This is a genomic window from Streptomyces sp. NPDC005017 (genome assembly GCF_042873115.1).
In the GTDB taxonomy this organism is placed as follows: domain Bacteria; phylum Actinomycetota; class Actinomycetes; order Streptomycetales; family Streptomycetaceae; genus Streptomyces.
On the sequence record NZ_JBIALD010000003.1, the window covers coordinates 432,872 to 473,689 of the forward strand.

The 40,818-nt window shown below is 73.6% G+C and carries 34 protein-coding genes and 1 pseudogene (1 of these 35 running past the window's edge); 9 read left to right on the forward strand and 26 right to left on the reverse strand.

Annotation, left to right across the window (positions count from 1 at the left end):
• Positions 1-531, reverse strand: partial view of a tyrosinase family protein gene (locus ACFYR0_RS07050; RefSeq protein ID WP_389322710.1) — the 5' portion only. The gene continues 294 nt to the left of window position 1, outside the view; 531 of the gene's 825 nt are visible here — the first part of the coding sequence; it begins with the start codon at positions 529-531; its stop codon lies beyond the left edge, outside the window.
• A 49-nt stretch (positions 532-580) separates the two neighbouring features.
• Positions 581-991, reverse strand: coding sequence for a tyrosinase cofactor (locus ACFYR0_RS07055; protein WP_389322712.1), 411 nt, complete (start codon positions 989-991; stop codon positions 581-583).
• 326 nt (positions 992-1,317) lie between these two features.
• Between ACFYR0_RS07055 and ACFYR0_RS07060 the strand changes: the two genes are divergently transcribed.
• The 3 genes from ACFYR0_RS07060 (at position 1,318) to ACFYR0_RS07070 (ending at position 4,755) form a co-directional block, all read left to right on the forward strand.
• Positions 1,318-2,541 (forward strand): FAD-dependent monooxygenase, encoded by a 1,224-nt coding sequence (locus ACFYR0_RS07060; protein WP_389322714.1) that lies wholly within the window; start codon positions 1,318-1,320, stop codon positions 2,539-2,541.
• 64 nt (positions 2,542-2,605) lie between these two features.
• Positions 2,606-3,088, forward strand: coding sequence for a DUF6328 family protein (locus ACFYR0_RS07065; protein ID WP_389322716.1), 483 nt, complete (start codon positions 2,606-2,608; stop codon positions 3,086-3,088).
• 221 nt (positions 3,089-3,309) lie between these two features.
• Entirely contained in the window at positions 3,310-4,755 is a 1,446-nt protein-coding gene (locus tag ACFYR0_RS07070) for a serine hydrolase domain-containing protein (RefSeq protein WP_389322718.1), read from the forward strand.
• A gap of 170 nt (positions 4,756-4,925) precedes the next feature.
• Here the strand turns inward: ACFYR0_RS07070 and ACFYR0_RS07075 are convergent, their stop codons facing one another.
• From ACFYR0_RS07075 to ACFYR0_RS07090, 4 genes are all read right to left on the reverse strand, one after another.
• Positions 4,926-6,515, reverse strand: coding sequence for a serine/threonine-protein kinase (locus ACFYR0_RS07075; protein WP_389322720.1), 1,590 nt, complete (start codon positions 6,513-6,515; stop codon positions 4,926-4,928).
• A gap of 92 nt (positions 6,516-6,607) precedes the next feature.
• Positions 6,608-7,588 carry a threonine/serine dehydratase gene (locus ACFYR0_RS07080; protein ID WP_389322722.1) on the reverse strand — a complete coding sequence of 327 codons (981 nt, stop codon included), beginning with the start codon at positions 7,586-7,588 and terminating at the stop codon, positions 6,608-6,610.
• Positions 7,589-7,638: 50 nt separating this feature from the next.
• Positions 7,639-9,021, reverse strand: coding sequence for a CAP domain-containing protein (locus tag ACFYR0_RS07085; protein ID WP_389322724.1), 1,383 nt, complete (start codon positions 9,019-9,021; stop codon positions 7,639-7,641).
• A gap of 258 nt (positions 9,022-9,279) precedes the next feature.
• Entirely contained in the window at positions 9,280-10,497 is a 1,218-nt protein-coding gene (locus ACFYR0_RS07090; RefSeq protein WP_389322726.1) for a serine hydrolase domain-containing protein, read from the reverse strand.
• 202 nt (positions 10,498-10,699) lie between these two features.
• Here ACFYR0_RS07090 and ACFYR0_RS07095 point away from each other — a divergent pair, with 202 nt between their 5' ends.
• Positions 10,700-12,457 (forward strand): M4 family metallopeptidase, encoded by a 1,758-nt coding sequence (locus ACFYR0_RS07095; RefSeq protein WP_389322728.1) that lies wholly within the window; start codon positions 10,700-10,702, stop codon positions 12,455-12,457.
• 153 nt (positions 12,458-12,610) lie between these two features.
• Here ACFYR0_RS07095 and ACFYR0_RS07100 read toward each other — a convergent pair whose 3' ends face one another.
• The 5 genes from ACFYR0_RS07100 to ACFYR0_RS07120 all read right to left on the reverse strand — a co-directional run bounded on the left by ACFYR0_RS07100 (position 12,611) and on the right by ACFYR0_RS07120 (position 19,701).
• A complete protein-coding gene (locus ACFYR0_RS07100) occupies positions 12,611-15,574 on the reverse strand; it encodes an AAA family ATPase (RefSeq protein ID WP_389322730.1) in 2,964 nt (987 codons plus the stop codon).
• An 84-nt stretch (positions 15,575-15,658) separates the two neighbouring features.
• Positions 15,659-16,018, reverse strand: coding sequence for a UBP-type zinc finger domain-containing protein (locus tag ACFYR0_RS07105; RefSeq protein WP_389322732.1), 360 nt, complete (start codon positions 16,016-16,018; stop codon positions 15,659-15,661).
• A complete protein-coding gene (locus tag ACFYR0_RS07110; RefSeq protein WP_389322734.1) occupies positions 16,008-17,564 on the reverse strand; it encodes an ATP-binding protein in 1,557 nt (518 codons plus the stop codon). The genes ACFYR0_RS07105 and ACFYR0_RS07110 overlap by 11 nt, the downstream gene beginning before the upstream one ends.
• Entirely contained in the window at positions 17,561-19,237 is a 1,677-nt protein-coding gene (locus tag ACFYR0_RS07115) for an FAD-dependent oxidoreductase (protein WP_389322736.1), read from the reverse strand. The genes ACFYR0_RS07110 and ACFYR0_RS07115 overlap by 4 nt, the downstream gene beginning before the upstream one ends.
• 110 nt (positions 19,238-19,347) lie before the next feature.
• Complete coding sequence (locus ACFYR0_RS07120) at positions 19,348-19,701, reverse strand: VOC family protein (protein WP_389322738.1); 354 nt, start codon at positions 19,699-19,701, stop codon at positions 19,348-19,350.
• A 60-nt stretch (positions 19,702-19,761) separates the two neighbouring features.
• Here ACFYR0_RS07120 and ACFYR0_RS07125 point away from each other — a divergent pair, with 60 nt between their 5' ends.
• On the forward strand, positions 19,762-20,631 hold the full coding sequence (locus tag ACFYR0_RS07125; RefSeq protein WP_389322740.1) for a universal stress protein: 870 nt from the start codon (positions 19,762-19,764) through the stop codon (positions 20,629-20,631).
• A gap of 16 nt (positions 20,632-20,647) precedes the next feature.
• On the opposite strand, the gene ACFYR0_RS07130 is transcribed toward ACFYR0_RS07125, so the two are convergent.
• The 3 genes and pseudogenes from ACFYR0_RS07130 to ACFYR0_RS07140 all read right to left on the reverse strand — a co-directional run.
• Positions 20,648-21,883, reverse strand: a complete 1,236-nt coding sequence (locus ACFYR0_RS07130; RefSeq protein ID WP_389322742.1) for a DUF4032 domain-containing protein — start codon at positions 21,881-21,883, stop codon at positions 20,648-20,650.
• A 194-nt stretch (positions 21,884-22,077) separates the two neighbouring features.
• Positions 22,078-22,833: an MBL fold metallo-hydrolase gene (locus ACFYR0_RS07135; RefSeq protein WP_389322744.1), complete on the reverse strand. Its 756-nt coding sequence runs from the start codon at positions 22,831-22,833 to the stop codon at positions 22,078-22,080.
• A gap of 196 nt (positions 22,834-23,029) precedes the next feature.
• Positions 23,030-23,173, reverse strand: a pseudogene (locus tag ACFYR0_RS07140) (alpha-ketoglutarate-dependent dioxygenase AlkB); the annotation flags it as partial.
• Positions 23,174-23,288: 115 nt separating this feature from the next.
• Between ACFYR0_RS07140 and ACFYR0_RS07145 the strand changes: the two are divergent.
• Both ACFYR0_RS07145 and ACFYR0_RS07150 read left to right on the forward strand, forming a co-directional pair.
• The gene (locus tag ACFYR0_RS07145; protein WP_389322746.1) at positions 23,289-23,954 is read left to right on the forward strand and encodes a TetR/AcrR family transcriptional regulator; all 666 of its coding nucleotides are present in this window, start codon (positions 23,289-23,291) and stop codon (positions 23,952-23,954) included.
• A 21-nt stretch (positions 23,955-23,975) separates the two neighbouring features.
• The gene (locus ACFYR0_RS07150) at positions 23,976-25,649 is read left to right on the forward strand and encodes an FAD-binding dehydrogenase (protein WP_389322748.1); all 1,674 of its coding nucleotides are present in this window, start codon (positions 23,976-23,978) and stop codon (positions 25,647-25,649) included.
• Positions 25,650-25,761: 112 nt separating this feature from the next.
• Here the strand turns inward: ACFYR0_RS07150 and ACFYR0_RS07155 are convergent, their stop codons facing one another.
• The 3 genes from ACFYR0_RS07155 to ACFYR0_RS07165 all read right to left on the reverse strand — a co-directional run bounded on the left by ACFYR0_RS07155 (position 25,762) and on the right by ACFYR0_RS07165 (position 27,889).
• A complete protein-coding gene (locus tag ACFYR0_RS07155; protein ID WP_389322750.1) occupies positions 25,762-26,115 on the reverse strand; it encodes a DUF488 domain-containing protein in 354 nt (117 codons plus the stop codon).
• A gap of 166 nt (positions 26,116-26,281) precedes the next feature.
• Positions 26,282-26,521 carry a WhiB family transcriptional regulator gene (locus ACFYR0_RS07160; protein WP_389322752.1) on the reverse strand — a complete coding sequence of 80 codons (240 nt, stop codon included), beginning with the start codon at positions 26,519-26,521 and terminating at the stop codon, positions 26,282-26,284.
• 147 nt (positions 26,522-26,668) lie between these two features.
• Positions 26,669-27,889 (reverse strand): saccharopine dehydrogenase family protein, encoded by a 1,221-nt coding sequence (locus tag ACFYR0_RS07165; RefSeq protein WP_389322754.1) that lies wholly within the window; start codon positions 27,887-27,889, stop codon positions 26,669-26,671.
• Positions 27,890-28,019: 130 nt separating this feature from the next.
• On the opposite strand from ACFYR0_RS07165, the gene ACFYR0_RS07170 reads away from it, so the two are divergent.
• The gene (locus ACFYR0_RS07170) at positions 28,020-28,724 is read left to right on the forward strand and encodes a TetR/AcrR family transcriptional regulator (RefSeq protein WP_389322756.1); all 705 of its coding nucleotides are present in this window, start codon (positions 28,020-28,022) and stop codon (positions 28,722-28,724) included.
• Positions 28,725-28,868: 144 nt separating this feature from the next.
• On the opposite strand, the gene ACFYR0_RS07175 is transcribed toward ACFYR0_RS07170, so the two are convergent.
• Entirely contained in the window at positions 28,869-29,771 is a 903-nt protein-coding gene (locus ACFYR0_RS07175; protein ID WP_389322805.1) for a LysR family transcriptional regulator ArgP, read from the reverse strand.
• Between the two features lie 90 nt (positions 29,772-29,861).
• On the opposite strand from ACFYR0_RS07175, the gene ACFYR0_RS07180 reads away from it, so the two are divergent.
• Complete coding sequence (locus tag ACFYR0_RS07180; protein ID WP_389322759.1) at positions 29,862-30,476, forward strand: LysE/ArgO family amino acid transporter; 615 nt, start codon at positions 29,862-29,864, stop codon at positions 30,474-30,476.
• Between the two features lie 16 nt (positions 30,477-30,492).
• Here the strand turns inward: ACFYR0_RS07180 and ACFYR0_RS07185 are convergent, their stop codons facing one another.
• The 8 genes from ACFYR0_RS07185 to ACFYR0_RS07220 form a co-directional block, all read right to left on the reverse strand.
• Positions 30,493-30,948, reverse strand: coding sequence for a cyclic nucleotide-binding domain-containing protein (locus tag ACFYR0_RS07185; RefSeq protein ID WP_389322761.1), 456 nt, complete (start codon positions 30,946-30,948; stop codon positions 30,493-30,495).
• A gap of 467 nt (positions 30,949-31,415) precedes the next feature.
• Complete coding sequence (locus tag ACFYR0_RS07190) at positions 31,416-31,646, reverse strand: hypothetical protein (RefSeq protein WP_389322763.1); 231 nt, start codon at positions 31,644-31,646, stop codon at positions 31,416-31,418.
• 28 nt (positions 31,647-31,674) lie between these two features.
• Positions 31,675-33,048, reverse strand: coding sequence for an NAD(P)/FAD-dependent oxidoreductase (locus ACFYR0_RS07195; RefSeq protein WP_389322765.1), 1,374 nt, complete (start codon positions 33,046-33,048; stop codon positions 31,675-31,677).
• Between the two features lie 365 nt (positions 33,049-33,413).
• The gene (locus tag ACFYR0_RS07200; RefSeq protein ID WP_389322767.1) at positions 33,414-35,312 is read right to left on the reverse strand and encodes an AMP-dependent synthetase/ligase; all 1,899 of its coding nucleotides are present in this window, start codon (positions 35,310-35,312) and stop codon (positions 33,414-33,416) included.
• Positions 35,313-35,487: 175 nt separating this feature from the next.
• On the reverse strand, positions 35,488-36,573 hold the full coding sequence (locus tag ACFYR0_RS07205) for a glutamate--cysteine ligase (protein ID WP_389322769.1): 1,086 nt from the start codon (positions 36,571-36,573) through the stop codon (positions 35,488-35,490).
• Positions 36,574-36,630: 57 nt separating this feature from the next.
• Entirely contained in the window at positions 36,631-38,844 is a 2,214-nt protein-coding gene (gene glgB / locus ACFYR0_RS07210; protein WP_389322771.1) for a 1,4-alpha-glucan branching enzyme, read from the reverse strand.
• Between the two features lie 5 nt (positions 38,845-38,849).
• Positions 38,850-40,232, reverse strand: a complete 1,383-nt coding sequence (locus tag ACFYR0_RS07215; RefSeq protein WP_389322773.1) for a maltokinase — start codon at positions 40,230-40,232, stop codon at positions 38,850-38,852.
• 28 nt (positions 40,233-40,260) lie between these two features.
• On the reverse strand, positions 40,261-40,818 hold a 558-nt coding region (locus ACFYR0_RS07220; RefSeq protein ID WP_389322776.1), incomplete at its 5' end, for an alpha-glucosidase C-terminal domain-containing protein.

The following is a 40,818-nucleotide window of genomic DNA, read 5'->3' on the forward strand; positions in this document are numbered from 1 at the left end:
GAACCCGTCCGAACCGCTGTTCCAGGGCGCCATGTCGTACACCGGCATCGCGAGGACCGAGTCCACCTCGGCCCGGGTGGGCAGTTCGCGCACGGACGTGCCCAGCGAGCGGCGCAGGAACGTACGGCCGTCGACGCGGACGGTGACCGGCCAGTCGCCGGTGGACGCGGCGAACGGCCCGTCCATGACCCGGCCGTCGAGGCTGCGCCCGGTGCCGCCGAGGAAGTCCGGCGCCCACAGCGAGGACCGCGTCGAGCGGTCGGCCGTCCAGTCCCAGTACGGGAGCGCGACGGTGGCGTCGACGTCCTGGAGGGCACGCTCGAACTCCAGCAGGAATCTGCGGTGCCAGGGCAGGAACGAGGGCGAACGGTGGCCGGTGCGGGGGCCGTTGTCGGTGTCGGCGACGATGTACTGGTTGTGTGTGCCGACGAAGGTGTCGTAGCGGCCGCTGCGCTTGAGTTCGATGACGGCGGCGACGAAACGGCGCTTCTCGTCGGCGGTCAGGTTCGCCTGGTTCTTGCGGACGGTCATGTGCGGTGCTCCAAGTGCGTGTGGTGCGTCGAGTGCGGCCGGGGCGCGGTCAGTTGGCGGGGAACGGCAGCAGCGCCGCGCCCTGGAGCTCGTCGACGGCGGCCCGGGCGGCGGCGCGCGGGGTGGTTACCGGCTCGTAGTGGCTGACCACGCTGATCCAGCTGCCGTCGGCGTTGCGCATCGTGTGCAGCTCGACGCCGTCCACGAACACCGCGTAGCCGGCGCCGTGATGGTGGCCGCCGCCGGCCATGCCCTGTATCCGGCGGCCCTTGTAGACCTCGTCGAAGGGCTGGGGGCCGCCGTGGTGGTGACCGGCGGGTGCGGCGGCTCGGTCGCGGGCGGCCGGGCCCGCGGTGGTGTCGGGCGCGGCGGCCACGGCGGTGGTCGTGGCGCCGACCGCGGCCACGGCGGCCCCGGCGGCTCCGAAGACGATGGCGCGACGACGGGTGAGTTCCGGCATGCGGACCTCCTGGGTTCGGGAACGGATGTCGTCGCATGCCTATCGGGCCGTGGCGCACGGCCGGAAATCCCTTCGGACCGGTTGGCTCCGATCCGGACAATTACTCACATGTCATGCAAGGTTGAACCAAGATGATCTTGCTGTGAACGGGCCTCGGTCTGCCCGGAAGAGGGAATTCCTTCCCCTTCGCGGCGGGTTCGTGGCGATCTTTCGCCCTGCCCGCGGTCGGCGCGCGGTGCGACCCGCTCCGGGAAAGTGGCGCGTTCCGCGACCTCGACGCCTGCTACCCTGCGTCGCGAACCGACCGCTATGAGTAATGATCAGGGGTGCGTGTGAAGGTCGCCATCGCCGGAGGCGGGCCCGCCGGCCTGTATCTGTCGATCCTGCTGAAGCTCCAGGATCCCGCCCACGACATCACCGTCCACGAGCGCGATCCCGAGGGCTCGACCTACGGCTGGGGCGTCACCTACTGGCAGGGCCTGCTCGACCGGCTGCACGCCCACGACCCGGAGTCCGCGCGGGCCGTCGACCGGGCCTCGGTCCGCTGGAACGAGGGCGTCGCCCGTGTCCGCGGCCTCAGCACCCGCCAGCCCGGCGACCAGGGCTTCGGCATCGGCCGCCACCGCCTGCTGGAGATCCTCGCCGACCGGGCCCGCTCCCTCGGCGTGCGCCTGCGCTTCGAGCACGAGGTCACGGACCCGGGCGCGCTGGCGGCCGAGGCGGACCTGGTGGTCGCCGCCGACGGTGTCCGCAGCGCCCTGCGCACCCGGCACGCCGGCCACTTCGGCACCGAGGTCCGGGCAGGCCGCAACACCTACGTCTGGCTCGGCACCACCAAGGTCTTCGACGCCTTCACCTTCTCCTTCGTCGAGACCGCGCACGGCTGGATCTGGTGCTACGGCTACGGCTACAGCGACACCCACAGCACCTGCGTCGTCGAGTGCGCCCCCGACACCTGGACCGGACTCGGCCTCGACAGCGCCGCCGGGCCGGACGGACTGCGTCTGCTGGAGAAGCTGTTCGCGGACGTCCTCGACGGCCACCCGCTCATCGGCCGGGCCCAGTCCGACGGCAACGCCCAGTGGCTGAACTTCCGCACGCTGACCAACCGCAGCTGGCACCACGGCAACCTCGTCCTGCTCGGCGACGCCGCCCACACCACCCACTACTCCGTCGGCGCGGGCACCACCCTCGCCCTGGAGGACGCCATCGCCCTGGCCGCCGCCCTGCGCGAGGAGCCCGCGCTCCCCGAGGCCCTGGCCCGCTACGAGCGCGAGCGCCGACAGGCCCTGCTGTCCGCGCAGAGCGCGGCCCGGCACAGCGCCCAGTGGTACGAGAACCTGCCGCGCTACATCCACCTGCCGCCCCGGCAGATGTTCGCCCTGCTCGGCCAGCGCCACTCGCCGCTGCTGCCGTACGTCCCGCCCCAGCTGTACTACCGACTGGACCGCGCCGCGGGCCAACTGGAGCCACTGCGCAGGCTCAAGCGCTGGCTCGGGCCGAGGCTGGCCCGCGGCTCCCAGACCCGCGCGCTGGAGTCCCGCAGATAGCGGACCCGGCCGGCTCGGCGGATCGCGTCGTTTGAGGTGCCGACGTCACGGAAACCCGGTGCACATGGCTGAGCCGACGCAGGACACGGGCCGTGACGAGACCCGCGAGGAGCGCGCCGACCGTATGTGGGCCGAACTCCTCCAGGAGGTCCGCGTGGCCCAGATGGGCGTGCAGATCCTCTTCGGCTTCCTGCTGACCGTCGTGTTCACGCCGACCTACCGCCGGCTCGGAGACCTCGACCAGGCGATCTACATGGTGACCGTCGTGCTGGGCGCCACCGCCACCGGCACCCTGATCGGCCCCGTCTCGCTGCACCGGCTGGTCTCGGGCCGCCGGGTGAAGCCGGAGGCGGTGCGCTGGGCCGCGCGGCTCACCCTGGTCGGCCTCGTGCTGCTGCTCGCCACCATGACCGGCTCCCTGCTGCTCATCCTGCGGGTGGCGACCGACGGGGACTTCGTGCCCTTCGTGGTCGCGGGGGTCGTCGTCTGGTACGTGCTGTGCTGGTTCGCCGTCCCGATGTGGACGAGGCACCGTCACACGGACTGAGCCGCCTGCCGCGCTTCGGCGTCCGGGCGGGCCTGCCGCGTTCCGGCGTCTGGCCGCCCGCCGCGCTTCGGCGCCCGGGCGACCGCTTCCCGCCCGGTGCGGGGCGCCCCAGTACCGGCCGGCCGCTTTCCGCCCGCCGCCCGGCGGGACCGCCCCTCGTCGCGCACCCCTGGCTCGAAAGGAAGCTCGATATTCGGGCGGGGCCCGGACAGGATGGCCCCATGACCGCGCGCCCTCTGCCCTCCAGCACCCCGGCCGCCCAAGGCGTCGACGCCACCGGCGTCCTCGCCCTCCTCGACGCGCTCGACGCCGCGCCCGACATCGAACCGCACAGCCTCATGATCCTGCGCCACGGGCATGTCGTGGCCGCCGGCTGGTGGGCGCCGTACACCCCCGAGCGCCCGCACCTGCTGTACTCGCTGAGCAAGAGCTTCACCTCGACCGCCGCGGGCTTCGCCTTGGCCGAGGGGCTGATCGGCCTCGACGACACGGTGGTCTCCCACTTCCCGGAGTTCGAGGCGGAGATCACCGACCCGCGCAGCCGCGCCATGCTCGTCCGGCACGCGGCCACCATGTCCAGCGGGCATCTCGCCGAGATGGTCGACACGGCCTACGGCACCGATCCCGCCGAGCCGGTCCGCGGCTTCCTGCTGCACCCGCCGGAGCGCGACCCCGGCACCGTCTTCACCTACAACCAGCCCGCCACCTACTCCCTCGCCGCGATCCTCCAGAAGGTCACCGGGCAGTCGCTGAGCGACTATCTGCGTCCCCGGCTCCTGGACCCGCTCGGCATCGGCGAGGCGGCCTGGCTGCGCGACGGCACCGGCCGCGAGCTCGGCTTCAGCGGACTGCACCTGACCACCGACGCCGTCGCCCGGTTCGGCGAGCTGTATCTGCGCGACGGCGTCTGGGAGGGGCGGCGGCTCCTGCCGGAGGGCTGGGTCGGCGAGGCCACCCGCGCGCATGTGCCGACCGCGGGCCGCATGGGCCGCACCGACATCCCGGACTGGGACCAGGGCTACGGCATCCAGTTCTGGCGCTCCCGGCACGGCTTCCGGGGCGACGGGGCGTACGGCCAGTTCTGTCTGGTGCTGCCCGAGCAGGACGCCGTGGTCGTGACGACCGCGGCCACCGAGCGGATGCAGGCCGTGCTGGACCTCGTCTGGCGGCATCTGCTGCCCGCCTGCCGTCCCGCCCCGCTGACCGGCGCCGACGCGGCCGACGCCGCGCTGCGGGAGCGGCTCGCCGGGCTCGCGCTGCCGCCCGCGACCGGCAAGCCCGCCCCGCCCGAGCGTGCCGAGGACTGGGCCGGGGCGTCCTTCACCCCCTACGGCGGCGTCCGCCCGGACCCGCGTGGCCTCACCGGTGTCGCGCTGGACGAGGGCCCCGACGGCTGGACTGCCACCCTGACCGACGGCGGCCGCCGGACCGGCCTGCGCCTCGGCACCGGCGGCTGGACCGTGAGCGAGGAGCCGCTGCCCGTCGCCGTCAGCGGCGGCTGGACCGACCCGGGCACGCTGGAGTTCGCGGCCCAGTTCCTCGAGACACCGCACCGGCTGGTGATCACCTGCACGCTCGCCGACCGCGCCTTCCGGGCCCGCTGGCGGACGGAACCGCTGAACGCGACCCGGCTGGACCGGCTGCGGGCGCCGGTGTCCGGGGCCTGACCTTTCACATCGGTTGCGTGCGCCTGCGTCCGGAGCTTGACCCTCCGCACCGGCTGCGGGCGCCGGTGTCCGGGGCCTGACCTTTCGCACCGGCTGCGGGCGCCGGTCTCCACGGCCTGCCCCTCCGCACCGGCGCCCGAGCCCTCTCACCCGGCGGCCCGAAGCTTCCCTCACCCGGCCCTGAAGCTCCGCAGGGCGACGTCCAGCGCCTCCCGGCTGGCGGCGCCGTCCCACTGGGCGGCGGGAGCCGACCAGCGCAGCGAGAAGCCACGGCCGCCGCCGAGGAGGAAACCACGGCCGAGGGTGCGCACCCGCTCGCCGTCCGCCGTGGCGATCCACTGCAGGTCCGCGGCCTTGCGGCCCTGGTACGTCAGCGCCCGGATCTCCCCGATCCGGCGGTAGTCGCCCGCCGCGCGCAGCCCCGGCTCCACCTCCCGCCAGACGGTGACCGGGTCGGGGCCGACCCGCTCGCTGTAGGTGACGGTGAGCGTGCGCGGGTCGCCGGACCGGCCGAGGACCACGCGATAGGCCAGGTCCGCCATCCGCGTCGTGTTCAGCGGCTTCCAGCCCTCCGGCAGGTCGACGGAGAACCCCTCGGGGGAGTCGTAGGTGCGGAAACCGCCGGCCGGGGCGGGGGCGGCCGTCGTGGGACCCGGGGGCACGGAGGGCGGGACGGCCGGTGCGCCCGGCGTCGTCGGAGCCGGGTCGGCCGGAGCTGTCGGGGCGGCCGGGGCTGAGGTCCGGGGCGCCGCACCGCCCGACGCGGTCGTGTCGGAGCCGGACAGTGCGCCCGTCGCGACCAGCACCGCCACGGTGACCGTGACGACCGCGAGGGTCGTACCGACGGCCAGCATGCGCGCGCCCCGGCCCGCACCCGCGTGCCGCACGGACGCGTACGCCCGCCGCAGCCGGGGCCGCTGCAGCACGCAGGACGCGTCGGTCTCCTCGCGCAGCGCCCGGTCCAGGGCCTCGCGGACCACCGGCCGGGGCAGCCGCTCCAGCGAGTTCTTGCGGAGCAGCCCCTGCACGGCCCGGCCGAGCGGACCCGCGCGCACCGGCGCGCGCACCGGCAGCTTGTCGACGCTCCTCAGCGTGGCCTCGGGCCGCTCGCGCTCCCGGAACGGCGGGCGGCCCTCCACCATCGTGTAGAGGATCGCGCCCAGCGCCCACAGGTCCGCCGCCGGGCCGATCCGCTCGTCCCTCGCCTGTTCCGGTGAGGCGTACGACGGTGCCGCCAGCCGGGGCGCGAGCGTCGAGCCCGCCAGCCCGAACCCGCCCACGACGGCCGGGCCGCGGTCCGGGACGATCACCTGGCCCGGGCTCAGCTCGCCGTGCGTGATGCCCGCGGCGTGCGCGGCGTCCAGCACGTCCAGCAGCTCCACGCCGATCCGCGCCGCCCGGACATAGTTCAAGGTGCCCTGCTGGGCGAGGAGCTCACCGAGCGGGGTGCCGCCCACCCAGTCCGTGACGGTCCACAGCGCGCCGCCCGAGGTCACCGCGTCCAGGACCGCCGGGACCCGGTCCGGGCACAGCGACCGCATGGTCTCCGAGGCCCGCATCACGCGGCCCACCGTTCGCCGGGCCGCCCGCGCGTCCATTCCCTCGGGCAGCCCCACCTGTGTCAGCAGGCACGGGCGGCCCGTCTCCACGTCCTCGCCGTACCAGCCGACCCGGTTCGTCTCCTGGTGCACCACCTGAAGGGGCCGGTATCTGCCGGCGATCAACTCTTCCGCGGAGACATGCGCCTCGACCATCGTCATTCCTTCGCTGCACCCCTGGCTGCCACCCTTTCCCAGAGGTACGGCGAGCGAGCGGCCGCGTGTTCAACGGCCGCGACAACGTTGACCCGCCGTCAGGACAGGTCCTCCGTGCCGGGGATCAGCCCGAAGCGCCGCGTCCATACGGCCATGTCGGCGGGCGAGGCGTTGCCCCCGCACACCACGAGGCCCAGCCGGGCGCCCTCGCCCACCCGCTCCAGGACCTGCCGAGCGGCGGGCAGCAGACAGCCCGCGGCCGGTTCGGTCCAGAGCCTGGCGTGCTCGGCGAACTCCAGCGAGCCCCGCACCGCCTCCCGGTCGGGGACCACCAGCACCTCGGTGACCAGGGCCGCCACATGCTCGTACGTCAGCCGGGACACGGACGGGGCGCTCAGGGTGCTCACGATCGACGACAGCAGCACCGGCACCGGTCCGCCCGCCGCGAGCGCCGCGGACATCGCCTCGGCGCCCTCCGTCTCCACGCCCCACACCCGCACCCCCGGCCGGCGTGCCGTCAGCGCCGCCGCCACCCCGGCGATCAGCCCGCCGCCACCGATGCTGACCAGGACGTCCGTCAGCTCCCCGGCGTCCTCGGTGAACTCCAGCCCCACCGTGCCCTGGCCCGCGATCACCAGCGGGTCGTCGAAGGGGTGCACCAGGGTCAGGCCCTCGTCGCGCAGCCGCTCGGTCAGTGCGAACGCCTCCTCCATGGCGTCGGTCAGCCGCACCGTGGCCCCCGCCGCCTCGGCGAGGCGCACCGCGCGGGCCGGGGCCGAGCGCGGCATGACCAGCGTTGCCTTGACCTCCAGCGCGGCGGCCATGGTCGCGAACGCGATGCCGTGGTTGCCGCCGCTCACCGCCACCACCCCGGCCGCGCGCTCCGCCGCGCCGAGCGACAGCAGCTTGGCCGTCGCCCCGCGCACCTTGAACGAGCCGGTGTGCTGGAGGAGTTCCAGTTTGGCCGTGACGGGTGCGCCGAGCAGCTCGCCGAGTCCCGGGCTCCGCACGGTGGGTGTGCGGACGATGTGCCCGGCGATCCGCTCCGCCGCGCCTTCGATGTCCGTGATGCCGATCAAGGCCGTGCCTTTCGTTTCGTTCCGTGCCGTCGGCCCGCTCCGCCGCGCTGTCAGGCGCCGAAGAGCTGGGTCCAGTACGTCCCCGCCCGGCCGCCGCCCGCGAAGCCGATGCCGATGTGGGTGAACTCGGGTCTGAGGATGTTCGCCCGGTGGCCCGGGCTGTTCATCCAGCCGGTGACCACCTCGGCGGCGGAGCGCTGCCCGCAGGCGATGTTCTCGCCGGTCGAGCGCCGGACGGCGCCCACGGCGACGGCCCGGTCCCGGGGCCCGCTGCCCTCCGGCGAGGTGTGGGAGTAGAAGTCCCGGGCCACCATGTCCGCGCTGTGCGCCTGCGCGGCGCGGGTCAGCAGCGGGTCCGCGGCGAGCGGCGGCAGCCCGGCCGAGGCGCGCTCGCGGTTGGTGAGCGCCACGACCTCCGCCTCCGTGCGCGCCAGGTCGCCCGGTCCGAGGGGCCGCGCCCACAGCGCGGTCCAGAACACGTCACCGCCCCCGCCGCCGGTCGCCCGGCCGAGAGCGGCGTGCGTGAACACGGCGTCGTGCAGGATGCGCCGGGCGTGATCGGTCCGCAGACAGGAGCCCAGCAGCTCCTGCGGGGTGCGCGGCCCGGACACCAGATGCTCGCCGACGCTGACGTACGCGTATCCGGTGCGGGTCACGCGCTGGTAGACCGCCAGGCCGTCCCGCCCCTCCACGCCGAGACGTCCGGCGGCGGCCATCGTGGCGGCGTGCTCGCGCGCCGCGGCCGCGAGGCGGGCGTCCCACGTCACGCGCGGGGCACCGGCCCGCGCACGGGCGGAGTTGACCGGTCCGATCCAGGCGTCGGCCGTGACGGTGTCATCCGGGCCTGCCCGGTGTCCGGACACAGCCGGGCCGACGCGCAGATCGACGACAGTGGGGGCGGCGCCGACGGGGGCGGGGCCGTCGCCCACCGAGACCGGCGCGGTCTCCGCCTCGCTCTCCACCACGTCCACCCCGAAGTCCCGGGCGACACCGGCCAGCCCTTCGGCGTAGCCCTGGCCGAGGGCCCGTACCTTCCAGGTGTCGCCGCGCCGGTAGATCTCCGCCAGCAGCAGCACCGTCTCCGTGCGCGGGCGCGGCGGTGCGAACCGGGCCAGGGAGCGGCCGTCCGTACCGGAGACCTGGAGGGCGGGGGAGGGCAGCCGGCTGAGCGGGGTGTCCGGATCGGCGGGGCTCACGACGACGGTGACCCGGGTGGCGCCGGACCGCAGGGCGCCCGGGTCGAGGGTGAGCGTGTCACCGCCGAGGCGGGCGCCCGGCGCGGCCGGCTGGTTGTAGAACACGAAGTCGGCGTCGCCGCCCACCCGGCCGCCGTCGTCGGTGATCAGCGCGGAGACGTCGAACGGCCCCGGCACCCGCACGGTCAGTGTCCCGCGAGGGAGCGCCAGATTGCCCCCGGGAACCAACTCGGTCATCACGCGCCCCCCTGTCGTGACCAGGGACGCGGCGGTCCGGCCGCGGCCCCGGGAACTGTCGTCCGGATCATGCCGACGCCGACCGCCGGGGCGCCGCGCCCCACGCGGCCGGCCCGGTCCGGATGACTAGCCCCTGGACCAGTCAACGCGCGGGCCGTACGGCTGGTTCCCGCCCCCGGCGCCTGGCGGGAGCCCGCCGCTGTCCGTCGGGAACCGGCCGGATCTCCGCGGCGTCCACGGAGATCCGCCGGAGGGGCCCTACCCCTCGTCGATCACGCCCGCCCCGATCGCCGCCCGCGGCTCCACGGGCACCGCCGCCCGGGGTGCCGCGCTCTTCCCGCAGAACGCGGACTCCAGCGTGCCGAGCATGGTGTCGAGGACGCGGCTGTTGTTGGACGTGTTGGCCATGGCCGTCAGGCTGCGCCTGCCGTCCTTCGAAGTGAACGCGTAGGTGTAGTAGCCCTGGACGGCGCCCGTGTGGCCGTAGACCGACACCCCGCAGGACAGGGTGCGCCGCCGCAGGCCGAGCCCGTACGCCGTGGTGCTGTTGACCTTGGTCCACTTCGTCATCCGGGTGAGGGACGCCGGCGAGACGAGCCTGCCGCGCAGCAGGGCCGAGGTGAAGACGTTCAGGTCGCGGGCGTTGGAGATCAGCGCCCCGGCGCTCTGCGCCCAGGACACCGTCTGCCGGGTGGCGTCGACCGGCGCCGCGCCCGCCGTGTCGGAGGTGAGATAGCCACGCGTGTGCGTGCCGGGCAGGGCCGTGCCCGGGTGGACGTAGAAGGTGTTCGTGAGTCCCAGCGGCTCGATGATCCGGGTGCGGTACGCGGTGGCCACGCTCTGTCCGGTGAGCTTCTCGATCAGCATGCCGGCGACCACGAAGTTGGTGTTCGAGTACGCGTAGGCCCCGCCCGGCGTGCCCGTGCGCGGGTGGCTCAGGGAGCGGCCGACCAACTGCCGGTAGGTGAAGACCTTGTTGCGGACCGCCTCGAAGCCGGACACGGACCTGGCGAACATCGCGTTCGTGTAGTCGTAGAGCCCGCTGCGGTGGCTCAGCACGTGCCGGACGGTGATCCGGTCGTCGGGCAGCAGCCCCGGCAGCACCCGGTTCACGGGGGAGTCCAGGTTCAGCCTGCCCTCGTCGACCAGCTGGAGCAGGACCACGGCCGAGAAGACCTTGGTGACGCTGCCGATGCGGAAGCGGTCGGTGGTCGCGATGGTCCGTCCGGTCCTGCGGTCGGAGATCCCGCGGCGCACCCGGTGCACGGTGCCGTTGTCGTCGACGCGCGCGAAGGCACCGGGCGCGCCCTGCCGTCGCGCGGTGTTCAGCACCGTGCCCAGTCCCACGAGGTCGGGCGCGGCCGGCGCCGCGGCCCGGGGGGTGTCCTCGGCCGCCGAGGCGGGGGCCGGTACCGCGAGGAACGACAGCATCACGGCGCCGAGCACCGCGGTCCGGCTCGCCTTTGTGTTCACCATCCGGCTCTGCTCCCTTTCCGCCCGGGTGGTTGGTCATATCCGCGCACGAGATGGGGGGTTTATGTGCGAGATCGGTCACATCCGGGCTGGGCAACTTTCTCGCATCCCGTCACATCTCCACAGACGACACACAGTTGGCGCCGGCCGAACACCTGCCCACACCGGCGGAACCGGCCGATCTGACACGAAGGAATCTTCGACAGTGCGCACAAGACCTCATATACGCGGCCTGGCGGTCGCCGTCGCCGTGGCGTCGGCCGCCACGGGCCTCGCGGGCACGGCATTCGCCGGGACCGACGCCCCGGCCCCCTCCGTCGTCGACGCGGCGCGGTCCGCGGCCTTCGCCCACGCGAGCGCGACCGGAGTCGCCCGCGGCGACGAACTCCAGCCGCAGGACGTCATGGTCGACCCGGAGGGCGCCCGCCACGTCCGGTTCGTCCGCACCCACCGGGGCATGCCGGTCCTGGGCGGCGACCTCGTCGTCCACCTCACCTCGAAGCTGGCGTACGCGGGAGTGACCCGCGCCGCCGACCACGCGGTCCGCCCGGACGGGACCCGCGCCGAGCTGACCGCCGGCGAGGCCCGGGCCAAGGCGGCGGCCGCGACGGACGGCACCGCCGGCACCGCCCAGCTCGTCGTGGACGCCCGCGACGGCGAGGCGGCCCTCGCCTACCGGATCCACGTCACCGGCGGCGACGCCGAGGCCACCGGCTCCAGCACGGTCGTCGTCGACGCCGTCACCGGCGAGATCCGCAGCAACACCCCCGACGCCGAGGAGTTCCTCTCGCCCAGGGTCGTGCGGACCCTGCGCGCGCGGGGCGAGCAGATCGACCCGGCCACCGGGATCGCGCCGGCCACCCCCCGCCTCACCGGGGCGGGCCCGGCCGCCGCCTACCCGGCACCCGCGACCGGCGTCGGCAAGTCGCTGTTCGCCGGCCAGGTCTCGCTGTCCACCACACGGACCGCCCGCACCACGTACGTCCTCAAGGACCCCCGGCGCTACGGCACCGAGACCCGGGACGCCAGGGGCCTGGAGCCGGTCCAGTTCGGCCAGGCCAAGCGGCTGACCAGCTCCACCAACACCTGGGGCAACGGCACCGTCGGCAACCGCATGAGCGCCGCCGTCGACGCCCAGTACGGCGTCGCCGAGACGCTGGACTTCTACAAGGAGCAGTTCGGCCGCAAGGGCATCAAGAACGACTCCAAGGGCGCCCGCGCGATCGTCCACTTCGGCAACAAGGTCGGCAACGCCTTCTGGTACTCCTACTGCGGCTGCATGCTGTACGGGGACGGCGACGGCGAGCTGTTCAAGAAGCCCCTGGTCGTCCTCGACGTGACCGGGCACGAGCTGTCCCACGGCGTCGTCGACGCCACCGCCCGCCTGGAGCCCACCCGGGTGGACTCGCGCGGCGTCCAGTACGGCGAGCCCGGCTCCCTCAACGAGTCCCTCGCCGACATCTTCGGCTCCGGCGTCGAGTTCCAGGCGAAGAACGCCAAGAACCCGCCGAACTACCTCGTCGGCGAGAAGCTCGGCCTGGAACAGAAGTTCCTGCGCCGCCTCGACAAGCCGTCCCTGGACGTGCTGGAGGGCGCGATCGACTACTGGTCGCCCGCCGTCTACGACGCCGAGGTGCACGCCGGCTCCGGCGTCTCCTCGCACGCCTTCTACCTGCTCGCCGAGGGCAGCGGCCGCAAGAGGATCGGCGCGGTCACCTACGACTCGCCGACCTACGACGGCCTGCCCGTCAAGGGCATCGGGCGTACCAAGGCGCTGAAGATCTACTACCGCGCCCTGACCCGCTACATGGTCTCCACCACCGACTTCCACGACGCGCGCATCGCGACGATGAGGGCGGCCAAGGACCTGTACGGGCTCAACAGCGTCGAGTACAAGGCCGTCAGCCGTTCCTGGGCGGCCGTGAACGTCCGGCTGGCCAACACCCCGGCCGTCAGGCGCTGACCGCCGGACCCGTTCGACACTTCGGCCGTCAGGCGCTGACCGCCGCACCGGCCGACACCCCGGCCGTCAGGTCCTGACGCCGGGCCGGCCGACACCAGGGGCGCCCCGGAGCACTACCGTCCGGGGCGCCCTCGCCGTACCGGCCCCGGCCGCTCAGCCGGGGGCCGACGGCTCCCGGGAGATCAGCCCCTCCCGGTAGGCGATCGCCACCGCCTCCGTACGGCTCGTGGCGCCCAGCTTCGCCAGGATGTTGGAGACGTGCACGCTGGCCGTCTTGCCGGTGATGAACAGCTCCTCGCCGATCTGCCGGTTGCTGCGCCCCAGCGAGAGCAGCCGCAGGACGTCCTGCTCACGTGCCGTCAGCCGGGCGCTCCGCCCGCCGTCGGAGGCCGGAGGGGCCAGCCGGCCCCGCCGCAGCAGGGCGTCGACCCGCTCCAGCAGCGGCGTCGCGCCGAGCCGGACGGCGGTCTCCCGGGCCGCCCTCGCCTCGGCGGCGGCCTCCTCGCGGCGGTCGGCCGCGAGCAGCGCCTCGGCGAACCGCAGCCGGCAGCGGGCCCGTTCGTAGACGTCGCCGTAGTCGAAGGCGGCGACGGCCGCCTCCCAGACGGCCGGTTCGGGACCGCGCGCCGCCCTGACCGCCTCCGCCTCGGCGCGGGCCAGCCACGCCAGCCCCTCCGGCCCCTGCGGCAGGCCCTTCGAGCTCAGCCCGGCACTGGTCCTGGCCAGCTCGGCCAGTTCCTTCGCCGTGTCGGCCCAGCGCCCGGCCTCCGCCTCGGCACCGGCCGCCCTGCGCTCCACGGCGGCGTCGGCGACCGCGCCGAGGGCGAGCGCGGCCAGCCGGACGGTGACGTCGGGCACGGCGCCCGTATCGTCCGTGAGGGCCTCGACCGCCGACCGCATCCGCGCGACGGCGCGCCCGGCGTCACCGCTCCCGGCCGCCGCGTCCGTCGCCACGATCCCCGCGACCAGCGCGCCCATCCAGTCGAACCGCCCGCGCAGCAGCTCCTCGGCCCGCTCCCCGGCGCCGGCGTCGCCCCGGGCCAGCCGCACGTACAGCACGGGCCCCGTGGCGAACGCCCCCGCCGCGGGCAGCGCGTCGGCGTCCTGCTCCGCCGCCCGCTCGCACTCGTCCCAGCGGCCCAGCATGTACAGCGTCAGCAGCCGCAGATACCGCATCTCCAGCGGGTACAGCGAGGACAGCAGCCCCGCCCCGCGCGCCCGGTCCAGCCCCTCCACCAGCCAGGGCAGAGCGCCCTCCAGCTCGCCCGCCTCGAACGCGCCGATGGCGAGGTGGTACAGGGCGCGCATCTCCACCGGGGCGTTGCCCGTGCCGCGGACCAGCTCCCTGGCCTGGCGCAGCCGGGCCCGGCCGGCCGAGGTGCTGCGGCCCTCCAGGGCGGCCAGCGAGATCAGCAGATCGGCCCGCGCGTCGGTGAGACCGAGCTCCTCGGCGACGGCCAGCGCCTGGCGCGCCACCTTCAGCGCGGTCTCCGGCTCCCCGACCTGCCGGGCCGCCAGCACATGCGTGGCCGCCGCCCACACCCAGGTCGGCGACGGCGGCTCGGCCGGGATCAGCGCCAGCGCCTCGCTGCTGTAGGCGTAGGCGGCGGTGAGGCTGTCGACGTCGAGCAGATTGCCCGCGAGGGTGTAGCGGACCCGGGCCGCCAGCTCCGAGTCGGCGTCCTCGCCGACCCCGGCCAGCGCGGCCCGGGTGAGCGAGACCGCGCGGTGCGACTCCCCGGCGTGCGCGGCCGCCGCCGAGGCCCTCAGGGTCAGCGCGATCCGGTCGCCGGGCCCACTCGCGGGCCGTGCCCCGGCCGGCACCGACGCCCACAGGTCCAGGGCGGCCTCCAGATGGCGCAGCTCCTCCGTCGGCGCGCCCAGCCGCTGGGCGTGGTCGGCGGCCTCCAGGGACGCGGCGAGCGCCTCCGGCAGGTCGTGGCTCTCGCGGTAGTGGTGGGCCCGCTCGGCCGCCGTCCCGGCGCCACCGCGGCCGGCCAGCAGCCGGGCGAACGCCCCGTGCAGCCGCGCCCGTTCGCCCGGCAGCAGATCCGCGTACACCGCCTCGCGCGCCAAGGCGTGCCGGAAGGAGTACGTGTCGCCGTCGCCCGAGACCAGCAGCCGCCGCTCGACGGCCTCCCGCAGCGCCGTCTCCAGCGCCTCCTCCGGCAGTCCGACCGCGTCCTTCAGCAGGTCGTGCCCGACCCGGCGCCCGGCCACGGAGGCCGTGCGCAGCACCTGCTGCGCGGTGTCCGACACCTGCTCGAAGCGGATCAGCAGGACGTCGGCGAGAGCGTCCGGCACCCCGCCCGCGCCCGGGTCGGTCGCCGCGAGGAGTTCCTGGGCGTAGAAGGCGTTGCCCTCGGCGCGCTCGACGATCCGGCGGACCGTCGCCTCGGGCAGGGCCCGGGGCCCGTCGTCGTGGAGGCCCCGCACCAGCCGGGCCACCTCGGCGTCGTCCATCGGCCGCAGCTCCAGCCGCTCCACGGACGGCAGCCGCACCAGCTCCGCCAGCAGCGGGCGCAGCGGATGCCTGCGGTGCAGATCGTCCGCGCGGTACGAGGCCAGCACCGCGAGCCGTCCGCCCGGCGTGCCGCCCGCGGGCCGCTGGAGCACCCCACGGCTGAGGAGGAATCTCAGCAGGTCCCGGGAGGACTGGTCGGCCCAGTGCAGGTCCTCGAGGACGAGCAGCAGCGGGCCGAGGTCCGCGAGGTCGGTGAGCAGCCCCGCCATGTCCTCGAACAGCCGCAGCCGCCCGCTCATGTCCAGGGCGCTGTCCGCACCGCCGCCGAGCAGCCGGCCCACCTCGGGACGCGCGGCGAGCACGGGCGCGAGCCGCTCCTCGGCCGCGACGGCGCCCAGCACCTCGGTGAACGGCAGATACGGCAGGCCCACGTCGCCGAGGTCGACGCAGTGCCCGGTCAGCACGGTCACGCCGTCGCGCACGGCCCGCGCGGCGGCCTCGTCCAGCAGCCGGGTCTTGCCCACCCCCGCGTCCCCGGCCAGCAGCACGGCCCGTGCCTCACCGCCCCGGGCACGCTCCAGCACCCCGGCGAGCCGGGCGAGTTCCTCTTCGCGCCCGACCAGGGGAGACACGGTGAAAGAGCTGTTCGACACGTCCCCATCCTGGCACGTGCCAGGGACAGTCCCGCCCGTGCCCGCGGGTCCGCCGCCGTGGGCGGCGGACCCGCGGGCGGCCGGTCAGCGCAGGGTGTCCGCCCAGTTCGCCGGGACGCGTCCCGCCGGACCGGGCGCGGGCTGGTCGGCGGGGTGGCTGACCGGCGGGGCGAGATCGGGCCCGGACGCGTACAGCTCGCCCGCGGTGAAGTCCCAGAACCACTCCTCGCCGGGTTCGTAGGAGCGGATCAGCGGATGGCCGGTCTCCCGGTAGTGCGCGGTGGCGTGCTTCGCCGGGGAGTCGTCGCAGCAGCCGATGTGCCCGCATCGGGCGCAGCGCCGCAGATGGAACCACCAGCCGCCCACCGCCTCGCACTCCACGCACCCGGTGCCGCTGGGCGGGACAGCGGGGTCGATGCCCTCGGTCGCGTCGTCAGTGCTCATGCGCCGGCTCCTCGGTAGTGGCGTGGTCCGCGGCGGCCTCGACGGCCTGGACGACCGCGGCGGCCTCGTCCGCCTGGGCGGCCTCGGCGGCCCGGGCGGCCTGGGCGGTCTCCTCGTCCGCGGCGGTGAGGGGAAGCAGGACCTGGAAGCGGGTGTCGCCCGGAACGGACTCGACCCGCAGACTGCCGTGGTGCTTGTTGACCACGATCCGCCAGGAGATGTCCAGACCGAGCCCGGTGCCCTCGCCGACCGGTTTGGTGGTGAAGAACGGGTCGAAGATCCGGTCGCGGATCTCCGCCGGCACCCCGGGGCCGGTGTCCCGGAACTCCACCATCAGCTGGTCGTGGTCGAGCGCGGTCCGCACGGTCAACGTGCCTTCGCCGCCGCCCGAGTTCATCGCGCCGACCGCGTTGTCGATCAGGTTGGTCCACACCTGGTTCAGCTCCGCCGGGTACGCGGGGATCCTCGGCAGCGTCCGGTCGTACTCCTTGACGACCTCGATCTGCGGGCCGAACTTCCCGGACAGCATCAGCAGGGTGCTGTCGAGGAGTTCGTGGACATCGGCGTTCTGGTACGGGGCGCGGTCGAGCTGCGAGTACTGCTTGGCGGCGCCGACCAGCTGGGAGATGCGGTTGGTGGAGTCCTCGATCTCGTCCATCAACAGCTCGGTCTCGACCGTGTAGTTCAGCCAGCCGACGGCCGCCGGGAGGATCTCCGGGTCCACCGAGGCCGCCACCTGGTCCAGCCAGTCCACGTCGAGACCCGCCTGCACGAAGGTCGGCGCGAGCCGCCAGCCCTCCGTGATGCCGTTCTCGTCCAGCCAGTCGGACATCTCGTCCTCGCGGTCGGCGGCCTCCAGCGGGCTCAGCGAGGGTGCCTTGGCGACGCGTTCGGCGGTGCGCTCCTGGATGTCGATCAGACCCGCGAGCTGCTCGGGCGGATAGGGCCCGGCGGAGATGTGGGCGAGCTTGTGGCGCATCTTGGCGACCCGCTCGCGCAGCGTCGAGGTCGCCCGCACGGCCGCCGCCGCCGGGTTGTTCAGCTCATGGGTGAGCCCGGCCGACAACGAGCCGAGCGCCAGCAGCCGTTCGCGCTGGCCGATCATCCGCTGGGTGTTCTTGGCCCCGAAGAACAGCCCCTCCAGCAGATGCACCGCCATCGGGAACCACTCCCGCATCACGGTGGCGAACGTGTCGGCCGGCAGCACGAAGAACCGCGTCGGCTCCGTCACCCGCATCGTGTTGTTGTACACCTGGCGCACCCGGTCGCCGATGTACGCCTGCATGGCGCCCGAGTACACCCCCGGCTGCGAGGTCCGCACGACCTCCACGTCGTCGTCGCCGACCCGGCGGTACAGCACGCACGTGCCCTCGATCATCACGAAGAAGCAGGTCGCCTGATCACCCTCGGCGTACACCGGACCGGGCTCGAACAGCTCCACCCGGCCCTCGCCGCACAGCCTCCCGAGCTGCTCCGGCGTCAGCTTCTCGAACAGGAACAGCGAGCCGATCTCCTGGGCGTTGCAGGGCATCACCTGTCCGCTCATGACTGCTCCAGATAGCGGTGGACGAGCATCACGGCCATGGCTCCCTCTCCCACGGCGGACGCGACCCGCTTGGCGGACTCCGCCCGCGCGTCGCCCGCCACGAACACACCGGGCACATTGGTCTCCAGGTGGTACGGCGGCCGGTCCAGCTCCCAGCCCGCGGGCGGCCGTCCGTCGGGCGTCAGATCGGGCCCGGCGAGGATGAACCCGCGCTCGTCGCGCAGCACCGTGTCGCCCAGCCAGTCGGTCAGCGGGGCGGCGCCGATGAAGACGAACACCCAGCTCGCGTCGACCGTCTCGGTCTCCCCGCTCGCGGTGTCCCGCAGCGTCAGCCGCTCCAGGTGCTCACCGCCGTGCGCCTCCTCGACGACCGTGCCCGTCCGTACCTCGATGTTGGGCGCCTCGCCGATCTGCTGGATCAGGTAGTGCGACATCGACGCCGACAGCGAGGACCCGCGCACCAGCAGCGTCACCGACTTGGCGCCCTTGGACAGGTACATCGCCGCCTGCCCGGCCGAGTTGGCGCCGCCGACGATGTACACGTCGTGCCCGTGACAGGCGGGCGCCTCGGTCAGCGCCGAGCCGTAGAACACCCCGGCGCCGGTCAGGTCCTGTGCGCCGGGCGCCGCGAGCTGCCGGTACGACACCCCGGTCGCCAGGATCACGCTGTGCGCGGCGACGGCCGAGCCGTCCGAGAACCGCACCACCCGCGCCGCGCCGTTGATCTCCAGACCGGTCACCTCGCGGGCGGTGAGGATCTCCGCGCCGAACTTCGCCGCCTGCCGCCGCGCCCGGTCGGTGAGCTGCGCGCCGGAGACCCCGTCGGGGAAGCCGAGGTAGTTCTCGATCCGGGAGCTCTGCCCGGCCTGCCCGCCGGTCGCCGACCGCTCCACCAGCACGGTGCGCAGCCCCTCCGACGCCCCGTACACCGCGGCGCCGAGCCCGGCCGGGCCGCCGCCGATCACCACCAGGTCGTAGAACTCCGCCGTCGGCGTGGTCGCCAGGCCCACCTGCGCCGCCAGCTCGGGCGCCTCGGGCTCCACCAGCGGGGTGCCGTCCGGGGTGACCACCAGCGGCAGCCTCGTCGCGTCCGCGCCCGCCGCGGCCAGCAGCCGCCGCCCCTCCGGCTCGTCCGCGGAGTACCAGCGGTAGGGCACCTGGTTGCGGGCCAGGAACTCGCGCACCTCCGAGGAGCGCGCGGAGAACCGGTGCCCGACGACCTTGGTGCTGGGCACGGGCCGGAAGTCGCTGGTCCGCCAGGCCTCCAGCAGGTCGTCCAGGACCGGGTAGAGCTTCTCCTCGGGCGGGTCCCAGGGCTTGAGGAGATAGTGGTCCAGGTCGACCACGTTGATCGCGTCGATCGCCGCGTCGGTGTCCGCGTACGCCGTCAGCAGCACCCGCCGGGCGCCCGGATACACGTCCAGGGCCTGCTCCAGGAACTCGATGCCGTTCATCTGCGGCATGCGGTAGTCCGCCAGGATCACCGCCACCAGGTCACCGCGCAGTTTCAGCTCGCGCAGCGCGTCCAGGGCGGACTCGCCGGACTCCGCGCGCACGATGCGGTACGACGCCCCGTAACGGCGTCTGAGATCACGGGCGACGGCGCGGGACACTCCGGGATCGTCGTCGACGGTCAGGATGACGGTGCGCGCGGCCTCGGCGACCGGTGCCATGCCTCTCCCCACCCCGAGCGGTCGGACGGACGCACGGTGCCCCGCCGCCGCGCCGGCTCCCGCCATCGTAAGTTCGTTCGCCCCGCTGCGCTCGGGCGCGCGAGGGTCCGTCAGGTCCGGCGATCACGCAACACGCAGAACTCGTTGCCCTCCGGGTCCGCGAGGACCACCCAGGGCTGCTCGCCCTGCCCGACGTCCGCGCGGCGGGCGCCCAGCGCGAGCAGCCTGGCCACCTCCGCCGCCTGGTCGTCGGGGCGGAGATCCAGGTGCAGCCGGTTCTTGCCGGCCTTGGCCTCCGGCACGGGTACGAAGATCAGCCCCGGCACCCGGTCGGGGGCCGGCCGGATCTCGTACTCCCGCGCCGAGTCGTTCAGCACCACCCAGCCCAGCGCCGCCGTCCACCACCGGCCCAGCGCGACCGGATCGGCCGCGTCCACGACCACCTGCTCCCACTCGAGACCCATCGGGCCAGCGTAGTGAAGACTGGGGCCGGAACCGAGCCATGGACACAGGGAGGCAGCCGAATGACGGGGCCGATCACGGCAGGCGTCGACGGGACCGAGGAGAGCCTCGCGGCACTCGGCTGGGCGGCTCGCGAAGCCGTCCGGCGGGGGCGGCCGCTGCGGGTCGTACAGGCATGGGAGTACGCGTCGCACGAGGCGCTCGGAGGGGACCGGGACGCGCAGGCCGGCTGGGTGCGCGAGGCACTGGCCGAGGCCGTCTCCACGGCCACCGGGCGGTACGCCGGGCTGGAGGTCACGGCCGACGCGGTCGAAGGACCCGTGGTCGACACGCTCGTCGGCGCGGCCGCCGACGCCGGGATGCTGGTGCTCGGCTCGCGCGGGCACGGTGCCGTGCTGGGCTTCCTGCTCGGCTCGGTGGGCCAGCAGGTGATCGCCGGTGCCGCCGGCCCGGTGGTGCTGGTGCGCGCCGGGGACAAGGCGTCCGACGAGGTCGCCGGGCACGAGATCGTCGTCGGCCAGGACGGCGGCGTGGAGGACAGCGCCGCCGCGCTGGGCTTCGCCTTCGAGACGGCCGCCGCCCGCGGGGCGACCGTGCGCGCGGTACGGGCCTGGACGCTGCCGCCCGTGTTCGCCTACAGCCCCGGCTCGATGCGGCTGCTCGACGACGCCGGCGGCCCGGAGCCGTTCGAGAAGAAGGCGCTCGCCGAGGCGCTCCGGCCCTGGCGCGAGCGCTTCCCCGACGTGCACGTCGTCGAGCACGTCGAGATGGGCAGCGCCGGGCAGGTGCTGCTGTCGGTGGCGCGCCGGGCCCAGCTGATGGTGGTGGGCCGCCGCGCCCGCCGTACCGCCGTGGGCGCCCGCATCGGATCGGTCGCCCACGGCGTCCTGCACCACGCGGGGTGCCCGGTCGCGGTGATCCCGCCCGCCTGAGCCGCCCCGGGGCCGCTCACTCGTGCCCGGGGGACTCCAGGGTCTCCCGGGCCGTGGGCAGGATGTTCGCCACGTAGTCCTCGACGGCCGTGTCGATCCCGATGTCGTGCTGCGCCCGCTCGGACAGGTACCAGCGGTGCTCCAGGAGCTGGTGGTAGATCTCCGCCGGGTCCATGGTCCCGCGCAGTTCGAGCGGGACGGCCCGCACGGCCGGCCGGAACACGTCGCGCACCCAGCGGTGCGCCAGCACCTCCGGGCGGGCCGCGAGGGGGTCGCCGGGCGCGTAGTCGTCCTGGGTGGCCATCCAGCTCTCCAGGTCGGTCAGCAGCCGCCGCGCCTGGTTCTCCTCGGTGTCCAGGCCGGTCAGCCGCAGCAGCTGGCGCTGGTGGTGCCCGGCGTCGACGACCTTGGGCACGAAGGTGACCGTGTCGCCGTTGGAGGAGTGTTCGATCTGCATCTCGGCCACGTCGAAGCCGAGGTCGTTGAGCCTGCGGATCCGGCGCTCGATGTAGTGGTACTTGCCCGCCGGGTAGACCGAGACGCGCGTGAGCTCCTTCCACAGCCCGGTGTAGCGGTCGCGGATCTCCTGCCCGAACTCGATCGGGTCCACCGAGGGGTGCAGCGCCCCGGAGGCCTCCAGATCGAGCAGTTCGCCGCTGATGTTCACGCGCGCGAGGTCGAGGTCGTAGTCGCGCTGGCCGGGGCTGAGACGCGAGTGCAGCTCGCCGGTCTCGGCGTCCACCAGGTACGCGGCGTAGGCACCCGCGTCGCGCCGGAACAGGGTGTTCGACAGCGAGCAGTCGCCCCAGGCGAACCCGGCGAGATGCAGCCGGACCAGCAGGACGGCGAGCGCGTCCATCAGCCGGTGCATGGTGGCCGGGCGCATGGTCGTCTCGAACATCGAGCGGTACGGCATCGAGCCGCCCAGGTGGCGTGTGATCAGCACCGGCTCCAGCGGCTCGTCGGCCTTGTCGGTGCGCCCGGTGACCACGCCGAGCGCGTCCACCGCCGGGATGCCGAGCCGGTCCAGGTCGAACAGCAGCTCGTACTCGCGCAGCGCGGGCCGCTCCGCGAGTTCCTTGACCGCGATCACCTCGTCACCGGCGCGCGCGTAGCGCACCACGTGCCGGGAGATACCGCGCGGCAGCGGCACGAGGTACTCCTCGGGCCAGTCCTCCAGCGGCAGATGCCAGGGGAGCTCGAGCAGCAGGGCCGGATGCTCCGGGTTCGTCGCGCTGATGTGCAGAGCCATGCCTCGACCCTAGGGCCTGTCTGGCAAATCCCCGCCTGCCGGGCGACGCCTGGCACGCACTCCCCCAGAGGGGGCACCCCCAGCCGCGTTGCCGAACCGCCCACGTGGCTCCGCCACGTGGGCGGTTCGGCGCCTTGCGATCACACGCACCAGACGCCGCCCGGCCCGCCCTTCGGGCGGACGACGGGGATTTGTCAGACGGGCCCAGCGGCGAGATCGCGGGCCCGGCGCGCGGCCGTGGGTACGGAGCCGCGGTGGGCGGGGCCGTGGCCGGGCAGCAGGAGGTCGGCGTCCAAACCCGCGATCGTCTCCAGCGAGGCCAGGGCGCCCGCGCGCTCGTGGTGGAACATGTCGGGCAGCATCTGCGGGCCCTTCCGCCTCGAGGTGGCGTGGCCGGTCGCCAGGGCGTCCCCGGAGAGCACCGCGCCCCGGTCGGGCAGGTGGAACACCGTGTGGCCCAGGGTGTGGCCGGGCGTGTGCACGGGCACCGGACGGCCGGGCAGGTCGAGGGGGCCCGCTCCGGGGAAGACCTCGGGGGCGGCGACGGGCACATGGGCGGTACCGCCGACGCGCAGCGCGTGCACGGCCCAGGGCAGCACGCCGGGCCGCCAGCCGTTGGCCAGGACCGTGCCGACGCCGACCTGGTGCAGGAACTCCCGGCGGGCGTGCGGGACTTCGGCCTCGTCCATGTACACCGGGGTGCCGTAGGTGGCCCGCAGGTGCTCGGCGGAGCCCAGGTGGTCGTTGTGGGCGTGGGTGATCAGCACCGCCGCGACCGCCTCGGGACGGCTGCCGATCTGCGCGAGGGAGTCCAGCAGCCGCTGCCGGTCGCCCGGGTAGCCGGTGTCGACCAGGGTGACGGCGTCGCCCTCCTCGAGGATCACCCAGTTGGTGTTGCTGCCGTGCACCAGGTAGGTGCCGTCGGCGACTTGCTGCACAGTGGCGCGCATCTTCGTCCCGCGTGGTGAGGAGGGGTCCGGCGGGGGACAGCAAAGCAGATCGGCCGCGTGTTCGGGGTGCGGTTCCGGCAGTTGGGAGACACGTCTCCGGGCGCCGGGAGGTGTGCCGCGCCCCGGGACGGGGCCGTCTCCGGCACCGTCCGCCGGAGACGGCCCCCGCGTGCGCGGGGCGTCCGCCTCTGCCGCCTCAGCGCACGCCGTGCGGGCGGAACTGGACGCTGATGCGCGGCCCCGTGGCACGGCTCGACTTCGGCACGCAGTGCTCCCAGGTCCGCTGGCAGGAGCCGCCCATCACGATCAGGTCCCCGTGCCCGAGCGGCCTGCGCACCGTGCCGCAGGTGAGGCGCCGCTCCGCTCAGGGGGAGCCGTGCCGGGCAGCCGTCGGGGGACCCCTTTCGATACACCGGTGTATCGGATACATTCCCGTATCCGATGAAGGGCGGACGATGACGACCCAGCCGGCGGACCGGCCGACCACGCGGCGCGCGACGGAGGCGGCGACCACCGCACGGGTGACCAAGCGGCGGGTGCGCACCCGCGCGAACCTGCTCGACGCCGCGTTCACCGTGTTCGCGGCCAAGGGGTTCGGGCGGGTCTCCATCGAGGAGGTCTGCGAGGCCGCCGGATACAGCCGGGGCGCCTTCTACTCGAACTTCTCCAGCCTCGACGAGCTGTTCTTCGCGCTCTACGAGCAGCGCGCCGACCTCATCGCCGGGCAGGTCGCGGACGCGCTCGCGCTCGACGGCCCGGACCTGGACGTCCACCGGTCCGTCGACCGGGTCACCGAGGTGCTGCTGCTCGACGTGGACTGGCTGCTGGTGAAGACCGACTTCCTGGTCCACGCGGCCCGCGACCCGGCCGTCGCGCGGACCCTGCTCGAACACCGGGCCACCCTGCGGCGCTCGATCGCCGACCGGTTGGCCCGCGCGCGCGGCCACACCGAGCTGCCCGCCGTACTCGGCGACGCGGACTCCGCCGCCCACGCGGTGGTCGCCGCGTACGACGGAGTCACCGTGCAACTGCTGCTGGACAAGGACGTCGACGGCGCCCGCCGCTGGCTCAAGCAACTGCTCACCGCGCTGCTGACGGACGGCAGCGGCGGCCTCGACTGAGGAAAGGAACGGAGAACGCCCATGGACGCGGACGTCATCGTCGTCGGAGCCGGTCTCGCCGGGCTGGTCGCGGCGCACGAACTCACCAGCCGGGGCAGGCGGGTCGCCCTGGTCGACCAGGAGAACGCCGCCAACCTCGGCGGCCAGGCGTACTGGTCCTTCGGCGGGCTGTTCCTCGTCGACTCGCCGGAGCAGCGCCGCCTGAAGATCAAGGACTCCCTCGACCTGGCCTGGAGCGACTGGCAGGGCAGCGCCGGGTTCGACCGCACCGAGGACGAGGACTCCTGGGCGGTGCGCTGGGCCCGTTCCTATGTCGAGTGGGCGGCCGGGGAGAAGCGCTCCTGGCTCGACGGCCACGGCATCAGGCTGCTGCCCACCGTCGGCTGGGCCGAGCGCGGCGACCTGCGCGCCGACGGCCACGGCAACTCCGTGCCCCGCTTCCACATCGCCTGGGGCACCGGCACGGGCGTGGTCGAGCCGTTCGCCGAGTACGCCAAGCAGGCCGAGCGCGACGGACTGCTCACCTTCCACCACCGCCACCGCGTGGACGAGCTGGTGATCGAGGAGGGCTCCGCGCGCGGGGTGCGCGGCACGCTCCTTGCCCCGGACGACTCACCGCGCGGCGTCGCCTCCAGCCGCGAGAGCGCGGGCGAGTTCGAACTGACCGCGCAGGCCGTGATCGTCACCTCCGGCGGCATCGGCGCCGACCACGACATCGTCCGCCGCCACTGGCCCGAGCGGCTCGGCACCCCGCCCGCCGAGATGATCACCGGCGTCCCCGCCTACGTCGACGGCCGCATGCTCGACATCAGCGCCCGGGCCGGCGTACGCCTGGTCAACCGCGACCGCATGTGGCACTACACGGAGGGCGTGCGGAACTGGGACCCGATCTGGCCCGGTCACGGCATCCGCATCCTGCCCGGCCCGTCCTCGCTGTGGTTCGACGCCCTCGGCCGCCGGCTGCCCGACCCCTGTCTGCCCGGCTACGACACCCTCGGCACGCTCAGGCACCTGCGCACCACCGAGGACATCGCCGGGTACGACCACTCCTGGTTCATCCTCACCCGGAAGATCATCGAGAAGGAGTTCGCGCTCTCCGGCTCCGAGCAGAACCCGGACATCACCGCGAAGGACCGGAAGGCCGTCCTGCGCGACCGGCTGCTCGGCAAGGGCGCCCCCGCCCCGGTGCAGGCCTTCCTGCGCAACGGAGCGGACTTCGTCGTCGCGGACACCCTGGAGCAGCTCGTCGAGAAGATGAACGCCCTCACCGACAAGGCGCTCCTGGACGCCGACGGACTGCGGCGCCAGATCGAGGCCCGCGACCTCCAGTTGGCGAACCCCTACAGCAAGGACTCCCAGATCCAGGGCATCCGCAACGCCCGCCGCTACATCGGCGACCGCCTCGGCCGCGTCGCCACCCCGCACCGCGTCCTCGACCCCGAGGCCGGTCCCCTCGTCGGCGTCAAGCTGCACATCCTCACCCGCAAGACCCTCGGCGGCATCCAGACCGACCTCGACTCCCGCGCGCTCGGCGCCGACGGAGCGCCCGTCGAGGGCCTGTACGCCGCGGGGGAGGTCGCCGGGTTCGGCGGCGGAGGCGTGCACGGCTACAACGCGCTGGAGGGCACGTTCCTCGGCGGCTGTCTGTTCTCGGGCCGGGCGGCGGGCCGGGCCGCGGCCTCCCAGACCGGCTGAACCCCGGCCGGCGCGACCCGCTTCCCCGTCTCGTCCGCCGCGTTCGCTGCGACCGCGTCACTCGCGTTCGTTCGCTTCGGCCGCAAGCTTGCGTTCGTTCGCTTCGGCCGTGTCACCCGCGTCGCAGGAGCCCGGCCAGCACCGCCGCATGGCTGTGCTCCGGGTCCTTCGACGCCGTCAGCAGTGTCACCGGGCCCCGGTCCGCCGACTCGCGCACCCCGTCGAGGAGGCGGGCCGCCTCGGGGTCGGCCAGCTCCGCCTCGTAGCGGCGAGCGAACTCCTCGTAGGACCCCTCGCCCGCGTGGTACCAGTGGCGCAGTTCGGTGGACGGGGTGAGCGCCTTGGGCCACTCGTCCACCTGGGCCGCGTCCTTCGACAGACCGCGCGGCCAGAGCCGGTCGACCAGGACCCGCAGTCCGTCCTCCGACCCGGGCGGGTCGTAGATGCGGCGCACACGGACGCTCACGCTGGGCCCTCCTCGGCCGACGGCTGCTGTCCGGAGCGTAACCCGACGCCCGCGGGGCGGTCCGTGGCGCGCGGCCGGCCGGGTGCCGGGCCGGGGCGGGACGGACGAAGGGCACCCGTCCGGCCGGCCGGACGGGTGCCCTTCACGGCGAGGGGCCCCGGGTTCCTCACCCGGTCCGGCCGCGCCGCAGCAGCAGGCGCCGCTCGCCCTCGCCGGTGCCGCCCCACACCCCGCTGACCTGCGCCGTGCGCAGCGCGAACTGCAGGCACGGCTCCCGCACCGGGCAGCGCTCGCACACCGCCTTGGCCTGCCGTGTCTGCAACAGCGCCGGCCCCGAGGTGCCGATCGGAAAGAAGAGATCCGGGTCCTCATGGCGGCAGCCGGCCCGGTCCTGCCAGTCGTCCATCGGTGTCACTCGCCTTCTCCAAGCCCTCTCGCAAGCGTGTACTCGCCTGCGGGTCACCTGTACACGGGCTCGTCAAACCGACAGATCCGGTCACCGTGCGCAGCACTTGTCGGGGGCACGACCCCTGAGGCCGCACGCGCCGGTCCATTACTGCTCGCGCAGGCCCCACGGAGAGCCGTACGCCGTGAGCAGGTCCAGGAAGGGGCGGGCCGGGAAGGCCTCCGGGCCGAGCACCCCCGAGCCGCTCCAGGCGCCGGTGGCTAGGAGTTCCAGGGCGACGACCGGGTTGACGGCCGTCTGCCAGACCACGGCCTGGCAGCCGTACTCCGCCATCGACCACTCGTTGTCGACCACGTGATACAGGTACACCTCGCGCGGCGCCCCGTCCTTGGTGCCGCGCACCCAGGTGCCCGCGCACGTCTTGCCCCGCATCCGCTCGCCCAGCGTCGCCGGGTCCGGCAGACAGGCCGCGACCACGTCCCGCGGCGAGACGGCCACGGGACCGCCCGCGCTCGGCACGGTCACCGGCCCGGTGCGGTCAAGACCCAGCAGCCGCAGGGTCTTCAGGGTGCTGATGAACTCCTCGCCCAGGCCGTACTTGAAGGTGACCCGACGGGCCTCGACCCAGCGCGGCACGAGCAGTACCTCCTCGTGCTCGACGTTCACGCACTCGACCGGGCCGATGCCCTCGGGGAAGTCGAAGACCTCCGGCTCGCTGAACGGTTCGGTGGTGAACCAGCCGCGGTCCTTCTCGTAGACCACCGGCGGGTTCAGGCACTCCTCGATGGTGGTCCAGATGTTGAAGGAGGGGGCGAAGTCGTAGCCGTCGACGGTCAGGTTCGCGCCGTCGCGGACGCCGATCTCCTCGATCTCGTCGAAGAGCTCGTCGGCCGCGTGCCGGGCGAACACGTCCGACAGGCCCGGCTCGACCCCCATCCCGACCAGCGCCAGCACCCCCGCCTCGGCCCATGAGCCGGCCTCGGCGAACTGCTCGTCGCCGAGCTTGACCCCGCACTCGGCGTACGGGCGCTCGGCGTGCGGCCGCGACAGGGACATCGCCATGTCGACATATCCGGCGCCGGCCGAGCGGGCCGCCCGGAACAGCGGCATCACGAAACGCGGATCGGTGGCGTTGAGCAGTACGTCGCAGCCGTGCCGCCGCAGCAGCGCGGTCACGGCCGCCTCGTCACCGGCGTCCACCCGCTCGGCCGTGAACCGGCCCTCCGCCCCGCCGAGCGCCGCGACGGCCGCCTCGGCGCGGGCCGGGTCGTAGTCGGCCACCACCATGGCCTCGAAGAACGCGCGCCGGGCCGCGATCCGGGTGATCGCGGTGCCCACGCCACCCGCTCCCACCAGCAGTACACGCATGACAACAACTCCCTCGGTAGGTCGACGGTCGAACACGCGGGGCCCCTCGGCGGGATACAACGCCGTACGGTCGCATAAGGTCAATGGCGTTGGCATAAGAGCACCCGAGCGGCCCAGGAGAGGAACGACCATGGCCAAACCGGTGGTCCCCGAGGAGAAGCGGCGGCGCCGCAGGCCCACCAGGAGCGGCACGGTGCTCTCCGAGGCCCTCATCGTGGACACCGCGCTGCGGCTGCTGCGCGAGCACGGCGGCGCCGGACTCTCGGCCCGCCGTCTCGGCCTCGCCCTGGACTGCGACCCGAGCACCCTCTACCGCTACTTCCGCGGCATGGACGACCTCACCCTCGCCATCGGCGACGCGCTCATCGGCCAGGCGCTGCGCGGCTGGGCGCCGACCGGGCGCTGGCGGACCGACCTGCGGACCGTCGGCCTGCGCGTCCACGCCGCCTACGTCGCCCATCCGCAGGCCGCGCTGCTGACCGCGAGCCGGGTCACCGGCCGGGCCAACGAACTGGCCGCGGACGAGGCGGTCCTCGGCATCCTGCGCACCGCGGGCTTCCCGCTGCCCGAGGCGGTGCGTGTCTACCACGCCTTCGTCGACCAGACCCTCGCCTTCGCCGCCCTGGACGCCGCCTCCCTGGCCCTGCCCCGCGCCGCCCTGCGCGCCGACGAGGACAAGTGGCGTTCGACGTACGCGCGTCTGCCCGCCACCACCCACCCCCACATCGCCGAGGCGGCACCCCTCCTGGCGCGGCGCATGCTCGACAGCGCCTATCCGACGGCCCTGGAGATGCTCCTGGACAGCGCGGAGGCGCGGCTGGCCGGGCCGGGCTGAGGGTTTCCCTGGGGCGGCCGCGCAGGCGTCGCCGCCCTGCCGCGCCGCGGACCGGCCTGCGGGGCATCGCAGTCGCCGTCACCCGGCCCCTGGGGCCCTTCTGAGGGATCTCCGCGGCGTCCGCGGAGATCCCTCAGAAGGGCCCTAGACCGCCCCCCGCCGCAACGCCCGCCCCGCCGCCTTCACCACCACCCCTGCCACGGCCGTCAGCGCCGGGGAGTCCAGCTTCCACTGCTGCCAGTACAGCGGCACGTCCACCGGCCGGTCGGGGGCGAGTTCGACGAGGCGGCCAGTGTCCAGCAGGGGGCGGGCCTGGGCCTCGGGGAGCATGCCCCAGCCGAGCCCCGCGGCGACGGCCTGCGCGAAGCCCTCCGAGGTCGGGACGTAGTGCCGGTCCACGCCGGCGGAGGGATGCCCCAGGCGGCGCAGGAAACCGTCCTGGAAGTCGTCGCGCCGGTCGAACACCACCACCGGCGCCCCGGGCAGGACCTCGGCGAGCGGGCGCCCGGCCAGGTGGCGCGCGGCGAAGTCCGGGTGGGCCGCGGCCAGGTAGCGCATTCGGCCGAGCCCCCGCACCGAGCAGCCGGGCACCGGGTCGGCGGAAGAGGTCACCGCGGCCATCACGGCGCCCTCCCGCAGCAGCGCGGCCGTGTGGTCCTCGTCCTCGCGCCGCAGGTCGAAGCAGAGCGCGGGCTCCGGCGGCAGCGCGGTCAGGGCGGGCAGGAACCAGGTCGCCAGCGAGTCGGCGTTGACCGCCACCGACACCCGGGTCGCCTCCCCGGCGCTCCGCATGCCCAGCTCGGCCCGCGCGTCCCGCTCCAGCCGGGCCAGTTGCCGGGCGAACCGCACCACGACCTCGCCCGACTCGGTCGCCCGCACCGGCTTGGTGCGCAGCAGCAGCACCCGTCCGGTCCGCTGCTCCAGGGCCTTGACCCGCTGGCTGACCGCGGACGGGGTGACGTGCAGCACCGCGGCGGCCGCGTCGAACGTGCCCTCGTCGACCACCGCGAGCAGGGTCCGCACCTGGTCGAGCGGCAGTTCCGGCATCCCGGGGACGGCATCTGTCTTCACGAACACTAAGGATACGTAAGAATCTTTAGCTGTACGGACGGTGATCCTTTCCTTAGCGTCGACGGTATGAGCAACGCGCTGTCCGCCGCCGCCGCGGGTTTCGGCACCGGCCTGTCCCTGATCGTCGCCATCGGCGCCCAGAACGCCTTCGTCCTGCGCCAGGGCGTACGCCGGGACTCCGTCCTGGCCGTCGTCGGCATCTGCGCCCTGTCGGACGCGCTGCTCATCGCGCTGGGCGTGGCCGGGGTCGGCGCGGTGGTGGTGGCGTGGCCGGCCGCGCTGACCGTGGTCGGCTGGATCGGCGGAGCGTTCCTCATCGGCTACGGCGTCCTCGCCGCCCGCCGGGTGCTGCGGCCGCAGGGCGCGCTGAACACCGAGGGGCAGGCGACGGGGTCGATGCGCCGTGCGGTGCTGACCTGTCTGGCCCTGACCTGGCTCAACCCGCACGTCTACCTCGACACCGTCTTCCTGCTCGGCTCCATCGCCGCCGACCGGGGCCCGCTGCGCTGGACGTTCGGACTCGGGGCCGTGTTCGCCAGCGTGTGCTGGTTCGCCGCGCTCGGCTTCGGTGCCCGGCTGCTCGGTCGGCATCTGTCCAGGCCCGGCGCCTGGCGTGTGCTGGACGGGCTGGTCGCCGCCACCATGATCACCATGGGGGTGCTGCTGATCGCGGGCGACTGATCCCGGGCGGAACGGGTCAGATCACCCCGCGCCGGTTCACCGCGTACTGCTCCATCAGCTTGTTGCGGGTCGACTCCAGCCGGTGGGCGAGGATCTCCGAGACGATCCGCACCAGGGTCAGCCCGAGCTGCGGATCGGCCTCGCACAGCTCCAGCACGGGCTGCGCCTCGAACTCGTAGGCCCGCACGGGGCTGAAGGCCTCGGCGCCGAAGTCCCACCTGTACGGCGGGAAGAGCCAGGACCAGCCGAGCAGGTCCCCCGCGCCGAGGCTGGCGACGGTCACCCGCTGGAGGGACGTCACCCGCTGGTCCAGGGAGACGGCGCCGGAGCGGACGACCCAGAAGCGGTCGGCCGTACCGCCCGCCTCGAAGATGCGGGCGTCCTCCGGGAAGGAGACCTCGCGGGCGAGTTCCATCAGCCGCGCGCGCTGCGGCGGCGGGAGGGCGGTCAGCAGTTTGATCGCTTTGGTCATGGCGCGGGGCTCCTGCCGGGAGAGGTTCCGGTGTTTTCCCTACGCCCCATTTCAGCCGCCGACAGCCGTGAGAGCACCTCGGCGGAAGGGGGTTTTCCGCGTCAGGGCAGAAAAAAGCCCTGGCTGGACGGGGGAAACCAGCCAGGGCAGCTCTTGGCGGTGGACTCGGGGACCGTGATGATCGACTCCGTCACCGCTTATGGATGAACGATAAACCATTGGCCGCTGGTTAACGCAATCGAAACAGGCGCGAGTGATGGGTTTCACTCCGTCCGGCATTTCACACCGCGCCGATCAGCACTTCTGTCACTTGGGCCACCAATCGCACCACCCGTCACACGGCCCCCGGCCACCCCGGACCGACCACGGCCCCGCAGCCCGCGGCCCGCGAGGACAGGGGCTGCTTCGGCCGACCGCCCACGACGACAGGGACCGCTTCGGACGTCCGCGACCGTCCACGGCCCCGCTCACGGTTTCCCGTCGTGTGCCGGGCGCCTCCCCGGCGTCAGGATCTCGTCCAGCACCCCGATCACCACCTCGTACACGAGCCCGCGCGTGCGGGCCTCCCCGGCGGCGCCGGGATCCTGCGACCGCAGGGCCTCGGCGCGGGCCCGCGAGGCGACCAGCTCCTCCACCGCACGGGCCCTGCTGCGCTGCATCCGTCTCAGCAGCTCGTCGGCGTCCACGACTTCGGTCATACGGACCCGGTACCCCGGTCCCGCGTTCTCAGCCCTCCGCGGGCTTCCCCTCCACCTGGGCCCGCACCTGCTCCGGGGACAGATAGGAGTCCGTGTACTCGAAGTCCTTCAGCTTGGCCGGGCGCCGCAGCTGGAAGCCGGTCCGTACGAAGTCGTCGCCCGCGACCGCGTTGAGCAGCCAGTTGGTCAGCACCCGCGTCTTGGCGACGTTGGTGCGCAGCGCGCCCCAGTGGTACCCGCGGGCCACCGCCTGGGCGGGCAGTCCGTGCAGCTCGATCCCGAGCGGCTTGGACACCGCGTCCGTGCCGCCGAGGTCGACGACCAGCCCCAGGTCCTTGTGGACGTACGGCTGGAGCGGCTCGCCCCGCAGGGTCGCGATCAGGTTCTCGGCGACCTTGCGGCCCTGGCGCAGGGCGTGTTGCGCGGTCGGCGGGCAGATCGCGCCCTCCTCGCCCTTGGCCAGGTCCGGCACCGCCGCCGAGTCACCGAGCGCGAAGATGCCGTCCTCGCCCGGCAGGGTCATCTCGGCGGTCACCGCGAGCCGCCCGCGCACCGTCTCCGCGCCCAGGGTGCCGATCAGTGGGCTCGCGACCACGCCGGCGGTCCAGATCAGCGTGCGGGTCGGCACCACCCGCCCGTCGGTGAAGGTGACCTCCTCCGCGCCCGCCTTGGCGATGGACACCCCCAGCGAGACCTCGACGCCGCGCCGCCGGAGGACCTCCAGGGCGCTGCGGCCGAGCTTGTCGCCCAGCTCCGGCATCAGCTTCGGCGCGATGTCGATCAGATGCCACTTGATCAGACCCGGGTCGAGCCGCGGATAGCGCTTGACCGCGGCATGCGTCAGCTTCTGGAGGCAGGCCGCCGTCTCCGTGCCGGCGTACCCGCCGCCCACCACCACGAACTGGAGCCGCGAGGCGCGCTCGGCCGGGTCCTGGCTCGCGTCGGCGAGATCCAGCTGCGCGATGACGTGGTCACGGATGTACGCGGCCTCCGCGAGCGTCTTCAGGCCGAACGCGTGGTCGGTGAGGCCCGGGATGTCGAAGGTGCGGGTGACGCTGCCGGGAGCCAGGACGATGTAGTCGTACGGCTCGTTCACGATCTCGTCGGTGATCGTGCGGACCACGCACACCTTGGCCCTGAGGTCCACCCCGATCGCCCCGCCGGGGATGATCCGGGTGCGGTACTTGCTGCTGCGCCTGAGCGACACGGCGATCGACTGCGGCGTCAGCACACCGGAGGCGACCTGGGGGAGCAGGGGCAGATAGAGCTGATAGGCGAACGGCGTCACCAGGGTGATCTCGGCCTCGCCCGGAGCGAGGGCCCGCTCCAGCCGCCGCACGCATCCCACGCCGGCGAAGCCTGCGCCCACCACCAGGATCCTGGGTCGTGTCACGGTGTCCATCCCTTTCCGCGCTTCCAGGCGGCGTTCCGCGGGCGCCGTGCGCCTGCCCCTGGATCGCTGGCTCGCACCACTGATCCCACCGTGTCCCGGGCGGTCCCGCCAGCCGAGTGAGGCAGGCTGACGAATCCATGGGACAGCGGCGCCTGTCCGACAGGTTCCCGCCGACCGTGCGGGCGAACGCCGGGAACCCGCCGGACAGTCCCCAGGGTCTGTCGTCAGACTCCCGTCCGCCCCCGGGTGACGCCGGGGATCCGCCGCCGGACAGGCCCAGCACGCAACGCTCGCCGCGCCCGCGCCCGGTCGACCGGATGCCGTACGCGTATCCCCGGGCCGGCCGTTCATGCGGGCGAGGTCCGGCGGAACGCTCAGCGGAACACGTCGTCGGAGTCGTCCCAGCCCAGCGGGTCCTCGGGCGAGGCCGGCCGGGGCACCCGGGTGCCCCCCTGGTACATCGCATCGATCTCCAGCGCGTAGCGCTCCACGATCAGGTCCCGGCGCAGCTTCATCGACGGCGTCAGCAGCCCGCCCGCCACGTCGAACGGCGCCGGCAGCACCCGGAACACCCGGATGGACTCCGCTCGTGACACCACGCTGTTGGCCGCCGCCACCGCGCGTCCGACCTCCTCGCGCAGCGCGTTCTCCTCCCGCGCCTCCCGGCTCAGCAGACCGCTCTGCCAGCGCTGGGCCGAACGCCAGTGGCTGAGGAAGTCCGGGTCAAGCGTGATCAGCGCGCCCACACAGGGCCGGTTGTCGCCGACGACGACGGCCTGGTGCACCAGCGGATGCATCCGCAGCCGCTGCTCCAGCGGCGCCGGGGCCACGCTGTTGCCGCCGCTGGTGATGATGACGTCCTTCTTGCGGCCGGTGATCGTCAGATAGCCCTCGGAGTCCAGCCGGCCCAGATCGCCGGTGGCCAGCCAGCCGCCCCGCAGCGCCGCGCGGGTGGCCGCCTCGTCGTTGACGTAGCCCTGGAACACCGAGGGGCCGCGCACCAGGATCTCCCCGTCCGGGGCGACCCTGATCTCCGTGCCGGGCAGCACCTTGCCGACCGTGCCCGACTTCTCCCGGCCCAGCGGCTGGTTGGTGATGCCGCCGCTGGTCTCGGTGAGGCCGTAGCCGTCGTTCACGTAGATGCCGATGCCCTCGTAGAACAGGGAGAGTTCACGGTTCAGCGGGGAGCCGCCGGAGGTGGCCCGGTGCACCCGGCCGCCGAGCGCGTCGCGCAGTCTGCGGTACACCGTCCGCTCGTACACGGCGTGCTGGAACCGCAGGTTGGGCCCCGGACCGCCGCCGCGGCCCAGCCGGTGCCGCTCGGTGGCCGCGGCGAAGGCCCGCGCCGTCTCCGCCGCCCGCTCGAACAGGGCGCCGTGGCCAGCCTGTTGGGCCGTGCGCAGGAAATTCTTGTACAGCTTCTCGAAGATCGACGGTACGCCGTACAGATAGGTGGGCCTGAAGGAGCGCAGCGCGGCGGACAGGGACGCCTCGCTCAGGTCGGGCTCATGGCCCATCAGCACGCCGCCGCGCAGACAGATCTCCTGGATCATCAGACCGTAGACGTGCGACAGCGGCAGGAAGGCGAGGATGCGCGGCTGCCGTCCGGGCGGCGCCGCCGTGTGGCCCCAGCCGGCCAGCAGGGTGTCGCACGGGCTCGCCAGGCTCCGGTGGGTGAGCGCGCAGCCCACCGGGCGCCCGCTGGTGCCCGAGGTGTAGGCGACGGCGGCCGTGGCGTCCGGGAGCACGATCCGGCGCAGCGAGTCGATCGTGGTGGCGGGGATGAACGCCCCGCGCTCCACCAGCTGGCGCAGCCCCCCGGCGTCCAGCTGCCAGACATGACGCAGATGTGACAGCGTCGCGCACACCGAGCCGACGGTCATCACCGCATGCTCGTCCTCGACCACCACGGCCACGCACCCGGCGTCCCGCAGGATCCACTCCACCTGGTCCCGCGAGGACGAGGGATGCACCGGCACCACCTCGGCGCCCACCGCCCACAGCGCGTGCGCGAACACCGTCCACTCGTACCGGGTGCGGGCCATCAGGGCCACCCGGCTGCCCGGGGTGACACCGGACGCGACCAGCCCCTTGGCCAGGTCGACCACCTGGTCCTTCAGCTCGACGGCGGTCACGTCCTCCCAGCCGCCGGAGGAGGTGCGGCGGGCCAGCAAGGGAACAGTGGGGCTGCGGACCGCGGCCTCGAAGACACTGTCGGCGAGTCCGCCGGACGCGGGCGGGACGACGGGCGGAGCGAGAGCGAAGTCGCGCATGCGCTGCTCCTGGTCGGTACGGAATGTGACGGCGCCGACGAGCACTGTTATCGACGGTGGTCGAATCTAGCCCAGGAGTGAGCGGCCCGTGCCGCGAATGGAATAACGGTTGTGCCTCGTTGATCTCGCCGTGCGAGGGGACTCGGAGGGCACGGCCGGCCTCGCCCCCGGCGGCTCACTCCTGCGTCCGCCGCACGCAGCCGGTGACCACCTCGCGCAGGCTGCCGGTGCGCTCGTACAGGGCGCGCTGCGCCTGTGCGCCGCTGCCCGCGCGAACCAGCAAGTCGGCCTCCGCGCAAGCCCGTTCGAGATCCCCGGCGGCGTCGAGAGCCTCGCCCACATGGTCCAGCAGGGCGCGTACGACGTCCGCCGCCGGGGCCGGGCGCAGGGTGGCGGGATGCAGCAGATCCCCGTCGAGCCCCCAGCGCGCGGCACGCCAGCTCGCCAGCCGCAGCAGGCTGACGCTGTGCCCGGGCACCGGCAGCCCCTGGCGCCACTCACGGGCCGCCGTCTCCACCAGCCCCCGCACCAGCGCGGCCACGAGCACGGCCGTCTCGGCCCGCAGGCACACGTCCGCGACCCGGATCTCCAGCGTCGGGTACCGCTCCGACAGCCGGGCGTCGAAGTACACCATCCCCGCGTCGAGCAGAGCGCCCGTGGCCACCATGTCGGCGACCCTGCGGTGATAGGCGTCGGCCGACCCGAACACCTCCGTCGGCCCGGCCGAGGGCCACTGCTGCCACACCCGGCTGCGGTAGCTGCTGTAGCCGGAGTCCAGGCCCTGCCAGAAGGGCGAGTTGGCGCTCAGCGCCGACAGCACCGACAGCCATGGCCGGATACGGTCGGCGACCGCCACGCCCTCCTCGTCGGAGTCCACGCACACATGCACATGGCAGCCGCACACCATCTGCCGCGCGGTGATGTCGTACTGCTCCGCCATCCACTGATAGCGGCGGCTCAGCGCGATGCTCGGGCTGACCGGCAGCGGGGAGGAGGCCAGCGCGGCCACCGCGCAGCCCAGCTCCCCGGCGTGCCGGGCCGCCTCCGTACGGCAGCGCACGATCTCCGCCCGCAGAGCGTCCATGTCCTCCTGCGGATGGGTGGCGAACTCCACCATCTGGTCGTGCAGTTCCCTCTCGAAGACCTGCTCGCCGCCGTCGCCCCGCCCGGCACGCGCCAGCACCGCGGCCGACATCGACCGCGGTTCCCCGCTCTCGGGGTCCACCAGGAGGAGCTCCTCCTCCACTCCGACGGTGCGCACCGGGTACAGCCTTTCCACGGCGGGTGACACGCACCCGACTGCCCCGTCGGAGCCGTTTCACACCGTGTACGGCCGCAACCACACCGTCGCCAGCGGCGGCAGCGTGAGGCTGATGTGCCCGTCCTCCGGCTTCACCGGATCGCCGTCGACCACGTCACCGCCGCCGTAGCGGGCCGCGTCCGTGTTCAGCACCTCCACCCAGGCGACCGCGTCCTCGTGCGGGGCGAGGCGGTAGCCGTGGCGCACCACGGGGGAGAAGTTGCTGACCGCGAGCAGCGGAGAGCCGGCGGCGTCGAACCTCAGGAACGCGAAGACGTTGTCCTCGGCCGCGTCCCCCACCACCCACCGGAACCCGCCCGGGTCCGTGTCGCGCTGCCACAGCGCCGGGGTGTCCCGGTACACGGCGTTCAGGTCACGGACCAGGTCGCGTACCCCGCGGTGATCGGCGTGCGCCCCGTAGCCCGGGTCGAGCAGCCACCAGTCGGGGCCGTGCGGCTCGGACCACTCGCCGCCCTGCGCGAACTCCTGTCCCATGAAGAGGAGCTGCTTGCCGGGGTGGGCCCACATGAAGGCCAGGTAGGCCCGATGGTCGGCGCGCTGCTGCCACCAGTCGCCCGGCATCTTGGAGACGAGGGCGCGCTTGCCGTGCACGACCTCGTCGTGGGAGATGGGCAGGATGTAGTTCTCGCTGTACGCGTACACCATCGAGAACGTCATCTCGTTGTGGTGGTACTTGCGGTGCACCGGCTCGTGCTGCACGTACTCCAGCGAGTCGTGCATCCAGCCCATGTTCCACTTCAGCCCGAAGCCCAGCCCGCCGCTGTCCGTCGGCCGGGTCACCCCGTCCCAGGCCGTCGACTCCTCCGCGATGGTCACCACGCCCGGCGCCCTGCGGTACACGGTCGCGTTCATCTCCTGGAGGAACGCCTTCGCGTCCAGGTCCTCGTTGCCGCCGAACACGTTGGGCGTCCACTGGCCCGAGTCCCGCGAGTAGTCCAGGTAGAGCATCGAGGCGACCGCGTCCACCCGCAGGCCGTCGATGTGGAACTCCTCGCACCAGTACACGGCGTTCGCCACCAGGAAGTTGCGCACCTCGGTCCGGCCGAAGTCGAATTCCAGCGTGCCCCAGTCCGGATGCTCGGCACGCCGCGAGTCCCCGGGCTCGTACAGCGGCTCCCCGTCGAAACGGGCGAGCGCCCAGTCGTCCTTGGGGAAGTGCGCCGGCACCCAGTCGAGGATCACGCCGATCCCCGCCCGGTGCAGCGAGTCGATCAGGAACTTGAGGTCGTCGGGCGGGCCCAGCCGGGCCGTCGGCGCGTAGAAGCCGGTGACCTGGTACCCCCACGAACCGCTGAACGGATGGTGGGCGACCGGCATGAACTCCACATGCGTGAACCCGAGGTCCCTGACGTACGCGGGCAGTTCCTCGGCCAGCTGACGATAGGTCAGACCAGGGCGCCAGGAAGGCAGATGGACCTCGTACACCGAGAACGGCGCCTCGTGCACCGGGAGGTCGCCGCGGTGGGCCAGCCACTCCTCGTCGGCCCACTCGTAGCGCGAGACGTGCACGATCGACGCCGTGTCCGGCGCCGCCTCCGCACGGCGGGCCATCGGGTCCGCCTTCAGCAGCCGCTCCCCGTGCCGGGTGGTGATCTCGAACTTGTAGCGGGCGCCCTCGGCGACGCCCGGCAGGAACAGCTCCCACACCCCGGACGCGCCGAGCGAGCGCATCGGGAACGCCGTCCCGTCCCAGCAGGTGAAGTCGCCCGTGACCCGCACGCCCTGAGCGTTGGGGGCCCACACCGTGAAGCGGGTGCCGATCACGCCCTGGTGGTCCATCGGCTCGGCGCCGAGCGCCTTCCACAGCTGCTCGTGCCGGCCCTCGCGGATCAGGTGCAGATCGACGTCGCCGAGGGCCGGAAGGAAGCGGTACGGGTCGTGCGTCTCCTGCTCGGGGTCGTCCCCGTACGCCACCGCCAGGGTGTACTCGGGGATCTCCTCGAGCGGCAGCACGCCCGAGAACAGGCCGTCGCCCTCGGAGACGAGCGGATGCCGGGCCCCGCCCGTCACGACGCTCACCGAACGGGCGAACGGCCGCAGCGCCCGGAAGGCGATCCCGCCCGGCACCGCGCGGGCGCCGAGCAGCGCGTGCGGATCGTGATGCGCGCCCGCCAGCAGCCGGCCCCTCTCTCCCGGGTCGAGTGCGGGAGCGGCCCGGACCGCGGTCTGCGGTCCGGACGGCTCGGGCAGCGAAGTCTCACGCAGGGCCACGACTCTCAGTCTCCTCTCACGGCCAGACGCTCGATCGCCGCCATCGGCACGGCGACCCAGTCCGGGCGATGCCGGGCCTCGTACAACACCTCGTACACGGCACGGTCCGTCTCGTACGCACGCAGCAGCGCGTGCTTCTTGCGCGGGTCCCAGCCGGCCCGCTCGGCATAGCCCGCGCAGTACGCCTCGCGGCAGCGGCGCGCCCACTGCGGCCGCCACGGGCGGCGCTGGCGGGCGGCGTAGTCGAACGAACGCAGCATCCCCGCGATGTCCCGCACCGGGGACTGCGGGGTGCAGCGCTCGGCGAGCGGACGCGACGGCTCGCCCTCGAAGTCGATGACGAACCACTCCCGTCCGGCCCGCAGCACCTGTCCCAGATGCAGATCACCGTGGATACGCTGCGCGGTCGGCCCCGGATCGCAGGTGACGAGCATGCCGAAGGCGCTGCGCAGACCCGGCACGAACGGCCTGAGTCCCGGCACGCTGTGCGCGGCCGCGTCCAGCCGCTCCGCCATCGCCGCGGCCGTACGCCTGTTCTCGGCGGGCGGGCCGCCGGGGAAGGCGGCGGCCAGCGCCAGGTGGACATCGGCGGTGGCCTGCCCCAGCGCGTGCGCCTCGGTGGTGAAGTCGTCGCCGGTGGCGAGCGCGTGCAGGGCGAGCGTCCAGCCGTCGGCGGCGTCCGGCAGGAAGGGCTGGAGCACCCCGAGGGTCGCCCCCTGCGGCTCGGTCGTGCGGAACCACGCCACCGGCGCGGGCACCCGGCGGCAGCCCTGCCCGGCCAGCGCGCTTGTCACCTCCAGATCCGGATTGACGCCCGGCTGGATCCGCCGGAACACCTTGAGGATGTACGAGTCCCCGTACACCAGCGAGGTGTTGGACTGCTCCGCGTCCAGCAGCCGTGGCGGCAGCCCGGACGGCACGGCCACGCCCGGGGCGCCCTCGAACCGCAGCGGCCCGAGGCTGCCCGGCCGGCGCAGCCGCTCCAGGAGCAGCTGGGCCGACCGGGGGTCGCGCAGCGCGTCGTAGACCGCCATCCCGGCCAGCGGCCCCTCCTGCGCCCTGCCCACCAGTGCCCGGCCGAGCCGGGGCGAGAGGTGCTGCTGGACGCCGAGGAGGAGCTGGTAGCAGTCGCCGGGCGGGGTGGCGGTGCCGGGCGCGGGCACGCCCGCGTGACCGGACGGGCTCGGGGCGTGGTCCGCGTGCACCAGCAGATGCAGACAGCCCGGGAACAGCTCGGTCAGCGACAGCAGACGCAGTTCGGTGACCGGCCGGTCCTTGCCCGCGAACCAGCGCTGCCGCGGGAGCCACTCGCGCAACAGGCCGTCCAGCGAGGCCATGGGCCGCACCGGCCCCGTACTGTCCCGGTGCAGGGATGCGGTCTTCGGCATGGCGCCGCGTCCTTTCCTCGGAGCACGCTCACACGCGTCGGCCGATGCGTGATGCCACTCGGGTGAGCCGGAACCAGTAGAAGCCGTGGCCCGCCAGGGTCAGCAGGTACGGCAGTTCGCCGATGGCGGGGAAGCGCACGCCGCCGAACAGCTCGACCGGGTGGCGTCCCTCGAACCTCCGCAGATCCAGCTCGGTCGGCTGCGCGAACCGTGAGAAGTTGCCCACGCACAGGACGATGTCGTCCTCGTACTCGCGCAGGAACGCCAGCACCGCCGGGTTCGAGGACTGGAGCTCGGTGAAGCTGCCGAGCCCGAACGCGGGGTTCTGCTTGCGGATCTCGATCATGCGGCGGGTCCAGTGCAGCAGCGAGGAGGGCGACGACATCGACGCCTCCACGTTGGTGACCTGGTAGCCGTAGACGGGGTCCATGATGGTCGGCAGGGAGAGCCGGCCCGGGTCGGCGGCGGAGAATCCCGCGTTGCGGTCGGGGGTCCACTGCATCGGGGTGCGGACGGCGTCGCGGTCGCCGAGCCAGATGTTGTCGCCCATGCCGATCTCGTCGCCGTAGTAGAGGATCGGCGAGCC

What these genes read in the sequence shown, in the direction of transcription:
- ACFYR0_RS07065 (WP_389322716.1), top strand. Translation starts at nt 2,606, where the DNA reads ATGGCTGAGCCGACGCAGGACACGGGCCGTGACGAGACCCGCGAGGAG.
- ACFYR0_RS07170 (WP_389322756.1), top strand. Translation starts at nt 28,020, where the DNA reads ATGGCCAAACCGGTGGTCCCCGAGGAGAAGCGGCGGCGCCGCAGGCCC.
- ACFYR0_RS07190 (WP_389322763.1), bottom strand. Translation starts at nt 31,646, where the DNA reads ATGACCGAAGTCGTGGACGCCGACGAGCTGCTGAGACGGATGCAGCGC.
- ACFYR0_RS07180 (WP_389322759.1), top strand. Translation starts at nt 29,862, where the DNA reads ATGAGCAACGCGCTGTCCGCCGCCGCCGCGGGTTTCGGCACCGGCCTG.
- ACFYR0_RS07125 (WP_389322740.1), top strand. Translation starts at nt 19,762, where the DNA reads ATGACGGGGCCGATCACGGCAGGCGTCGACGGGACCGAGGAGAGCCTC.
- ACFYR0_RS07115 (WP_389322736.1), bottom strand. Translation starts at nt 19,237, where the DNA reads ATGGCACCGGTCGCCGAGGCCGCGCGCACCGTCATCCTGACCGTCGAC.
- ACFYR0_RS07145 (WP_389322746.1), top strand. Translation starts at nt 23,289, where the DNA reads ATGACGACCCAGCCGGCGGACCGGCCGACCACGCGGCGCGCGACGGAG.
- ACFYR0_RS07160 (WP_389322752.1), bottom strand. Translation starts at nt 26,521, where the DNA reads ATGGACGACTGGCAGGACCGGGCCGGCTGCCGCCATGAGGACCCGGAT.
- ACFYR0_RS07175 (WP_389322805.1), bottom strand. Translation starts at nt 29,771, where the DNA reads ATGCCGGAACTGCCGCTCGACCAGGTGCGGACCCTGCTCGCGGTGGTC.
- ACFYR0_RS07090 (WP_389322726.1), bottom strand. Translation starts at nt 10,497, where the DNA reads ATGGTGAACACAAAGGCGAGCCGGACCGCGGTGCTCGGCGCCGTGATG.
- ACFYR0_RS07105 (WP_389322732.1), bottom strand. Translation starts at nt 16,018, where the DNA reads ATGAGCACTGACGACGCGACCGAGGGCATCGACCCCGCTGTCCCGCCC.
- ACFYR0_RS07215 (WP_389322773.1), bottom strand. Translation starts at nt 40,232, where the DNA reads ATGCCGAAGACCGCATCCCTGCACCGGGACAGTACGGGGCCGGTGCGG.
- ACFYR0_RS07185 (WP_389322761.1), bottom strand. Translation starts at nt 30,948, where the DNA reads ATGACCAAAGCGATCAAACTGCTGACCGCCCTCCCGCCGCCGCAGCGC.
- ACFYR0_RS07085 (WP_389322724.1), bottom strand. Translation starts at nt 9,021, where the DNA reads ATGACCGAGTTGGTTCCCGGGGGCAATCTGGCGCTCCCTCGCGGGACA.
- ACFYR0_RS07200 (WP_389322767.1), bottom strand. Translation starts at nt 35,312, where the DNA reads ATGCGCGACTTCGCTCTCGCTCCGCCCGTCGTCCCGCCCGCGTCCGGC.
- ACFYR0_RS07075 (WP_389322720.1), bottom strand. Translation starts at nt 6,515, where the DNA reads ATGACGATGGTCGAGGCGCATGTCTCCGCGGAAGAGTTGATCGCCGGC.
- ACFYR0_RS07130 (WP_389322742.1), bottom strand. Translation starts at nt 21,883, where the DNA reads ATGGCTCTGCACATCAGCGCGACGAACCCGGAGCATCCGGCCCTGCTG.
- ACFYR0_RS07150 (WP_389322748.1), top strand. Translation starts at nt 23,976, where the DNA reads ATGGACGCGGACGTCATCGTCGTCGGAGCCGGTCTCGCCGGGCTGGTC.
- ACFYR0_RS07120 (WP_389322738.1), bottom strand. Translation starts at nt 19,701, where the DNA reads ATGGGTCTCGAGTGGGAGCAGGTGGTCGTGGACGCGGCCGATCCGGTC.
- ACFYR0_RS07070 (WP_389322718.1), top strand. Translation starts at nt 3,310, where the DNA reads ATGACCGCGCGCCCTCTGCCCTCCAGCACCCCGGCCGCCCAAGGCGTC.
- ACFYR0_RS07110 (WP_389322734.1), bottom strand. Translation starts at nt 17,564, where the DNA reads ATGAGCGGACAGGTGATGCCCTGCAACGCCCAGGAGATCGGCTCGCTG.
- ACFYR0_RS07135 (WP_389322744.1), bottom strand. Translation starts at nt 22,833, where the DNA reads ATGCGCGCCACTGTGCAGCAAGTCGCCGACGGCACCTACCTGGTGCAC.
- ACFYR0_RS07165 (WP_389322754.1), bottom strand. Translation starts at nt 27,889, where the DNA reads ATGCGTGTACTGCTGGTGGGAGCGGGTGGCGTGGGCACCGCGATCACC.
- ACFYR0_RS07195 (WP_389322765.1), bottom strand. Translation starts at nt 33,048, where the DNA reads ATGGACACCGTGACACGACCCAGGATCCTGGTGGTGGGCGCAGGCTTC.
- ACFYR0_RS07055 (WP_389322712.1), bottom strand. Translation starts at nt 991, where the DNA reads ATGCCGGAACTCACCCGTCGTCGCGCCATCGTCTTCGGAGCCGCCGGG.